This window comes from Apilactobacillus nanyangensis, assembly GCF_016861915.1.
Lineage (GTDB): Bacteria > Bacillota > Bacilli > Lactobacillales > Lactobacillaceae > Apilactobacillus > Apilactobacillus nanyangensis.
The window spans coordinates 57,672-112,204 of sequence record NZ_BOLX01000003.1 but is presented as its reverse complement, the minus strand read 5'-3'; the positions used below and the strand labels follow the sequence as shown (position 1 = coordinate 112,204).

Annotated in this window: 48 protein-coding genes (1 of these 48 only partly in view); 25 read left to right on the top strand and 23 right to left on the bottom strand. The window is 37.4% G+C overall.

Translation table 11 applies throughout. The features are described 5' to 3' along the window. Nucleotides 1-89: 89 nt before the first annotated feature. Both pyrE and pyrF read right to left on the bottom strand, forming a co-directional pair. Nucleotides 90-716: an orotate phosphoribosyltransferase gene (pyrE, locus tag JUD45_RS01535; protein ID WP_138727237.1), complete on the bottom strand. Its 627-nt coding sequence runs from the start codon at nucleotides 714-716 to the stop codon at nucleotides 90-92. After that, nucleotides 716-1,435 (bottom strand): orotidine-5'-phosphate decarboxylase, encoded by a 720-nt coding sequence (gene pyrF, locus JUD45_RS01530; RefSeq protein ID WP_203619523.1) that lies wholly within the window; start codon nucleotides 1,433-1,435, stop codon nucleotides 716-718. The genes pyrE and pyrF overlap by 1 nt, the downstream gene beginning before the upstream one ends. Nucleotides 1,436-1,705: 270 nt before the next feature. Here pyrF and JUD45_RS01525 point away from each other — a divergent pair, with 270 nt between their 5' ends. From JUD45_RS01525 to JUD45_RS01510, 4 genes are all read left to right on the top strand, one after another. Next, nucleotides 1,706-2,926 carry an MFS transporter gene (locus JUD45_RS01525; RefSeq protein WP_138727235.1) on the top strand — a complete coding sequence of 407 codons (1,221 nt, stop codon included), beginning with the start codon at nucleotides 1,706-1,708 and terminating at the stop codon, nucleotides 2,924-2,926. 103 nt (nucleotides 2,927-3,029) lie between these two features. Continuing rightward, nucleotides 3,030-3,947 carry a DMT family transporter gene (locus JUD45_RS01520; protein ID WP_138727234.1) on the top strand — a complete coding sequence of 306 codons (918 nt, stop codon included), beginning with the start codon at nucleotides 3,030-3,032 and terminating at the stop codon, nucleotides 3,945-3,947. Between the two features lie 219 nt (nucleotides 3,948-4,166). Beyond that, the gene (locus JUD45_RS01515) at nucleotides 4,167-5,066 is read left to right on the top strand and encodes an XRE family transcriptional regulator (protein WP_203619522.1); all 900 of its coding nucleotides are present in this window, start codon (nucleotides 4,167-4,169) and stop codon (nucleotides 5,064-5,066) included. Further along, nucleotides 5,059-5,778: a hypothetical protein gene (locus JUD45_RS01510; RefSeq protein WP_203619521.1), complete on the top strand. Its 720-nt coding sequence runs from the start codon at nucleotides 5,059-5,061 to the stop codon at nucleotides 5,776-5,778. Before JUD45_RS01515 ends, JUD45_RS01510 begins: the two co-directional genes overlap by 8 nt. Before the next feature lie 27 nt (nucleotides 5,779-5,805). Here the strand turns inward: JUD45_RS01510 and JUD45_RS01505 are convergent, their stop codons facing one another. The 3 genes from JUD45_RS01505 to JUD45_RS01495 form a co-directional block, all read right to left on the bottom strand. Further along, a complete protein-coding gene (locus tag JUD45_RS01505) occupies nucleotides 5,806-6,117 on the bottom strand; it encodes a hypothetical protein (RefSeq protein WP_187156025.1) in 312 nt (103 codons plus the stop codon). A gap of 490 nt (nucleotides 6,118-6,607) precedes the next feature. Next, the gene (locus tag JUD45_RS01500) at nucleotides 6,608-6,925 is read right to left on the bottom strand and encodes a hypothetical protein (RefSeq protein WP_138727232.1); all 318 of its coding nucleotides are present in this window, start codon (nucleotides 6,923-6,925) and stop codon (nucleotides 6,608-6,610) included. A 156-nt stretch (nucleotides 6,926-7,081) separates the two neighbouring features. Continuing rightward, nucleotides 7,082-7,945 (bottom strand): N-acetylmuramoyl-L-alanine amidase family protein, encoded by an 864-nt coding sequence (locus JUD45_RS01495; RefSeq protein WP_138727231.1) that lies wholly within the window; start codon nucleotides 7,943-7,945, stop codon nucleotides 7,082-7,084. Nucleotides 7,946-8,073: 128 nt separating this feature from the next. On the opposite strand from JUD45_RS01495, the gene JUD45_RS01490 reads away from it, so the two are divergent. From JUD45_RS01490 to lepA, 6 genes are all read left to right on the top strand, one after another. Beyond that, the gene (locus JUD45_RS01490; protein ID WP_236018462.1) at nucleotides 8,074-8,742 is read left to right on the top strand and encodes a metal ABC transporter ATP-binding protein; all 669 of its coding nucleotides are present in this window, start codon (nucleotides 8,074-8,076) and stop codon (nucleotides 8,740-8,742) included. An 8-nt stretch (nucleotides 8,743-8,750) separates the two neighbouring features. After that, a complete protein-coding gene (locus JUD45_RS01485; protein ID WP_034534243.1) occupies nucleotides 8,751-9,545 on the top strand; it encodes a metal ABC transporter permease in 795 nt (264 codons plus the stop codon). A 75-nt stretch (nucleotides 9,546-9,620) separates the two neighbouring features. Next, the gene (locus tag JUD45_RS01480; RefSeq protein WP_203619520.1) at nucleotides 9,621-10,319 is read left to right on the top strand and encodes a hypothetical protein; all 699 of its coding nucleotides are present in this window, start codon (nucleotides 9,621-9,623) and stop codon (nucleotides 10,317-10,319) included. 74 nt (nucleotides 10,320-10,393) lie between these two features. Continuing rightward, a complete protein-coding gene (locus JUD45_RS01475; protein WP_203619519.1) occupies nucleotides 10,394-11,728 on the top strand; it encodes a glycoside hydrolase family 25 domain-containing protein in 1,335 nt (444 codons plus the stop codon). A gap of 101 nt (nucleotides 11,729-11,829) precedes the next feature. After that, nucleotides 11,830-12,474 carry a TetR/AcrR family transcriptional regulator gene (locus JUD45_RS01470; RefSeq protein ID WP_138727227.1) on the top strand — a complete coding sequence of 215 codons (645 nt, stop codon included), beginning with the start codon at nucleotides 11,830-11,832 and terminating at the stop codon, nucleotides 12,472-12,474. Between the two features lie 13 nt (nucleotides 12,475-12,487). Next, a complete protein-coding gene (lepA, locus tag JUD45_RS01465) occupies nucleotides 12,488-14,281 on the top strand; it encodes a translation elongation factor 4 (RefSeq protein ID WP_203619518.1) in 1,794 nt (597 codons plus the stop codon). A gap of 48 nt (nucleotides 14,282-14,329) precedes the next feature. Here the strand turns inward: lepA and JUD45_RS01460 are convergent, their stop codons facing one another. The 3 genes from JUD45_RS01460 to scrK form a co-directional block, all read right to left on the bottom strand. Continuing rightward, nucleotides 14,330-14,722 (bottom strand): VOC family protein, encoded by a 393-nt coding sequence (locus JUD45_RS01460; RefSeq protein WP_138727226.1) that lies wholly within the window; start codon nucleotides 14,720-14,722, stop codon nucleotides 14,330-14,332. 18 nt (nucleotides 14,723-14,740) lie between these two features. Then, nucleotides 14,741-15,742 carry a zinc-dependent alcohol dehydrogenase family protein gene (locus JUD45_RS01455; RefSeq protein WP_034532357.1) on the bottom strand — a complete coding sequence of 334 codons (1,002 nt, stop codon included), beginning with the start codon at nucleotides 15,740-15,742 and terminating at the stop codon, nucleotides 14,741-14,743. A 262-nt stretch (nucleotides 15,743-16,004) separates the two neighbouring features. Next, entirely contained in the window at nucleotides 16,005-16,889 is an 885-nt protein-coding gene (gene scrK, locus JUD45_RS01450; RefSeq protein ID WP_203619517.1) for a fructokinase ScrK, read from the bottom strand. Between the two features lie 249 nt (nucleotides 16,890-17,138). Between scrK and JUD45_RS01445 the strand changes: the two genes are divergently transcribed. Together JUD45_RS01445 and JUD45_RS01440 are read left to right on the top strand one after the other, a co-directional pair. After that, complete coding sequence (locus JUD45_RS01445) at nucleotides 17,139-17,522, top strand: fluoride efflux transporter FluC (RefSeq protein WP_138727224.1); 384 nt, start codon at nucleotides 17,139-17,141, stop codon at nucleotides 17,520-17,522. Next, nucleotides 17,519-17,869 carry a fluoride efflux transporter FluC gene (locus tag JUD45_RS01440; protein WP_203619516.1) on the top strand — a complete coding sequence of 117 codons (351 nt, stop codon included), beginning with the start codon at nucleotides 17,519-17,521 and terminating at the stop codon, nucleotides 17,867-17,869. The genes JUD45_RS01445 and JUD45_RS01440 overlap by 4 nt, the downstream gene beginning before the upstream one ends. A gap of 52 nt (nucleotides 17,870-17,921) precedes the next feature. Here the strand turns inward: JUD45_RS01440 and JUD45_RS01435 are convergent, their stop codons facing one another. Together JUD45_RS01435 and JUD45_RS01430 are read right to left on the bottom strand one after the other, a co-directional pair. After that, the gene (locus JUD45_RS01435) at nucleotides 17,922-19,232 is read right to left on the bottom strand and encodes an NCS2 family permease (protein WP_308438514.1); all 1,311 of its coding nucleotides are present in this window, start codon (nucleotides 19,230-19,232) and stop codon (nucleotides 17,922-17,924) included. A 176-nt stretch (nucleotides 19,233-19,408) separates the two neighbouring features. Then, nucleotides 19,409-20,341 carry an aldo/keto reductase gene (locus JUD45_RS01430; protein WP_203619515.1) on the bottom strand — a complete coding sequence of 311 codons (933 nt, stop codon included), beginning with the start codon at nucleotides 20,339-20,341 and terminating at the stop codon, nucleotides 19,409-19,411. A gap of 135 nt (nucleotides 20,342-20,476) precedes the next feature. Here JUD45_RS01430 and JUD45_RS01425 point away from each other — a divergent pair, with 135 nt between their 5' ends. The 4 genes from JUD45_RS01425 to JUD45_RS01410 all read left to right on the top strand — a co-directional run bounded on the left by JUD45_RS01425 (nucleotide 20,477) and on the right by JUD45_RS01410 (nucleotide 24,754). Then, entirely contained in the window at nucleotides 20,477-21,031 is a 555-nt protein-coding gene (locus JUD45_RS01425) for an SDR family oxidoreductase (protein ID WP_190238379.1), read from the top strand. 14 nt (nucleotides 21,032-21,045) lie between these two features. Beyond that, entirely contained in the window at nucleotides 21,046-21,402 is a 357-nt protein-coding gene (locus JUD45_RS01420) for a hypothetical protein (protein ID WP_138727219.1), read from the top strand. Nucleotides 21,403-21,596: 194 nt separating this feature from the next. Beyond that, on the top strand, nucleotides 21,597-22,982 hold the full coding sequence (locus JUD45_RS01415) for an amino acid permease (protein WP_203619514.1): 1,386 nt from the start codon (nucleotides 21,597-21,599) through the stop codon (nucleotides 22,980-22,982). Nucleotides 22,983-23,368: 386 nt separating this feature from the next. Then, nucleotides 23,369-24,754: an amino acid permease gene (locus JUD45_RS01410; protein WP_203619513.1), complete on the top strand. Its 1,386-nt coding sequence runs from the start codon at nucleotides 23,369-23,371 to the stop codon at nucleotides 24,752-24,754. Nucleotides 24,755-24,790: 36 nt separating this feature from the next. Here the strand turns inward: JUD45_RS01410 and JUD45_RS01405 are convergent, their stop codons facing one another. Beyond that, a complete protein-coding gene (locus tag JUD45_RS01405) occupies nucleotides 24,791-25,372 on the bottom strand; it encodes a hypothetical protein (protein ID WP_203619512.1) in 582 nt (193 codons plus the stop codon). 18 nt (nucleotides 25,373-25,390) lie between these two features. Then, a complete protein-coding gene (locus JUD45_RS01400) occupies nucleotides 25,391-26,584 on the bottom strand; it encodes a PucR family transcriptional regulator (protein WP_203619511.1) in 1,194 nt (397 codons plus the stop codon). A gap of 164 nt (nucleotides 26,585-26,748) precedes the next feature. On the opposite strand from JUD45_RS01400, the gene JUD45_RS01395 reads away from it, so the two are divergent. After that, complete coding sequence (locus JUD45_RS01395) at nucleotides 26,749-27,099, top strand: hypothetical protein (protein WP_138727214.1); 351 nt, start codon at nucleotides 26,749-26,751, stop codon at nucleotides 27,097-27,099. 41 nt (nucleotides 27,100-27,140) lie between these two features. Here JUD45_RS01395 and JUD45_RS01390 read toward each other — a convergent pair whose 3' ends face one another. Together JUD45_RS01390 and JUD45_RS01385 are read right to left on the bottom strand one after the other, a co-directional pair. After that, nucleotides 27,141-27,287, bottom strand: coding sequence for a hypothetical protein (locus JUD45_RS01390; protein WP_187155755.1), 147 nt, complete (start codon nucleotides 27,285-27,287; stop codon nucleotides 27,141-27,143). A 160-nt stretch (nucleotides 27,288-27,447) separates the two neighbouring features. Further along, nucleotides 27,448-28,254 carry a manganese catalase gene (locus JUD45_RS01385; protein ID WP_053795941.1) on the bottom strand — a complete coding sequence of 269 codons (807 nt, stop codon included), beginning with the start codon at nucleotides 28,252-28,254 and terminating at the stop codon, nucleotides 27,448-27,450. 359 nt (nucleotides 28,255-28,613) lie between these two features. Between JUD45_RS01385 and JUD45_RS01380 the strand changes: the two genes are divergently transcribed. Continuing rightward, the gene (locus JUD45_RS01380) at nucleotides 28,614-32,183 is read left to right on the top strand and encodes a PD-(D/E)XK nuclease family protein (protein ID WP_203619510.1); all 3,570 of its coding nucleotides are present in this window, start codon (nucleotides 28,614-28,616) and stop codon (nucleotides 32,181-32,183) included. Continuing rightward, nucleotides 32,183-35,908 (top strand): helicase-exonuclease AddAB subunit AddA, encoded by a 3,726-nt coding sequence (gene addA, locus JUD45_RS01375; RefSeq protein WP_203619509.1) that lies wholly within the window; start codon nucleotides 32,183-32,185, stop codon nucleotides 35,906-35,908. The genes JUD45_RS01380 and addA overlap by 1 nt, the downstream gene beginning before the upstream one ends. 44 nt (nucleotides 35,909-35,952) lie before the next feature. On the opposite strand, the gene JUD45_RS01370 is transcribed toward addA, so the two are convergent. Both JUD45_RS01370 and JUD45_RS01365 read right to left on the bottom strand, forming a co-directional pair. Then, nucleotides 35,953-37,197 (bottom strand): ABC transporter permease, encoded by a 1,245-nt coding sequence (locus tag JUD45_RS01370; protein WP_203619508.1) that lies wholly within the window; start codon nucleotides 37,195-37,197, stop codon nucleotides 35,953-35,955. Then, the gene (locus JUD45_RS01365) at nucleotides 37,190-38,086 is read right to left on the bottom strand and encodes an ABC transporter ATP-binding protein (protein ID WP_203619528.1); all 897 of its coding nucleotides are present in this window, start codon (nucleotides 38,084-38,086) and stop codon (nucleotides 37,190-37,192) included. Before JUD45_RS01365 ends, JUD45_RS01370 begins: the two co-directional genes overlap by 8 nt. Nucleotides 38,087-38,413: 327 nt before the next feature. On the opposite strand from JUD45_RS01365, the gene JUD45_RS01360 reads away from it, so the two are divergent. Beyond that, nucleotides 38,414-39,790 carry an aldehyde dehydrogenase family protein gene (locus JUD45_RS01360; protein WP_203619507.1) on the top strand — a complete coding sequence of 459 codons (1,377 nt, stop codon included), beginning with the start codon at nucleotides 38,414-38,416 and terminating at the stop codon, nucleotides 39,788-39,790. 34 nt (nucleotides 39,791-39,824) lie between these two features. On the opposite strand, the gene JUD45_RS01355 is transcribed toward JUD45_RS01360, so the two are convergent. Beyond that, nucleotides 39,825-40,847, bottom strand: coding sequence for a YeiH family protein (locus JUD45_RS01355; RefSeq protein WP_053792187.1), 1,023 nt, complete (start codon nucleotides 40,845-40,847; stop codon nucleotides 39,825-39,827). Between the two features lie 148 nt (nucleotides 40,848-40,995). On the opposite strand from JUD45_RS01355, the gene JUD45_RS01350 reads away from it, so the two are divergent. Next, entirely contained in the window at nucleotides 40,996-41,235 is a 240-nt protein-coding gene (locus JUD45_RS01350; protein WP_034532307.1) for a hypothetical protein, read from the top strand. Nucleotides 41,236-41,278: 43 nt separating this feature from the next. Here JUD45_RS01350 and JUD45_RS01345 read toward each other — a convergent pair whose 3' ends face one another. The 4 genes from JUD45_RS01345 to JUD45_RS01330 all read right to left on the bottom strand — a co-directional run bounded on the left by JUD45_RS01345 (nucleotide 41,279) and on the right by JUD45_RS01330 (nucleotide 45,374). Beyond that, the gene (locus tag JUD45_RS01345; protein ID WP_203619506.1) at nucleotides 41,279-42,655 is read right to left on the bottom strand and encodes a DHA2 family efflux MFS transporter permease subunit; all 1,377 of its coding nucleotides are present in this window, start codon (nucleotides 42,653-42,655) and stop codon (nucleotides 41,279-41,281) included. Between the two features lie 2 nt (nucleotides 42,656-42,657). Then, nucleotides 42,658-43,080, bottom strand: a complete 423-nt coding sequence (locus tag JUD45_RS01340; protein WP_203619505.1) for a MarR family winged helix-turn-helix transcriptional regulator — start codon at nucleotides 43,078-43,080, stop codon at nucleotides 42,658-42,660. Between the two features lie 114 nt (nucleotides 43,081-43,194). Continuing rightward, a complete protein-coding gene (locus JUD45_RS01335) occupies nucleotides 43,195-43,932 on the bottom strand; it encodes an amino acid ABC transporter ATP-binding protein (RefSeq protein ID WP_053792184.1) in 738 nt (245 codons plus the stop codon). Further along, nucleotides 43,929-45,374: an amino acid ABC transporter substrate-binding protein/permease gene (locus JUD45_RS01330; RefSeq protein WP_203619504.1), complete on the bottom strand. Its 1,446-nt coding sequence runs from the start codon at nucleotides 45,372-45,374 to the stop codon at nucleotides 43,929-43,931. Before JUD45_RS01330 ends, JUD45_RS01335 begins: the two co-directional genes overlap by 4 nt. 412 nt (nucleotides 45,375-45,786) lie before the next feature. Here JUD45_RS01330 and JUD45_RS01325 point away from each other — a divergent pair, with 412 nt between their 5' ends. Then, nucleotides 45,787-47,883 (top strand): AAA family ATPase, encoded by a 2,097-nt coding sequence (locus JUD45_RS01325; RefSeq protein WP_203619503.1) that lies wholly within the window; start codon nucleotides 45,787-45,789, stop codon nucleotides 47,881-47,883. A gap of 44 nt (nucleotides 47,884-47,927) precedes the next feature. Here JUD45_RS01325 and JUD45_RS01320 read toward each other — a convergent pair whose 3' ends face one another. Then, entirely contained in the window at nucleotides 47,928-48,299 is a 372-nt protein-coding gene (locus tag JUD45_RS01320) for a GtrA family protein (RefSeq protein WP_203619502.1), read from the bottom strand. 80 nt (nucleotides 48,300-48,379) lie between these two features. Here JUD45_RS01320 and JUD45_RS01315 point away from each other — a divergent pair, with 80 nt between their 5' ends. Then, on the top strand, nucleotides 48,380-49,147 hold the full coding sequence (locus tag JUD45_RS01315; protein ID WP_203619501.1) for a methylenetetrahydrofolate reductase: 768 nt from the start codon (nucleotides 48,380-48,382) through the stop codon (nucleotides 49,145-49,147). A gap of 61 nt (nucleotides 49,148-49,208) precedes the next feature. Here JUD45_RS01315 and JUD45_RS01310 read toward each other — a convergent pair whose 3' ends face one another. After that, nucleotides 49,209-50,837, bottom strand: a complete 1,629-nt coding sequence (locus tag JUD45_RS01310; protein WP_054605938.1) for a malolactic enzyme — start codon at nucleotides 50,835-50,837, stop codon at nucleotides 49,209-49,211. Nucleotides 50,838-50,974: 137 nt separating this feature from the next. Here JUD45_RS01310 and JUD45_RS01305 point away from each other — a divergent pair, with 137 nt between their 5' ends. Together JUD45_RS01305 and JUD45_RS01300 are read left to right on the top strand one after the other, a co-directional pair. Continuing rightward, nucleotides 50,975-51,856, top strand: coding sequence for a LysR substrate-binding domain-containing protein (locus JUD45_RS01305; protein ID WP_053793090.1), 882 nt, complete (start codon nucleotides 50,975-50,977; stop codon nucleotides 51,854-51,856). Nucleotides 51,857-52,830: 974 nt separating this feature from the next. Continuing rightward, nucleotides 52,831-54,533, top strand: the 5' portion of a protein-coding gene (locus tag JUD45_RS01300) for a mucin-binding protein (protein ID WP_203619500.1). The gene runs 1,312 nt beyond the window's last position; the window shows 1,703 of its 3,015 coding nt (coding positions 1-1,703); it begins with the start codon at nucleotides 52,831-52,833; its stop codon lies off the right edge, out of view.

The window sequence follows — 54,533 nt, the reverse complement described above, 5'->3', positions numbered from 1 at the left end:
TGTCACCGGTTGAATACCGGATCAATTCCTCCCAGAAAATAGCATAACCATCTTCCAATTTTAGGGGTTCAGGTCAGGGATTTTTTTAGTTACATCCAGTTCCATGGATCGTCACGCCACTTACGGAGCACGACTAGTTCATCATCTGAAATACTGTTTTCTGCTTTGGCTTGTTCGATAATTGTGGAGTAGTTGGTTAATGTATCAAATTCAATACCAGCTTCCTTGAAATTCTTAGTACTGTCAGGAAGTTCGTATGAGAAGATGGCTACGACACCAATCACGTTGTAACCTTCGTTCTTAAGTGCTTGAGCGGCGTTTAAAACGCTCTTTCCGGTAGAAAGTAAGTCATCAATTAAAACGATTGGGGCGTTTGCGTCGATGCTTCCTTCCATTTGTTTACCACGACCGTGATCTTTTGGTTTTGAACGTACGTAAATCATTGGTAGGTCCATCTTGTCGGCAACAATTGCGGCATGGGGGATTCCGGCTGTTGCGACACCACCAATTACCTTGACTTCGGGAAACTTGTTGTGGATTAATTCGGCTAAACCGTCAGCAATGTGGGTACGGACTTCTGGGAAACTAATGGTGATTCTGTTGTCGGTGTAAATTGGCGCCTTGATACCAGATGCCCACGTAAACGGTTCGTTAGGTGAGAGGGTCACGGCATTAATTTTTAAAAGGTCTGAAGCGATTAATTGGTTAGTATTCATTATTTGATTCCTCCATTAACTGCGTTGTAGATGTCTTTGTATGTTTGAACCGGATCGTCTGATTTGGTGATGCTTCTACCCACAACGATTCCGCTGGAGTTTAATTCAAAAGCTTTTGTTGGGGTCACGACTCTCTTTTGGTCGTCGACACTGTTACTGGGAAGGCGAATGCCGGGGTTGATGCACTTGAATCCATCAGAAACCGCTTGATGAATTAGGTTGTTTTCTAGTGCTGAGGAGATGACGCCATCGGCACCGCTTTGACTGGCCATTTTAGCTAAATGGGATACAGATTCGGCCATTGAAACGGGGACTAATTCTTCATCGTGGAGTTGTTCTTCTGATGTCGAGGTTAGTTGTGTCACTGCAAGTAGTTGTGGTGCAGCGACGCCTGCTTGTTTAGCACCTTCATCTAGTCCGCGTCTGGCATCCTTAATCATTTCGCTTCCACCCAAAGAATGAACGGTGGTGAATTGAACATCCAATTGGCCGATTTGTTTGGCAGCTTGTTGTACGGTGTGTGGAATATCGTGTAGTTTTAAATCCAAAAAGACATCGATATTTTGATTGCGAAGAGATTCGATAATACTTGCTCCTTCGCGGTAGAATAGTTCCATTCCGACCTTTACCGCCAATGGTTTGACGTCTTTAAACGGTTCTAAAAATTTCAAGGCAGTGTCTGCATCGATAAAATCTAGTGCAATGAATACTGGTTTCATACGTTTCCCTCCAACAAAAAAGTCGTATAGCCTCAGAGACTATACGACAAATTAGGGTCCATTTATTCCGTTCGTCGATTTACTAGCCTCTCTGGACTAATTTAAAATCATATGTTGATTACAATATACGCTTTTCTCAGAATAAAGCAACCAAAAAGTGAAACTTGCATTAGAAAAGATTAAAGAGTATAGTTTTAAAAAATATCTAAAAACGGATATTTCAAAAAAATAAGGAACGACAGTGAGCGTTCATTTTGGAGGAATTGAATAATGGAAAACACGCAAGACCACACTTCAACGACTAAGGCTCAAAAATGGGTTTTAGCATCGACATCGATTGGACAAATGCTAGAAAGCATGGATATCTCATTCATCTCATTTGCAATGTCTTCAATCATTATCGGTTTACACATTAGTACTGCAGCTGCTGGAATGCTTTCAACAGTTACTACTTTTGGATCGTTGTTGGGTGGTATTTTATTTGGTCTTTTAGCTGACCGTTTCGGTCGAGTACGTATTTTGACCTACACCATCTTCATTTTCGCCATCTCAACTGCCGGAATTATGTTCGCCCAGAATTTTATTACTTTTGCTATTTTACGTTTTTGTGTCGGCCTAGGTGCCGGGGGTGAATATGGTTCAGGTGTTGCCATGGTGGCTGAATCATTTAAGAAAAAGCAATTAGGAAAATCAGTGTCAATCACCACAATCGGTGGTCAAATTGGATCAATGATGGCAGCCGTATTAGCCGCAATCATGATTCCAGCATTCGGTTGGCGTTCACTTTTCCTAATCGGAATCATTCCAATCTTCTTTGCCTTCATCATTAGAAAGAACCTAAACGAAAGCCAAGATTTCATTGATACAATGGAAACAGGCAAGCGTCCTAAGGTTTCTGTAAAGAAATTATTCGCAACACCAAGATTGGCATACCAAACTATCGCATTAATCGTGATGGTAATTGTGCAAATTGCCGGATACTACGGTTTAATTAACTGGTTACCTTCAATCATGCAAAAGAAACTTGGTTTAAGTGTTGCTGGTTCATCACTATGGACAATCGTTACTATCATTGGTATGAGTGCCGGAATGTTAACATTCGGTACTATCCTAGATAAGATTGGGCCTAGAAAGGCCTTTGGATTATTCCTACTAGTTGCTTCTGTGGCGGTATATGGAATCACATTCTCATTCAATGGTTTCACATTACTACTAGCATCAACCGTACTAGGTTTCTTCTCAAACGGTATGTACGGTGGTTACGGTGCCATCATCAGTCGTCTATACCCAACCGAAGTTCGTTCAACTGCAAACAACTTCATCATGGGATTCGGACGTGCAATCGGTGGATTCTCACCAGCCATTATCGGTTTATTGATGGAAAGCCATTCATTACTAGTAATCATGGCAATGCTATCAGTACTATACCTAATAAGTTTCATCACTATGATGACTATTCCTGCATTGAAGGGTCTAGCCACTGAAGAATAAGCATTTATTCTGACGAATTAGGTTTTACATGTAATAATAATATATAAACTAAAAACCTCCCGTGCCGGGAGGTTTTATTGTACATAATTAAGGGGGCATTTTAATGTTATACGGACTCGGTATTTTAGCCGGATTGGTCTTACCCATTCAGACCTCGGTCAATACAAACTTGAAGAATCGAGCTGGTGGATCACCATTTCTAGCTTCAATGCTATCGTTTACGATTGGAACCATCGCGTTACTTTTCGCCACTTTATTGAGTGGCCAATCACTATTCTTTTCTAGTAACTTGTTTACAAGCCAACCAGCATGGATTTGGTTGGGCGGATTGTTTGGTGTCATTGGTTTAACCACTAACGTTTTAATTTTCCCTTACCTAGGGGCGGTGCAAACGGTGATTATGCCAATTACGGGTCAAATCATCATGGGGATGATTATCGATAACTTCTCGTTATTTGATGCTGACCACCATGCCTTTACCATCATCAGATTAATCGGTGTCATTCTACTAGTCGTTGGTATCTTGATGGTTGTCTTAGATAAAAAGAGCAGTGATGGTGCCGATAAAGCCAAACAATTACCTTGGCAGATTCTAGGAATCGTTGCGGGGATGTTTCAAGCTTCCCAAGCACCGGTTAACGGTCATCTTGGCGTAGTTCTTCACTCACCAATTCATGCCGCATTTATCTCATTTTTAGTCGGTACCATCATCTTATTTGTGATTACCGGACTAGTTGATCGTTCCTACGTTCACGCCAAAGATGCGATTGGAAAGGGTAATCCTTGGTGGATTTGGCTCGGTGGTGTCTTGGGTGCCATCTTCGTTTTATCAAACGCATTTTTAAGTCCACAAATCGGAGCCGGAACAACCGTTGTTTTAGTTCTATTGGGTAACTTATTCGGAAGTGTAATGGTCGACAAATACGGACTATTGAATTCACCGAAAAAACCGGTTGGTATTATGAAATATATCGGTTTAGTTGTGATGTTAATCGCTGTTGCCATTATCAAATTGTATTAAAAAAAGAGACCTCTTCGGAGGTCTCTTTTTAATTTATGATTAAACTTGTCCGTTTTTCGCTCACATTAAATGTATAATAAATGTTGATATGACAACGATGCAACTTTAGGTTGCGAGGTTGTCAAAGAGGATTATCCGCTTTTATCAGGGATGTTATATACATAAAAAAATTTTTAGTGATAATAAAAAGTAATTCGAAAAAAGGAGTGAAATGATTAAATGGAAAAAAACATATTTAGTAGAAAGTTGATTGATTTACGCCGAAAAAATCAACTATCACAGGCTGGGTTAGCTAATAAATTATTCGTTACTAGACAGTCAATTTCAAAATGGGAAAATGGCGAATCTGAACCCAGCATCGACAAGTTAATTAGTATTGCTGAAATTTTTAACACCAGTCTAGACAACTTAATTATGGGCAACATGTCAGATAAAGATAAATTAGTTTCAATTAGTCATATAAATAAATCATATGACAACCAAGTGCTAAACGATTTGAGTCTAGATATTTATGATAATGAAAGGATTGCTCTATTAGGTTTAAACGGATCTGGTAAGACCACAATGATTAGCATTATGTCGGGACTTAAAAACGCTGACAGTGGTGATGTGAAATTTAATTTTAACAAGAAAAAGGGTTTAAAATTAATGCCTCAAAACGACGTTTTGATTAATGATATGAAGGTTAGGGAACTACTTAAACTAACCCAATTACTAAACAAAGTAAAAGATAATAACCACATCGAATCCCTGGTAAAAGAATTTAATTTTACTGAATTAATGGACCATTATGTTGGTTCATTATCAGGTGGACAAAAACGCAGACTATCTCTTCTATTAAGTTTAATGTCACCTTCAAAGCTACTAGTTTTAGATGAACCAACAGTAGGAATGGATTTGGAAACAATTGATATTTTATGGAACCATCTTGAACACGTTACCGGATCAATACTAATGGTGACTCATGACTTCAACCAAATTGATAAGTTCTTTTCGAGAGTCCTATTGCTAAAGGACGGCAGAATTGAAAATGACATGTATGTTGATAAGATTCATAGTCATAATCAAACTGTTGAACAATGGTACCGCACTAATAACGGAGGTTTGAATCATGATTAATACAATTAATTTAAAAATAGTTTTACGTAATAAAAGATTTTTAGTGTTTACAATCGTTTTTCCTGCGATTTGGTTTATTCTTATGGATTTAGGAATCGGCACATTTGCAAAAAATTTAACAATGACATGGTTCATTATCAGTGCGCTTATGGGCATAATAGGTAATTCAATCGTTACCTTTGGGAAAAGGATAGGTAATTCAAAGGAATATTATTTGATTGCGATTAAGACCACTCCTTATACCCCGTTTAGATGGATAATGGATTCGATGATGCAACAAATTTTACTGAATTTACTTATCCTATGTGTATTGATATTGGAAGCAAGAATTTTTGGCGCAATTTCCTTTAACCTATCTACATTATTATTAATAATTATTTTATTGCCATTGGGGATTTACTTTAGTTTTGTCGGATTTTTGATTGGGGTAGTTGCTAAAACCGATTTATTAGATGTGGCAGGCTTCCCATTTATGTGTTTGGTTGCTCTTTTAATAATGCCTTTTTACACTTTCGCCCAGAACAAATTTTTTGATGTTGTTACCGATATTCAAAAATTATTCCCAGGATATTATGTTATTAAACTAGCCAACGTTATTCAAAATGGTGGTAGCTATGAGAAACTAATTTGGTTATTTGCACTTACTTTTGTTATTCACGTAGCAATTATTTTATTCTTATTCTTTAGGGCAGTAAAAAAAGGCATCCACTAAAAAAGAGACCTCCGACGAGGTCTCTTTTTATATGAATATAATAATTAAATCAATTATAGTTTTAGCAAGAAATATACCGACGAAAAATGCAACTTCAAATAATAATAAGTTTTTTTGATATTGCAAATCCGTTAGGGGATAAAATTTCTTGTTGGATTCGTAGAAAATGATTAATGACAATATAATCGCAATTACTCCAAATATGATTTCAAACAGATTTGCTCCTTCGGGATCCAATAATATATATTGAGTTAAATCACCTAGTACTAATAAACTGATACCAGTTTCGAATCCAATTAAAGCTATATTTACTAATTGAGAAAAATGTTGCTTTTTCATTAAAAAATACTCCTATAGATTATTATTTTAGGTTATTGATAATTAGCGTCAGTATAACCTTACCCAGGGATCCACCAATTAGTATTGATATATCGTATATTGCAAAATGTAGCAAGTAACGAAAATTTGATCCTAAAGGGTATACCATAATTATTCTTAGGAACATGTATATGATTAGAAGGCCAATCGAAACCATTAATATAATGGACAGGCCAAAATATATATATGAAGATTTAATAAAATCAATTTGCCATGAATATAGAATTGTTAGCGCTAATTCCGCTGTGAATCCTAGGACAATTCCAATACTGGATAATTTGATTAGTCTATTTTTTGTCTTATTATCCACTATATTTCCCCCATAATTAGAATAGTTAAGTAATATTCTAATTATAGTGTAGGAAAAACATCTTACTATGGAATCCGTTTAAACTTATATAAAATTTTAATATCATAGAAATAAATTAATAAAGTAGAACATTTTTAATCATTAATTGATAAACAATTGTAGGACGAATTTACCAAACATTCCGCCCAAAATAACAATGACATCATAAAAGACAAATGATGTGAAGTAGCCTCTAATAGACCACTTTTCGTCACTTTTTACGATACCAAGATAAGAAAAAAGAAAAACCACACCACAAATAGAAATTCCGCAGATGGAAAAGAACACATCTATTGTTGATGATCTAATTATTCTTGATGTCCAGTTATCAAAAATGGTTAAAAATACTTCTGCTAAAAATCCTAATGAGAGACCAACCAAAATGAGAAAGGAAAGTCGTACCTTAGTAGATTTTTTCATGATAGTATTTTTCCTCCATTAATGTTACTTAATATGTATTTTATAGCATAAATGTATTATAACTAAAAAATATAAAAAAGTTATAAATGTTGTCTTATTAACGTTTTGAGCACAAAAAAAGCGTCTAAATTTAGACACTTTGTATAATTAATTTATTTAATTAAAGTATTTATCAAGTGATTTTGCTACATCTTTTGCTACATGTTGTTGGTAATTGGAACTTTGAATATATGGAAGATCGTGTGAGCTATCCATGAATCCCATCTCACATAAAATAGCGGGACGGTTGTTTTCACGTAAGACGTAGTAGTTACCAAATGAAATGCCACGATTGGATACGGGAAGATTATCTAGACCATCATCAACAACATCAGCTACCTTAACGGCGTTTTTGTGGTAGTTGTAAATTTCATATCCATTGGCCCTACCGTATCCGTTATCAGAATTAAAGTGGAAACTAACAAAGAGATCAGCGTGATAATCACTAGCCATGTCAGTTCGTTTCTTCAATGTCACGTAAGTATCATCGGTTCTAGTCATCACGACATTGACGTGGCGTTTTCTTAACTCATCGGCCACTTGTTTAGCGGTCTGTAAGGTATACGTTTTTTCCATGTACTTTTGATTGGCTGAAAGTGTACCGGAATCGCCACCCCCGTGGCCAGGATCAATAATGATGGTCTTTTGAGCTAATTTATCACTTGTTTTGACGTCATAATTATCGACACCAACCAGCCAAGATGGCACCCAACCTTTTTTGCCATTATATTTTGTATACCACCAGTTATTTTTCGACTTGATGATGCTCAAATGACGACCGTGCGGAATTGTTTCAACCACTTTTGATTCGTCATTGGGTTGTTCACGTAAATATAAAGTAGTGGCATCAACCTTAGGTAATGATAAAAATCTGGCTAATTCGATTATTAAAATTACTAAGAGGATAAAAGTTACGACACCGCGGTAAATAAGCTTGTTATTTGGGGTTTCCTTAAGTTTATTTATAAAACGATTAACCAAATTATCACCTCGATTGTATTATGTATGTTAAAATCAATTATATAACAAAAATTAATATATATCAGATGTTTGATTGTTTTCATAATCCGACTACAATGATATATAAATAATTGAGACAGTGAGGATTAATGATGAGTAAAGAATCCAATTTAATCTTATCAGTACATGATTTAAATGTTGCTGTTAAGAATCGTAAATTAATTAACGATTTGTTTTTTGATGTCTTTTCACAAACCTTAACCTGCGTTACAGGGGAAAACGGTGTTGGAAAGACAACATTAATAAAGACTATTTTAAAACAATTTAATAAAAATGAACACGTTCAATCTAAAATCAAACGCTCAGATATGCAATATATTCCACAATTGAGAAATATTGATGATGATTATCCATTGACCGTATTTGATTTTATCGGATTGGGATTACAACATTCAATGTTGCCATGGTTAAGCAAAAAAGAAAAACAAAGTGTCCAAAAGGTTATCGAAATGACCAAGCTACAAGATTTGGCCAACACACCTTTGGGTAGTTGCTCCGGTGGGGAACAACAACGAGTTTACTTGGCTCAAGCATTGGTATCTAAACCTAAATTATTAATCTTGGACGAAAGTACTGCTAGTTTGGATAAAGAAGCTAAGTTCATGCTATTAGATGTTGTAAAAAGCGTCATAGCTGAAACCGGTGCAGCGGTATTATTTATCACCCATGACCCTGTTTTAGTACAACAATATGGTGATTACGATCTAAACATCGCAAATCAAACCGGAACAATCAAACCAGTGAAGGAGGCCCAATAATGTTAGAAATGTTAAGTTATCCATTTATGCAATATGCCTTCGTTGCTAGTTTCTTTATTTCAATTCTATGTGGATTAATGGGGGTATTCGTTGTTGCCAGAAAGACGGCTTTCTTTACGCATACTCTTTCTGAAATTAGTTTCTCAGGGGCATCTTTTGGTGTCTTCTTGGGAACCAACCCAATTTTAGGGATGCTATTATTCACTGTTTTAAGTTCATTGATGATTGGAACCGTTGGTTCTAGGGTTAGTCGCCGTGAATCATCAATCAGTGTTTTCTCAGTATTCTTCATCGGGTTAGGGATTTTATTCCTATCATTGGCTGATACTCAATCCAGTTATGCTACCAACATCTTATTCGGTAGTATCGTTGGAATTAGTTACAGCAATGTTCAAACATTGGTGGGCTTAAGTATTGCCATCATCGTAATTACTACTCTGATTTATAGAAAACTGAAATACAACTCATTTGATAATGTTGGTGCTAGTTTTAATTCCCGTGCCAATACCTTAGTATCTGTAATTTTCTTAATCTTGCTAGCATGTACTGTCAGTGTGACAGCTCAAATCGTAGGATCACTTCTAATCTTTGCTTTATTGACTATTCCAGCCTCATCAGCACGCTACTTCGTTCATAGTATTTGGTCAATGACCATTTTAACGTTTGTCTTTTCTTTAATTGGGACTTGGTTTGGTCTATACTTAAGCTTTGTAACGAACCTACCAGTAAGTTTCTTTATCGCAACGATTGAGACTATTATCTATATTATTGCGGTAATTTATGATAAAGTAACAAGAATTTAATACAAACTTTATTAACGTAACACTGATGTTTTGTTATACTAATCTCAAATAGTTTTTAAGGAGATGTCCTACATTATGAAAGCATGGAAGAAGATTTTACCTGCAGTTGCAGTTTTAGGATTAGTTTTAACTGCTTGTGGACAAAAGAAAAGCGATAATAGTGATGCATCAAGCTCAACTTCAACTACTCAAACTAGCAAGATGAGTTCATCATCATCAAGCAATGACAAAATTGCAAATAGATTAGGAAATGAAAAGCTACCACAAAGTAATGGTTTTGATTCAAGCCAAAGCGTAAACGCTAAGTTGGATGGAAACAAGACTAACTTTACAATTAGTTACTTAAACAATGGTTCAACATACGCTACCTATACTAAACACAGTTACGAAAGTGCCTCAGCAGCAATGCAACAAGTTGGCTACCAAGCTGCTGCAAACGTTGCTGGTCTACCATCAGTTAAGTTAGGTTACAACGTTGTTGGTCACTCAGATAAGGGTGCCGGACAAGAATACATTCAAGCAAACTTTGGTAACTGGTCACTACTAACACACGGTAGTAACTTTGGTAAGTACAAGGGTGCTGCAAAGGCTAAGGGTAAGACTGTAGTTAACTACATCCAAAACCACAACCTACCAGTTCCAGAAAGCAAGGGTAGCATTACTGCTGAAATCGATGGTTCAGCAACTATTACTTGGCAAAAGGGTAATGATGTTTACTCAATTAAAGCTAACTCTCTAACTACTGCACTTGAGATGGTAACTTCACTTAAGTAAATTCATTACAAAAAACCAGGTTATTTTGACCTGGTTTTATTGTGAAAAAATATTCGAAATGAAGGTGTTGGGAAATGTATGATTCTAAAAAAATAAAGCACTTATTATTTTCCGCGGCATTAGGATCAACAATGGCCCTATCTTTGAATGGTATCAAGTCACATGCTGATACAACTCAGTCATTTAAACCATACACACCAGTGGCTTATGATATTTCTGAATTTCAGGGGCAACTAAGCGATCAACAAGTGATGAATTTAAAAAATGAAGTTAAATTCGTTGTTTTGAGAATGCAAGATGGTCAATATCACGATCGTCAGGTTAATAATAATATCAGTTTGATGGATAAGTATGGCATTCCATATGGTGTATACAGCTATAGCCGTTATACTAATCCAGCTCAAGCTAGACAAGAAGCACGTCGTTTATATTCACTAGCGCCAAATGCTAGATTCTATGTAAATGATTTTGAAATTGGTTTTACAAATACTTCTGACCAAGGAGCGGTTAGTTGGGCAAAGACGATGAAACGTCTAACCAATCAACCAGTTATCTTTTACAGTTCACAATCAACCTTGGATCAGTTCCAACAAAGTACGTTGAACGCATATACTGCAGTCTGGTTGGCTAATTACACCAACTACACCCCAAATCCAAGATATAATTACGATTTGTGGCAATATACTGACAAGTACCAAAGTAAGGCGCTTGGGGAAGCACTAGATGCTGATACGATTCCACTTGGTGGTCGTAAGCTAGCATTTTGGACTACTGAAAATACTGCTAATGGTCAACAAAGAACAGTTGCCAAAACAGGGACAGCAAGACACATCAAAAAACAAGCTAAGACAAATGTGTTACATAAGGCTACTAAGAAACAAGTGATTGCTAAGACTACCCATAAAAAGGCTAAAAAGGTCCAATACACACCACTTGCTAATAAAGTTAACCATAATACTAAGAAGCATGTAAAACGTTCATACCAGGTCAAAAAGAACGTTACTAAGAAGATTGATGCAGCTAAAAATACTTATAAATATGCAAGTGCTGCTACTAAAAAGGTGAGTCACAAGAAGGCTTACAAGAAGCACGCTAAAAAGCATAGTAAGTACACTTACAAGCTAAACCATGCTACAAAGAAACGTATCGCTAAGCATCATGCTAAGAAGTACAAAAAGCACAGTAAGAAGAAATACACTTACAAGTTAGCTAAGAAGAAGACTCGTAAGCATACCAAGTACAAATATGCAAAGAAGCTTAGTTACCGCGTTAAGAAGAACTTGAAGCACAAGAAGTTACATCATTCTTATAAGACTAAGAAGCATAACAAGACTAAGAAGCACTACAAATACAATGTAAAGAAGCTTCATCATAAACACGCTAAGAAATATGCTTACCGTGCTGCATAATAAAAACGTCTGATTTAAAAGATCAGGCGTTTTTTGTTGTATTAATTTCTTTCTTAATATACAATAATGACCAATGGTCAATTTAGAAAAAGGAGTCTATCATGAATATTAAAACTGCTGATGAAAAGCAACGAAAACAAGCGTTGATTGCTGAAACTGCATTGAAAATGTTTGAAGAAAATGATTTTTATGATATTTCCATCAATGCGATTGCGCAAAGAAGTAATGTCGCTAAGGGAACAGTATTTAATTACTTCAAGACAAAGGAAAATATATTCATGCACCTACTATTGGTAGGATATCAAGAATTCTTTTTACAAACAATAAATCAATTAATACAAGCCAAGTTAACAACGATACCTGAACTTAAATCTTTTCTATTATCCAATACCAGGGATTTAATTGAAAATCATCTAACGCTCATTAAGTTAAATGCATTAAGAGGCCCTGTTTTGGAGGGAAAGGCTTCTAGAGAAGAGACAATTGAGGGGAGAAAGAAGCTATACGAAGTTCATGAACAATTAGCCGAATTAATTAACTCTTTATGCCCGTCTGTTGATGTAAAGACGGCAAACAAAATTTTCATTATTCAAAGTAGTATTGCCAGTGGGTTAATTAATTTGTCTAATCTGGATTCGTTTAACCAAGAACCAATTCCGGTTAATATGGATGATTTTCAGATTAGTATCCTAAATGATTCAGTTGAAACTTTTGATTTTTATCTAACGGGGTTACTTGGCAAATAAAGGAGTAACTATGATGAAACAAGAAAACATTCGTAATTTTTCGATTGTTGCCCACATCGATCATGGTAAATCGACGTTGTCCGATCAAATTATGAAGATGACTGATACTTTTAGTTTTCGTGGCAACGAAGAACAGGTTTTAGATGACATGAAAGTCGAACAAGACCATGGAGTAACCGTTAGATCGAAGACGGTTCGTAATATTTATCGCGCAAAAGATGGTCAAGAATACGAATTAAACTTAATCGATACACCTGGACACGTCGATTTTAACTATGAGGTTGAAAAGAGTGTCTCAGCTAGTGACGGAGTCATCTTGTTGGTGGATGCGACCAAGGGCGTCCAAGCCCAAACGGTTGCCAATTATCGTATCGCTAAAAACAACAACTTAGTGATTATTCCTGTCATCAATAAAGTCGATAACCAAAGCGCTCAGGTTGATATGTGTGAACAACAACTTTATGAATTAGATGAATCGTTTTTAGAGCACGACATTATTCATATTTCAGCCAAGACCGGTTTGAATGTCGATAAAGTATTAGAAGTAATCGTCAACCGTATTCCAAGTCCCCAGGGTGATGAAACCAAGCCAATAAAGGCGATGATATTTGATTCACACTATGACTCATATCAAGGAGTCGTCGCATACGTGAAGGTCATTGATGGAACAATTAAGGCCAATGATAAACTAATGTCGATGAATCAAAGGGTAAAGTTCGAAACTCCAGAGATAGGTATTTTCAGTCCACAATTATTACCATTGAAGGAATTAAAATCGGGTGATATCGGTTATGTCATCACCGGAATCAAGGATCCAGCCGACGTGCGTGTAGGTGACACCATCACTGGTCAAGCTCGCCAAACTAAGCAGGCAGTGGCTGGATATCAACCAGCCCATAGTGTTGTTTTTGCGGGAATTTATCCCAAGGATGCCGACTTTGATGATTTAAAAGTAGCGATGGAAAAGTTGAAACTAAACGATTCGTCGATTGAATTCGTCGAACACGTTTCAAATTCACTGGGACCAGGTTATCGTTGTGGCTTTTTGGGGATGTTTCATCTCCAGATTGTCCGCGAAAGACTAATTAACGAGTTTGGTATGTCCGTGATTATCACTTCGCCGAACGTTAACTATCGTTATACCACCAAGAACGATTCCAGATTGAAGACGATTAATAATCCATCTGATTTACCGGACTTTTCTCTCTTAAAGACAATTGAAGAACCATTCAATAAGGTCGTTATTGAAACACCAAGTGAGACGGTCAACGATGTGCTGACACTATTAAGTAAGAGTCGCGGAGTTCTACTGGACATGGATAACACGGATCAATTGGTGAAGATGACTTATAGCGTTCCATTGGCCGAAATTGCGTTTAATTTCTTCAATCAATTGAAGTCAATTACCCATGGGTTCGCGACATACGACAGTCAATTCATGGAATATGTCGAATCGGATATTGTTAAAATCACGATTGATGTGAACTATGCACCAGTGGATGAACTAACCTTTATCGTTCATCGCTTGAATGCCGAAAAATTGGCTCAAGAAATCGTTCATAAACTAAAGTATGTAATTCCCCGTAAACTATATCCAATGCCTGTACAGGGATATATTGAGGGTAGAGTGGTGGCAAGGGTGGATGTACCACCATTGAGAAAGAATGCGGCGGTTAGTGGCGACAAGAAGAGTGTTTCAAAGAAACAAGCACTATTGCGTCGTCAAAGTCTGAACAAACGAAAGAGTGCTAGTGAAGCAATTCAACTACCACAATCGGTATTCGATGCCATCTTAAATATTGAATAAAAAAAGCACCCAAGCATAAGCTTGAGTGCTTTTTAAGATCGAAAGATATTATTTTACAATTTGGCAAAATTCGATCTTTTCGTGATTAGGACCTTGAATGTTGAAGAAACGGATTCCGTTGTCCCAGAAAGTAGGGATTGATTGGATTTCGTCGTCTAAAACATTGAAGCCTTGTTCTTTAGCGGCTGCGAATGCTTTATCAACATCAGTACAGTTCATTGAAATATGGTTGATAGCACCATTTTCCATTGCAACTGGATCGCCTTCCCATGTTTCAACGGTTAAGTTACCGTATCTCATGAAGGCACAACGGTTTTCACCATTGTGGAATAAACCTGCTTGGTCAAAACCAAGTGATTTGTAGAATTCGATTGTTTTATCTAAGTCTTTTGATGGGATACCTACATGTTGTAGACCATCAAAGTAATCGTTTAAAGCCATAATTTAAGCCTCCAAAAATTAGTCAGAAACTTTAACAACACATTTACCAGTTAGGTTTGAAGTACCGTTTAGGACACTTTCAACGTCTTCTAGTGAGATGATGTTGTCAATAATCTTTTCAACATTAACTTTACCACTTTGTAGTAGTGCAATAGCATCTTCGAATGAGTTAGGGTTGATGAATGCACCTTGGATAGTTAATTGTTTCTTGAATACTTCGTAAGTGTTCATACTGAATTTTTGATCTGGAGCACCAACACCGAACATCAATACTTGAGCACCCTTAACAGTTGCTTCGATTGCTTGTTCTTGAGTAGCTGGTTGACCAACGGCTTCAATAACAACGTCGTATTCGGCTGGAATTTCTTCCTTAGTAGTGTTGATAACACGGTCAATGTTTAGCTTTTCTTTTTCAGCAGCTAATTTGTCATCATGACGACCAGTTAAGTCAACTTCTTTAACACCGTATGAACGTAGTAATTGTGCAAAGATTAGACCCATGTAACCATCACCAATAACTAGAGCTTTTTGGTAAGGTTTGATGTTTAATAAGTCCATACCGTGAACGGCACATGAGATAGGTTCACAAGTAGCAGCTGACTTCAAGTCAACGTTGTCTGGTAACTTGTAAACAACTTGAGTTGGTGCAGTGAAGTATTCTTCTAGACCACCATTTCTAGTAACACCAACGGCTGATAGGTTGTCACATAGTTCTGGACGAGCTGTACGACAGTAGTCACACTTACCACAGTAGATGTTAGGGTCAACAGTTACTCGGTCGCCAACTTTAAGATCAGTAACGTCTGAACCTACAGCTGAGATAACACCTGAGTTTTCGTGACCTAATACGATTGGAGGAACAGCGTCTGCTGAACCTGGTAGACCATTGTATAGTGCGTAGTCAGTACCACAGATACCAGCGTATTTTGCGTTGATAACAACTTCGTTTGCCTTTGGTTCTGGCATTTCAGTGTTTTGGATTTCTAATTGTTTCTTGCCTGTTAAAACTAATGCTTTCATAATTCAAGATCCTTTCCAAATTGAATTTTAAGTATTATTTTTTTACGCAGTTGTGAATTAATTAAGACTTTCACAAACTTACAAGTATTATAATAACTCATTTTTAAAAAAATGAAAGTGTTTTGATGAAATTTAATTCTTAAGTTTATATAAAAGGCACGAAAAAACGGCGTAAAACGTTGATATAATAACGTTTTACGCCGTGTAACTTTTTTTATAAAAATATTTGATTAATTCAATTTTAGATTGTGTAAAACTGAACTTATTTAACTTGGTGCTTAATCAATGCATCTGCCAAAGCGAAGTTTCCATAGGTTGCAGAGCCGTTTCCATCAAGGGTTGGAGTTGAAATATATTCTTCCAAGTTCTTAATGTCAATATAGCCATTTAATAGCTTAGAAAATTCAAATCTAACCTTTTTGAGAAATTTTTCACTAACTACGCCACCACCAAAAATAATTTTGGCAGGTCTGAAAGTTAGTGTAGTTTGCAATGCAGCTTGGGCTACATAGTAAGCCATGATGTCCCAAACATGATTAGTTTGAGCAACTTCTTGACCCTTCATACCTAAACGAGCTTCAAATGTAGGACCACATACTAGTCCTTCAAGACAGTCTTTGTGGTATGGACAAATTCCATCGAAATCTAGATCGTCTTCGTGACGTTTTAACTTCACGTGACCCATTTCAGGATGTCCCATATCTCCTACGAATTGACCGTTAATGATGATTCCAGCACCAACACCGGTACCAATAGTGTAATAAACCAAAGAATCTAATCTTTGACCACTATTTTTTAAATTAACGTATTCACCAAACACAGATCCGTTAACATCGGTTGTCCAATACATTGGAATATCGAATTCTTCTTTAAATGCTCCCAAAAAGTTTTCATTTGACCATCCAGGCTTGGGAGTTTCGGTAATGTAACCGTACTTGGTGGAATCTTTTCTAATTTCAATTGGGCCGAATGATGAAATGCTTAGTGCGGCAAGGTCTTCGAATTGTTTGAAGAAGGCGATTGCCTTGCTAAAAGTTTCAGCAGGGGTAGTGGTAGGAATTACCAAACTATCTAACACTTGGTAGTCAGTGTTACCCACAGCACAAACAAATTTTGTGCCTCCAGCCTCTATGCTTCCCAGTAACATAAAGTTATTGCTCCTTATTTATATCTTCTTATTCTTATCTATAAATCGGTTTTAAAATGTTTTTAAAAATTTTTATCTAAGATTTTAAGCTTTTTCCTAATGTTTTTTAATTTAAGTTATTACTCTCTAATTATGATAAGTTTTCATAGACTAAATGTCAAAGCAAAAATGCTAATTGGTATAGTAAATATATGAGGTATGATAATATTTATTATTATGAATGTTTATAAATAGAAAGGGTAATTTTAGATGAGAAGAGTACTATACATATTCCTTTTAGCCTTTATTGGCGGCCTTTTACGAGGATACTTTACATTTTTAGCTGGAGATTATCATTTTATCGCGACTATAATAATTAATTTAATTGGTGCGTTTGTTCTAGCTTTTATTACTGGTGCACTTCCTTATTTAATTGAGATATCGAATGATTTAATGACAGGGCTAAGCGTTGGCTTGGTAGGTGGATTTACCACTTTTTCAACATTTTCATTCGACAGTATCAATTTATTCCTAAATAATAAAATTGGTCTAGGTCTTTTATACGTATTAGTGAGTCTAATCGGAGGTTTAATATTAGCTCAGATTGGGACTAGATTAGGGCGTAAATTTGAAAACAAGGAGGATCAACTATGATACAGAGTGTTTTAATTGTCGGCTTAGGTGCCGCTGTTGGTTCTCTAATTCGTTATGGAGTAACGAATGGATTAAAGAAATTATTTAATGGAATCGCCTTTCCGGTGGCGACTTTCTTTATTAATATCACCGGATCCTTTTTGCTAGGATTGGTTAACGGACAATTACCAAAAAACACTTTTGTCCTTGCTTTTTCCATTGCAGTTCTAGGTGGCTATACTACTTTTTCTACCTATATGAACGAAACGGTGCAATTAAGTACCAAGAAAAAGGTAATGGCATATGCTTACTACCTATTAAGTGCATTGCTAGGGATTCTAGCGGCGTTACTTGGCTACATGATTTAAATTTAGGCACAAAAAAAGAGACCTCCATAGAGGTCTCTTTTTATTTGTTTTGTTATTCATTTAATAGCCAGAAGAAGATGATGAAGATTACACCTAGCACGTACATTAATGGGTTAACTTCTTTTCCTCGTTTAGCAGCTAACATTGAGATTGGGTATACGATGAAACCTAAAGCAATACCATCTGAGATACTGTAAGTAAGTGGCATACCTAATACAATCAAGAATGATGGAGCAGCTAATTCGAACTTGTCCCAGTGAATATCACGTAGGGCGTTAGCCATTAGAATACCGATAACGATTAATGCAGGAGCAGTAACTTGATCGGTAATTACACCAAGTAGTGGTGAGAAGAATGTTCCTAGTAAGAAGAAGATACCAGTAACAATTACAGTGAAACCAGAACGACCACCAACGGCGATACCTGCTGATGATTCAACGAAGGCACCCATTGGGGATGAACCTAGTAGAGAACCACCAACCATGGCCATTGAGTCAGAACCTAGGGCACGTCCGATACGTGGAATCTTGTTGTCTTTGATGAAACCAGCTTGTTTAGCTAAACCAACTAGGGTACCAGTGGTATCGAAGAAGGTAACTAATAAGAAGGTAAATACAACAATCCATAGTTGTAATGTGTTGATATCAGTAACGTGTGAAATTGCAGTTAAGAAGATTGGTTTGATACTTGGAACGCTTGAAACTACGTGAGTTGGTAAAGCGATTAATCCAGTAACCATACCTAAGATAGTAGTAGCAACCATACTAATAAAGATAGCTGCAGGAACGCGGGCACTCATTAATACAACGGTTAGGATTAAACCAAAGATAGTTAACCAAGTACTTCCAACGTGAAGTGATCCAAGAGTTACTAGAGTTGCCTTATCAGCAACAACTAGGCCACCTTGGTTTAGACCAAGAAAGGCAATGAATAGACCAATACCACCGGCAATGGCACTCTTTAAATCAGCAGGGATAGCGTCGATGATTGTTTCTCTTAGCTTGAACGCTGTTAAAATCATGAAAATAATAGCTGCGATAAATGTACCGGATAGCGCTGTTTGCCAAGGAACCTTCATACCCACACAGACTGAGTAGGCGAAGAAAGCGTTAGTACCCAAACTGGTAGATAAAGCGATTGGGTAGTTAGCGATGATTCCCATTAAGAAACATCCAAGAGCAGTTGCAAGTGCTGTTGCGGTGAACATGGCACCCTTATCGATACCTGAAGCACTCATAACGTTTGGGTTTACGAATAGAATGTAAACCATTGAAACGAAGGTAGTTAACCCAGCGATGAATTCAGTACGGTAGTTAGTACCTAGTTCATCAAAATGAAAGAAATTAGCAATTCCCTTTAACATGAAACATTCTCCTTTAATGTTCGTATTTATTAATATTATACGTATATATTACCATAATTAGAACTAAAGTCCACTAAAAAGCGAACTATTTTAGACGAATTTAAACAAAAATTGACTTTTTATGATAAAAAAACTCCAATGTTGGAGTAAAATCCGAACATTGGAGTCAAAAACAATTAGATGTTTCTAAAGTCATTATCAATTTGTGCATATTCTTCGTCACTTAGTGAGACGTTCAATGCTTTAGCATTACTTTCAACTTGTTCTGGACGCTTTGCACCTGGGATAACAACAGTAACGTCTGGGTTCTTGATGTACCATGCTAATACTAATTGGGTAGTGGTAATACCATGCTTGTCAGCAAGTGGCTTTAGGTTGTTAACCTTTTCAACGATCTTTTCGAAACGTTCACCGGTGAAATCAGGGTTGCCGTGTCTGATATCATTTTCAGGAAAGTCGACAACTTCTGAGTACTTACCAGTTAATAGACCTGATGCTAATGGGAAAAATGGTACGAATGAAATGTTATTTTCACGTAAGTAATCAAACATTTCAGTTTCAGCATCACGGTGTAATAGACTGTATTGATCTTCAACAACATCAACTAAGCCGTCTTTGTTAGCTTCCTTGATTTGATCTAATGAGAAGTTTGAAACACCGATAGCCTTAATCTTACCTTCTTGCTTCATTTCGTTTAATGCAGCAACCGCTTCATCCTTTGGAGTTTGATCGTCTGGGAAGTGGATGTAGAAGATATCGATGTAGTCAGTTTGTAGACGTTTCAATGCATCGTCTACTGATTGCTTTAAGAATTGTGGGTTATTGTTAATTTTAACGTCGCCGTCTGATGTGTCTTGAGCGGCCTTTGTAGCAATAACGAACTTGCTTCTATCGTAGCCTTTGATGGCTTGACCAATTAGTTCTTCTGAATGACCCATACCGTATGCGAATGCAGTATCCAATAGGGTGATTCCAGAATCTAGACCGGTCTTTACGATTTGAATACCAGTTTCATCTTTTAAGTTTGGGAATAAGTTGTTACCACCAACCGCATTGGTTCCTAAACCAAGTGGGGTTGATTCTACGTTTGATTTACCAATTTTTACCATGTAAAAAGGCCTCCTCAAATTTTTTATACGTTCAATATAATTATGAACCCTAAACGCTGATTTTTAAACCATTTGGCGTTAACTTAAGCATTAATTTTTGATAAAATAAATTTAATGAATGAAGGAGGGTTAACCATGAAGAAGGTTTTGATTATTGGTAATTTTCATCAATTAGGCCAAAAGGTCTACGATAAATTATCAAATCAATATGAGGTAAAATTACTAGACGGCATCGATTTCGAGGACGTTAGTGCCTACGCCGATAATTTAGAAGGCGTAAACGTTATCTACACGTTCTTGGGACCACTTGATGTTGATCTACAAATTGGTGCGGTCATCCAAGCATTGGACCGCGTTAACCCACCACTTGAACAGTTTATTATGTTATCAACAGCCGGTATCGATAATGAATTAACCGAAGAAGTGACTTATCCAGATGTGGATAATAATAAGGAATACTTGAACCAACAAAGATACGCCGTTAAGTTGGTGGACGAATACGAAATTCCATACACCATCCTAAGACCGGTCGAAATTGTTGATGAACAATCAGGTGAATTGGACGTGATTGATGAAGGAATCTCAATGCAATACGGTCGTGTTTCTGCCGATAATGTTGCAAACACTGCCGTCAAAGTAGTAGAATATCAACAATTTATCAATCAATCCATTGGATTAATCGAAAGATAAGTGAGGTGCTTAAAATGGCATTACAATTAAACAAAGAACAATTGAAACAAATCAAACAACAATTAACTGACACTCAAAAGGAATCACACTTAGTAATCTTCAAGAGTATTTCACCAAAATCAGGCGGTGAAATTCATATGATTACTAACTATGGCACCTTTGAAGTTTTACAAAAACAACGTCCTCAATTAAAGATGGAAATTGTTAGAGATATCGTTCCGGTTACCGATAGTTTGGCATACTGGGCGGTTGCACAAGACACCGCTAGTCATTTACAACCAAACGATCCAAACGCTGCTGAAGTAGCATTACAAGTTGAACAATACACTAACGATGTGTTAGCAGATAACAAGTTGCCACAAAACAAATAAAAATGTTTCACATGAAACGAAACCACGCCAACAATGGTGTGGTTTTTTTGTATGATTCTACAAGTCGTATGTATAATGTTACAAATTCATCCGGATTTGCTTATTAAAAGAGCGATAAATGCTAGTATTATCACCAATTACATGGGATAAATTGAAATTATGAATAATGGAAAAGCCATATTGGAGGCATTTCTATGCATGAGAAAAACAAGAAAAACGCCGATGGAACGGTGCGTTCACTAAGTAATCGTCATGTTCAAATGATTGCGATTGGTGGAACCATCGGAACAGGGCTATTTTTAGGTTCAGGTAGTACCATTTCAAAGACCGGTCCTTCTGTACTATTGGTATATCTAGTGATTGGTTGTCTATTCTTCTTGATGATGAGGGGAATCGGAGAAATGTTTTACTCTGATCCAAACCAACATACATTCGTTGCATTTATTACTAAATATCTAGGACATACCGCCGGATACTTCACCGGATGGAGTTACTGGATTGGTTTGCTATTTGCCAGCATGGCCGAATTATCAGCAATTGCTACATATGTGAACTTTTGGTTCCCACACATTCCAGCATGGTTAATCGAAGTCGTCTTTTTAGCCGTCTTAGCTACATTGAATATCATTGCCGTTAAGGTCTTCGGTGAAGCCGAATTCTGGTTTGCCATGATTAAAGTTATCGCGATTGTTGCATTGATTGTGACGGGGATTTTCATGGCGTTCTTCCACGCTTCAACCCCGGTTGGTCACGCATCGTTTGGTAACATTTTTGACCACTTTACAATGTTCCCACACGGATTCTTTAACTTCTTTGCCGCATTCCCAATGGTATTCTTTGCCTTTCAAGGAATCGAATTCGTCAGCATCACGCTTGGTGAATCCAAGGATCCAAAGACAGTCGTTAAGAAGGCGGTGAACGAAACTCTATGGAGAATTTTGATTTTCTACATTGGAGCACTATCAGTAATTATGGTGGTAATTCCATGGACCAAACTATCTCCAACTAACAGTCCATTCGTGCAAGTCTTTTCAATCGCAGGGTTACCTGCCGCCGCTGCTGTCATTAACTTCGTGGTATTAACATCAGCCGCTTCTTCATTGAACAGTATCATCTTCTCCGCTGGTCGTCATTTGTACCAACTAGCTAAGGATACTCACACCGATGGATTTATTCATAAGAATCTAACTCACGTTTCTAAAAACGGAATTCCAATCGCAAGTATTGGATTGACCGCTGCTTTAATCTTGATTAACCCAATCCTAACGGTTACTCATAGCGTTTCATTCATGTTCACCTTGGTTGCCGGTGCAACCAGTGACATGTGTATTATCGTTTACCTATTTACCATGTTTGCACATCGTAAATACAGAAAGTCAGCCGACTTCTTGGATCATGGATTCAAGATGCCAGCATACCAATTTACCAGTCCACTAACCATTGCATTTTTCGTCTTCATTTTCGTTAGTTTGTTCTTCATTCCAGGTGATGAAGTCGGCGCAATTAGTGCAGTAATTTGGACAGTGGCATTCTACGCAGGTATCGGTATAAAACGTCTTGTTTCCCGTTCTAAAGCATAATAGAGTGCTTTTGTAGAATAATATAGAAATTTTAAAACTCTCCTGAATGTATTGTCATCAATACGATTTAAAGGGGGAGTTTTTTTATGTTAAAAAATCCCCCGACTATTATGGAACTACTTTTTCAATTATTCCTGCCGAATCAATCGGTGCAATTAGCGCATTAATTTGGGTTTTCGCTTACTTAATTGGTGTTGCTGTAAAACGCTTTAATTCCCGTTCCTATGCATAATTAGGACGCGTTGTAAGATGTTACAATGGCCTTGTTATATTTTCCAAATGTCTTTGAAAGCTATTGTCATCGTGAAAAATGATGATAATATTTTCAACAATCCAAGTGAAATTGATAAACAAATAAATCAATTAACTTAAAAGGGGGAAACTTTATGCAAGAAAAGATAACGAAAAATGCTGATGGTACAATCCGTTCACTAAGCAACCGTCACGTTCAGATGATTGCAATTGGTGGAACCATCGGGACCGGGTTATTCCTTGGTTCTGGAAGTACCATTTCAAAGACTGGACCGTCAGTAATGCTAGTGTATCTAGTGTTAGGATGTTTCTTCTTTCTAATGATGAGAGCCATCGGTGAAATGTTTTACGCCGATCCATCTCAACACACTTTCGTATCATTTATCTCTAAATACCTCGGACCAACTGCTGGATACTTCACCGGTTGGAGTTACTGGTTAGGACTTTTGTTTGCCAGCATGGCTGAACTAACCGCCATTGCTACATACTTTGCCTTCTGGTTCCCAAACATTCCATCGTGGATTGTCGAAGTTGCCTTCTTGGTTGTACTAGCAGCGATTAACTTAATTGCTGCTAAACTATTTGGTGAAGCTGAATTCTGGTTTGCGATGATCAAGATTGTAGCAATTGTCGCATTGATCGTAACTGGAATTATCATGGTATTTTCACACACATCAACACCTTTGGGACACGCATCAATTAGCAATATTACTAATCATTTTACTTTATTCCCACATGGTTCATTTAACTTCATCTCAGCATTCCCAATGGTATTCTTCGCATTCCAAGGAATTGAATTCGTAAGTATTACCCTAGGTGAATCAAAGAACCCACACAAAGTTGTTAAGAAGGCTGTTAACGAAACTCTATGGAGAATCATGATCTTCTACATTGGAGCGCTAGCCGTTATCATGGCAGTTATTCCATGGACATCAATTACTCCAGATAAGAGTCCATTCGTGCAAGTATTTACACTTGCTGGACTACCTGCAGCAGCTGCTATTATCAACTTCGTTGTATTAACATCAGCTGCATCTTCTCTAAACAGTATTATCTTCTCTGCCGGACGTCACTTCTACCAACTAGCTACTGAAGGACGCAAGGAAGGGTTCATGAACAGACACTTCGGTAAGGTTTCTAAAAACGGAATCCCAAGTGCCGCAATTCTAATCTCGGCTGCTCTAATCTTCATCACTCCAATCATGAGTGTAAGTAACAGCATTAGCTCTGTATTTACAATCGTGGCTGGATCATCAAGTGACATGTACATCATTGTTTACCTACTAACAATGATTGCTCACAGAAAGTACCGCGCATCAAACGACTTCCTAAGCGATGGTTTCAAGATGCCTGGATACGCAATTACTAGTCCTTTAACAATCCTATTCTTCTTCGTCATCTTCGCGAGTCTATTCTTTATCCCAGGTGACGTCGTTGGAGCAATTGGTGCAATTATTTGGTCAATCGTCTTCTGCGGATTGGTTTACCTAAAGGAAAGAAACTCAAAAGCATACGCCTAAATAAAAAAGGAGCTAACCATATCGGTTAGCTCTTTTTTAGTGGTTATTTAAATATTCTTCATATAGTTTATTTTCTTTACTTACCAAATCAAATGCAGTTATCGTATCTAATTTTATTAAATTATTTTTGTCCTGTACTTCACTGCCAAAAGTTTGTTGATACCTTTTTTCGTCTAAAACGATATGGTTATTATCATATGCGATTATATTGCCTTTATGAAATTCTTCATCAACAATTGTGCAAAGTGATATAACTTTTCTGTTACTCAAGAAAGTTTGGATAATATCATCAAGATTTTTATCAATTATACTATCCATTTCTTTTCTTAATTCAAAAGGATCATATATATTATTCTTTTTATTGCTGTTGACGTAATGAGTAAAAACATTTGTATAGTTGGTATCTGAAGATATTTTGGAGATATCGCTTTTTAGTAATAATGTATATGAATCTAAGAGTCCGGAATCATCTATAGTTTCAACCAATAGATAATCACCTTTTTCAGCCACAATAATGCCCAGAATAAAGTCTTCAAACTCAAAGTTATCCCTAGATTTTGAGTATATCTCTAAAACATCATTATTATCGATATACTTTTTAATATTTCTATCAATCAAATAAATTAGCCCCTTTGTTTAGTGGTGAATTAAGTATAATTTGGTAGCCATTCTGAGTTGTTCACTATCTGAAACATCGTTTAGGCTCATGTTAAGTAGTTTTTCTAGCTTCTTTAATCTATAAACGGCGGTATTTCTATGAATGAATAGATCGTTGGCCGCCATTGAAATCGATTGGTTATCGGCATAGTAGTATGAAAGTAGTTCGATTAGTTCATCTTTTTCGTCATCCTTGAGGTTTAAAATCGGTCCTAAGATAGCATCGACAAACATATCGGCTTCTTTTTTGGGTACTAAGCTCAAGATATCTTCAACCTGTTGAGGGATGAATTTATTTGGTTTTAATATGTTTTCACGTTTGGCAACATCCAAAGCTTCATCGGCTTCACGAAGTAGTTTCTTGAATTGAATCAGTGGTTTGGCATCGTCGGTATAGCCGATTTGTGTCTTTGATCCAATAAAGTTTTCGTGAATAAACTTGCTGAGTTCGTTCAATAGTGGCAGTAAACTCTTTTTAGTTTCAACCAAAATGAATGGCTTGAAATGCCATGAAATCAAGATGATGGGAATTTGTAGCTTTTCAAAGTACCAGTATATGTAGTCAATAACACGGTGCATATCTTCTTGGTGGTGTCCGGTGTCGACGGAATTAATTTCATCGATTTCAAACGCCTTATACATCGAATTGGAGTCTAGTCCGTTTAGTTTTAAAGTATCTTCGAAAGCATTTTCAGGTAGGTTTTGTGCCAAGATGGTGTCGAACAATTCGTTGCGACGTTGTCTAACTTGGTTTAAGTTAATGCTGACCTGCATGCTTTCTAGACTTAGGAGGTTGACCATGTTTTCAATCAATAATTGAGAACTTAAATCATCTGGCATTTTCATCGAAAAGACCACGAATCTGCGGGTGAGTTTATCCATTGTTTTGAGTGGATAGATGCTGTATTTGTTAAGCACCGTTACCGGTTCAACCAATTCGATTAGTTTTAAATCATGAATCACGGATTCGAATAGGGATGCATCCATCTTCGCGTTTTCACTGTATGAACGAAGGCGACCGAAAACATCCATAATATATGCGTCACAATTTAGTAGTTTTGCAATATGGGTAAGGATTTCGTCATCGTCTTTGCTGGCTAATATGTATTTTGAGATGTCTAAAGTATCGTTCATGATTTTCTTTAACTGTTCAGCTTCATTGTTTGATGGCATGGGTATTCCTCCTAATTTATATTTTTTTATTGTGCTAATGTTACCACAATGAATTGGATATTAAACAAAAGAGACTCCTAAATATGGATGTTATTTACATTAATTTTTGAAAGTGATATGGTTAAGGCTAATATTAATTTTGGATTAGAGAGAGGTTATATAAAATGAAAAAAGCAGCCATCGTAATTGGTGCGGCAATTGTTGTTCTTATAGTGTTAGTTCTTGGATTCAACATCTTCATGCAACCTGATTTAAGTGTGGAAAACCAATATTACGGTATCGTGCAAAGTGATAAGAGTTTGAAGAAGGTTTGTAATGAACCAAAAGTTATAAAGTTTATTCAAAAACACCGTAAAGAACATCCGGAATTTAGTGATAATCAGGGATCTGGTAACATTTTATACTACGTTGTTACATATGGGAACAAATCTTTCCCCATTGGTGTTGACGGAAGAGTCGATAGTAGCGGATCCAAAATTACCAAAATTTATAACGATAATGATTTAAGTAATTAAACAAAAGACACTCCCAAATAGGAGTGTCTTTTTTGCTTTATCTATTTAAAATGAATGATTGTTTCAATAATGTGTGGAATATTCAAAAAGATGTTTGAAGGTTGAATATGTAATAGGGTTAGGTGAAAAGCAATTGAGTTAGAAATCATTTCGGCGATTCCATGAAGTAATTCAAAAATAAATTGCATGACAAACACTCCTATAAATTTAATTAGGTTAATTCTAATTCTATTATTAATAAATAACAAGTTAAGAAAATATAAAAAACTCCAACCGAAGTTGGAGTTTTTGTTTGGATTAGTAAGATTAATTGTCGTATTTCGAAAATTGTAGGAGTAAAGGTAGAAATTAACCTTGGTCGTTGTGTAAACGAGGATCAGCAGGTTTAACTTCTGGAATACCACCCATAGCTTCTGGGTTTTCTTGGTAAGTGAACTTTTGACCGTCTTTAGCAACTTGGCCTTCGAATTCACGTGAACCTTCACCATCAGAGAAGTTCATTAGAACGTGAGCGTATTCGCTGTGTTCGATATCGTGCATGTTACCAGGAACGATAACACCGTATTTTTCTTCTAGTTCTTCTTGAGCCTTCATGAATTGTAGTTGGTGTTGAGTTTCACGAGCTAATAGGAACTTCAACATGTCACGAACACCTTCGTCATCAGTCATGTCGTATAGACGGCTAACTTGTAGACGAGCTTGTGATTCACGAACAACGTTGAAACGCATGTCAGCAACTAGGTTACCTGATGAAGTAACGTAACCGGCGTTCCATGCAGCACCGTTAGGGTTGTTTAGACCAGCGTTTAGACCATGAACTAATGCATGTTCTGGGTCCATACCTGAAAGTAGGGCAGCCTTAGCTGGGTCATTTTTCATTTCTTCAGTAGTCATAGTAGTTGGTGCACCTTCTAATAGGTAACCAATCATAGTTGAAATCATTTCAACGTGACCAATTTCTTCAGTACCAGTGTCTAATAGTAAGTCTTTGTACTTTTCGTCACCAGTTGATGACCAACCTTGTGATAGGTATGACATCATACCAGTAGTTTCACCCCATTGACCACCTAGGGCTTCTTGTAGACGACGAGCCATAATTGGATCTGGACGATCTGGCTTAGCGTTGTATTGTAATTTACGAGTATGTCTGAACATAACAGTACCTCTTTCCTTAGATGTTCAAGGCGGTAGCCGATTTTATTAAACCCAAGTTAGAGCTTTATCCCAATAAATAAAAATCGATCCTATATTACATCATAATTGTTTTTTATTGTCCAAAATATCCATACGTTTTGTATTAATATTTTGCGTACGATTTAATATACCACAACCGAATAATTGCACCAAAGATTATGACTCGAAAAATATAAAATTTTTTCAATTAAAAAATTATAATTCACATAAACGCCGTCTTAATAACATTTTTGAAGAGTAACTAAATGTTTGAAAAGTCTGACACATCTTTTCACGTATTATATAATTAGAATATTAATTCATGAAAAAGGGGTAATGAAATGTCTTTACAATTTATTTTGGGAACCGCTAGCTACAATCATGAAGAAGTCATTATAGATTCGCTAAAAGAATCAATCAGTAATCACCCTGATGACGAATTCTTCTATCTAGTCCCTAACCACATTAAGTTTGAATCCGAAGTGCAAGCACTAAAGGATTTAAACACCGACAATGAACCGATTTATGCCGAAAGTAAATTCCAGACTTTCTCCGTTACCCGACTTGTCTGGTATTACATGAAGAATAATCAAGAATACCAAAAAACAAGACTAAGCGACTCCGGCATTAGCATGCTAATTTATCAAATCCTAATAGATCACCAGGATGAATTAACCGTCTTTAGGGGTGAATCCGGCCAACCTGGTTTTATTCAAAAATTAGCCCAACAAATTAGTGAAATGCAAGCCGGTCAAATTTCTGCCGACAACCTTGAAAAAATCGTTGATAATAACGACAAAATAAACGCTGGATTACGCGATAAAATGCATGATTTCATCATCATTTACCGCGCTTTTGAGGAACAAACACAAGGTATCTACCTATATAAATCAGACGTCTTAAACTTGTTCTGCCGTTTTATCGAAAATGATGAACTAGACCTATCCCACAGCCATTTCTACTTCAATGGATTTAACCAATTTACCGCCCAAGAAGCCAAGCTAGTCGAACTACTAATCAATCGTTCTGCCGGTGTTACCATCGGTTTGAACCTGGATCGTAAGTACCCCGACGAACTACCCCAAGGACCAAACCTATTCTTCCAATCAGCCAAATGGTACAACCGTTTTTACAACATTGCCCGTGCCAACAACGTTCCTGTATTGGTTGATAAGATGGCCAAGAAACTTCGTGTATCAGATGATTTGCACAAACTAGATACATATTGGGAACAATCAACCGGACTAGGTGATATCGATAAGAGCGAACTAACCTACTCAGACAGTATTCAGGTTTATCGTGCCGATAGTCCTTTTGCTGAAGTCGAAAATATCGCGGTTAAAATCCGTCAAATGGTCGCTCATGGTGGCTACAAATACTCCGATTTCTTAATCTTGACTCGTCATTTGGACAAGTACCAAAACGTGATTAAACCAGTGTTTAAACTATTAGATATTCCTGCATTTAACGACGTTACTAAATCAATGGAAGACCATCCATTGGTGGAATTAATCGATGCGATTTTTAGTTTAGAAAGCGGTACTCGCAAGTACCAATATCAAGATGTAATGAGATTACTAAAGACCGAATTAATGGTTCCAGGTGATGGTAACGGAAACTTCATGAAGGCTGATGATTACCGTCAATACGTTGCCTTAACCGAAAACCTAGTACTAAAGAATGGTTACGAAGGATCTCGTTGGACCCAAAAGGAAGACTGGCAATACGCATGGTTATCAGAAAGTGACTTCGGTGTGCAAGCCGATAGAATGCGTAACATTTCTGGAAAAATCAACGTAATTAGACACTTTATCGGTGATAATTTCCCACCATTCTTCAAGAAAATGCGCAATGCCAAGACTGGTCAAGAAGCCGCTGCCACATTATTCCAATTCCTAGTGGACATGGGAGTGGTTAGACGACTAAAACAATGGCGTAATGATTCCATCTTAAAGGACAATTTATTGGATGCCGCCCAACCAGAACAGGTATGGCAAACATTCTGTAACCTATTAGACGACTATGTTTCAATTCTGGGAAACCGTGAATTTGTTGCGGATGACTTTTTGAGTCTTCTTCAAAGTGGATTTTCAGGTGCTACCTACTCACAAATCCCATCAACATTGGACCAAGTGGCCATTTCTGAAAGTGGAATTGTGCAAATGAACAACCGTAAAGTGATCTTCATGATGGGTGCTACCGACGATGTGATGCCGGATAAGATTACTAACGAGGCATTATTTAGTGACGCGGACCGTGATGATTTGCGTGACTTCTTTGACGATGACCAATACCTACGTGAAACTTCTGAAAACCAAATGGCCAACGATCCGTTCCTAAACTATCTAGCATTCCTATCCGGTAGTGAAAAGTTAATCTTTTCCTATAGTTTAGGCGATAGTGACGAATCTTCAGTTGCCATTTCTCCATATGTTTCAAGAATCGTTGAACACTTTGGCATTGATATTCAACATATCTCTAGCCATCCAACTGCTGATGCAAAAGATATTGATGAATATATTGGAACATATCGTTCAACGCTTCGTCACTTGGTTCAAGCCAGTCAAGATGCCAAACTTAATAACTCGAACTTAGCACCTGCATGGCAATATGTATATAACAAGCTAGATCAAAACCTAAACTACCGTGACTTAACCAACAAACTGTTGGGTGGTTTGGACTACAACAACACACCAACTCAATTACTACCAGAAATTGTGACTGGTTTATATGGCGATAAAATCAACACTTCCATCTCTAAGTTGGAACAATTCTACAGTAACCCATACGAATACTTCTTGCGTTATGGTTTGAAACTAAAAGAACGTGATGTCTTTGACCTATCACCAGCAAGTACAGGTCAGTTCTATCACGAATCAATGGATCAATTGATGCGCATCGTGAACTCAGAACACATCGACTTGGAAAACTTGGATAAACAAGCAATCAACGAATTGGTTGATACGGTTGTTGCCAAGATGCTAGAAGATCCAAACGACTTCCAATACACCATTCTAGATAGTTCTAGTCGAATGAACTACATCAAGAACCAATTGATTAAGACCGTTAAACACACGATTGAAACGATTCAAAAACAAAGTAAGTACACACCAATGCGTGCGAAGAAGACTGAAATTTCATTCGGTCAAGTAGGGCATAAGGATGACTTACAACCACTTAGTTTTGAATTGCCTAAGAACAATGAACTAACCACCGCGAAGTTAGTTAACGTCCGTGGTCGAATTGATAGAATCGATTCAATGAACGTGGACGGTAAGAATTACTTAGGAATTGTCGATTATAAGTCCAGTGAACGTAAATTGGATTTTGCCCGTGTCTATGACGGAACTTCAATGCAAATGATGACCTATATCGACGTGTTAGCGCACAACCTAGGCATTATTGATGAAGAAGAAAAGGCGGCCTTGGCCGGTGCCGTATACATGCATATTTACAATCCTAAGTACACCAATAAGGATTTGAAGAAGTCATTTGAAGACGCGGTATTAAGCAAACAAAAATACCAAGGAATCCTAGTTAACGACGGTGAACTACTGGATAAGATTGATAAGACAATTTCTGGTGACAAGTTCGGTTCATCCAAGGTTTACCCATTGAGAAAGACAAAGAGTGGAGGATTTTACAAGTCTAGTCCAATCGTTCAACCGGAAGACTTAGACTTGTTGCTATCTCACAATGAGGACCTAATCAAGAAGGCTGGATTGGAAATCTTTACTGGAAACATCGATTTGAAACCAGCGCGCTTTGGTCAAAACCAAGACGCAATGCAATTTACACCTTATCGTTCAATCATGCAGTTCGATCCGCTATTGAATGAAAATAACTACAGAGACGTGCCTAATTACTCATTAGAAGACGTCTTGAAAATGCTAAGGGGGGACAATCAATAATGGAATACACAAAGCCACAAAGAGAAGCCGTTACCGGACATTTTGATGAAAACGTCCTCGTTTCAGCATCAGCCGGTTCAGGTAAGACCCGTGTCTTGGTTGACCGTGTGATTAACAAGTTATTAAACGACCGCGTCAATATTGATGAGATGCTAATCGTTACGTTTACCAAGGCAGCTGCCAAGGAAATGCGTGACCGTATTCAAAAGGCGTTACAACAAGAGTTGAAAAAAGCCACCGACTCAGAAGTTAAGGCGTTTTTAGTACGTCAATTACGTCGTTTGCCGGTTGCCGATATTTCAACAATGGACTCGTTTTGTCAAAAGATTGTCCAAAGTTACTACTACATTATTGATTTGGACCCTAATTTCAGATTGTTAGCGGATCAAACGGAAAGCCAAATGCTAAAGGAACAAGTTTGGGATTCAGTGCGTGAAGACCTATATGCCAACGATGGGGACGGCCTATTTGCCCAATTGACTGAAAACTTCTCCAATGACCGTTCCGATGATGGCTTAACTGATTTAGTATTTAGAATTTATGATTACGCCAACGTAAATCGTGATCCGGTTGATTGGTTAAAGAACACCACCAAGATTTACGATATTAAAGGGGATGATTTGGTTCATTCCGACTTTTACCAAAACAACTTATTACCATTCATTCAAAACGATTTGACTCAACAACGTCTATCTTTTGAATCCGCTAAACGAATTGCAGATGAAAGTTTGATGGAAAAAGAAGCCGCTGCAGTTCAAGTCGATATTGATAATATCAACGGTTTATACGATATGTTGCCTGATTCTGATTGGAACGATATCAAGCAAGCATTCGAAGATATCACGTTTAAGCAATTTCCACGCGTTCCCAAAGACTGTGATGACATCACAAAAGGTCTTCATGACCGTATTAAGGATATTCGAGATAACGCTAGAAAGGCGGTTCAAAAACTACCTGATAAGTACTTTGCGTTAAATGAAGAAGAAAACCTTTCAGTGATGAAAGCTTCTAAGCAATTAATCGAGAAGTTAATTCAAGTTGTGCTCGCATTCACCGATAGCTATCAAAAGGCCAAATTAAAGCGTCACTGTCTAGAATTCATTGATGTGGAACATTATGCCTACGATATTCTATCTGGCTCAGACGGCGAATCTAAAGCTGTCAGAGTGAACCTACAAAACCAATATAACGAAATCATGGTTGATGAATATCAAGATAACAACCGTCTACAAGACGCGATTTTATCGACATTGGCTAATCCAGAACACAGCAATATGTTCATGGTGGGAGACGTTAAGCAGTCCATCTACCGTTTCCGTCTAGCCGATCCATCAATGTTTATCGAACGCATGGATAGTGATGATGGTCATACCATTGTCCTACCGGATAACTTCCGTTCAGCTGAAAACATTGATGACTTCATCAACTTAGTTTTCACGCAAACAATGGATAAACGAGTTGGAGAAATTGATTACACCGGGGATGCCAAACTAAAGGCCGGTGCGAAATATTATCCAGAAGAACTACAATCTAATGTTGATGTAATGATTTACGAAAGTAAGGACGATGAAGAAGAACCAATCGACGACCAATTCCAAGTCCAAGACAGTGCGCATGGCCAAGTTGAAATGGTCGCACAAAAGATTAACGAAATGATTGAAAAACAGTTACCAGTGTTTGACCGTGAAAAACAAGTAATGCGTCCAATTCAATATTCGGATATCTCGATTATTTCTTCAACTAGAAATAATAACCTCATCATTTCCGATATCTTTGGTTCATACAACATTCCGGTTCTAATCAACGGGGCACAAAGTTATTTCAAGACCACTGAAATTCAAATAATGATGTCGATGTTATCAATCATCGATAATCCGTACCAAGACATTCCGTTGGTTGCGGTATTGCGTTCCCCAATGGTTGGTCTAAATGAAAACCAATTGGCATACTTGAGAATTAACCAAAAGACCGGTGATTACTTCAATGCCGTAATTAACTTCTACGACAATTACGAAAATATGGATCATTCCGAATTTGGTGACCAAGTATTCTCACGCGTGAAGACATTTATCGAACAATTAAAACACTTCAGAGACGTTGCCCAACAACATGCGATTGTTGATTTAATCTGGGACATCTATGAAACTACCGGATTCTTGGATTACGTCGGTGGGATGCCTGCCGGAAGACAACGCCAAGCTAACTTACACGCCTTATACGAACGTGCCTATGACTACGAAAATACCAGTTTTAAGGGATTATTCCAATTCGTTAGATTCGTTCGTCGCATGCAAGAAAGAAACGAAGACTTGGACGAAGCTAATGCTGATGACAACCAAGATGCAGTATCAGTAATGACCATTCACGGAAGTAAGGGACTAGAATTCCCTGTCGTCTTCCTAATGGATGCCTCACACGGTTTCAACAGACAAGACAGCAACAAGGCCTACATCCTAAATGATCACCTAGGATTAGGAATTACCTACACCGACCCAGAAACTAGAATCAAACAGGATTCATTGCAACGCCAAGTGGTTGGTGCAATCGAAAACCAAGGTTTGTTGGCCGAAGAAATGCGTAAACTATACGTTGCACTAACCCGTGCCGAACAACAACTATTCATCGTTGGTGCCAGCAAGAATGAAAACGACAGAACCAAGGTCATCGATGCCTGGAATAAGGCAGCCAGTGGTGACACCTTATTAGTCGATGCCGCCTTAAGAAGTGGTGCCAAGAGTTACCTAGATTGGATTGGCCCTGCATTGGTCCGTCATCCAAACTTTAGAAACAAGTTCGGCGACGACGTTACCTATAAGGGTTTAGATGATGATCAAACTAACTTTGATGTCGAATTTGTGAATGCCAATGACCTAGCTCAACACAGCCCATCAGGCGACAGTGCAGTCAGTGCCAAGTGGTTAAATCACATCGTTGAAAGTGCCAAGAAGATGGTGCCAAAGGACATCAATGTCGATGATGTAGACCAAGTCTTGGACTTCACTTATCAAAATCAGGTTGCAACTCATACCACTGCTTATCAATCAGTTTCCGAAATTAAACGCCTATTTGAAGATCCAGATAGCATTCAATTGGGTAACTATGATGAACATTGGCAAGAAAATAATAAGCAAAAGAACATGTATGTCAGCTCTAACTTCACGGTTCCTAAGTTCATGCAATCGGTTGTCAAACCAAGTGCTGCTGAAGTTGGTACTGCCACCCACTTGTTATTACAAGAGGTGCCATTGGACCACAAGCCAGAAGTAGGTGACGTGGTAGGGATGTTACAACGTTTAGTTGCCGACAAGGTCGTTACCCCAGAAATCGCTGACTTAATTCAAACCCAAGAAGTTATCAATGTGTTTGACAGTGAATTGGGACTACAAATGCTGGCTCATCCGGAACAAATTCATCGTGAAGCACCATTCTCGATGCTAATGGATGCCAACCTAGTATTCCCTGGATTTGATGCCGATTCACCTGAAAAAATACTAATTCACGGGATTATTGATGGTTATATCGAATTAGACGATGAAGTTATCTTGTTTGATTACAAGACCGACTACGTACCAAACGATAGTGATAGAAGTATCGAAAAGGCCGTTAAGAAGTACAAGGGTCAAATTAACCTATATGCTAAGGCGTTGGAAAACATCTTGCATAAACCGGTTACCGATAAATTTATCTACCTACTATCAATTAATAAACCAGTCAAAATTAAGTAAAAAAATAACCCTGAACATAATCGTTCAGGGTTATTTTTATTGGTTTATTTATTGTTTAAAGCTGATTTAATGCGTTTGAAGAAGCTACCTTCTTCACTATTTAGCATGAATAGCTTGTAAACATTTGAGAACTTGTAAGTCACGAAAGTGATGAAGACAATCGCAATTAATAGTGAAATGATTCCTTCAAAGAAGTTTGCAGCATGATTAATCAGTCTAATTGGCATCAAGAATGATGAGAATAGTGGGATGTATGATCCGATTTGTGAAAAGATTGAATCAGAAAAACCATCATTAACAAAATTAAATGAAAGCACGAAGATAAATAAAATCAAGAATACAAGTGGTTGAGATGACTTGGCGGCTCCTTCAACGTTTGCCGAAAGAGAACCACAAATCGCTGCAAGCACGATTGCGATTATAAGACCAACGAAGATGAATAGTAGGTTAATACTAAATATATTACCGATAAACGTACTAATTAATACGTGTTGGGATGTGAATAGCGAGTTAAAGAATGGATACATATTCAAGATGAAGTATGCACTCACTCCGACACCGCTGTAAATTAACATTTGTGTTGCCATCAAGGCAATCACGGCACCAACTTTACCACTAAAGTATGTGCTGGGTGAGACACTGCTGAAGATAACTTCTGAAATCTTGGTGCCTTTTTCCTTAGCGATAGTGGTGGACATGATGGAAGCGTAAATTAAGGTAAAGAAGTAGGAAATAAAGATTAATACGTAAATTGATGCTGTATTTGCGCTAGATGTTTGATCTGATTTTTGCTTCTTTTCCTTATCAGTGACTGATGACTTGAATGCTGGTTTTACAGACAATTGCTTGTATTGTTCGCTAGTCACATTACTGGTTTTAACGTTAATATCAGCTTGCTTTTGGTTCACAATCGATAACAAGTCAGTCTTAACGTCGCTATCTAAGGAGCTACTTCCAACGAAATTAATTTTGTATTGGTTGTTTTCCTTAGAAACCTTGATGTAACCGTCAATGTTGTCCTTCTTAAGTTCCTTTTTGGCGGTACTTTCGGACTTGATGCTGGTATCAATGGAATCTTTATCCTTGGATACTAGTTCACTTTTAACGTTTGAATCCCCGACAACGGCGACTTGGTAGTTGTCAAAGTTGCTGGTTGAACCTGCGACTAATCCACCGATTCCAGCACTAATTAAGACTGAAATAATTGGAGTGACTAGTAATGCGATGAAACTCTTTGATTTTAAGTGGAGTAGGTAGTTTCTCATGAAGACAATATTGAACTTATGCATGTTTTGCCACCGCCTTTTCTCTAAATATTTCATCTAATGTAGGCGGTTGTTGGCTGAATTCTTCGATGTATTCGCCACGACTCACGGCGTTGAAGAGGGCCTTACCATATTCTTCATCGGTAAGGGTAATCTTGTAACGGTTATGACCACGTGCAACCACTTCACTGACACCATCAAGTGCAGCTAGTTCGTTTACAGACATGTCAGTTGTCACGAAGACATATTTCTTGCCGAATTGGTTTCTGATTTCGTCAACGCTACCGTTTAAAACAACGTTACCGTTTCTAAGCATGACGACGTGATCACAAAGTTCTTCAACGTTGTTCATGTCATGACTTGAGAAGATGATGGCAGCGCCATTTTCCTTAGTTCTGATGATTTCTTTCTTTAAAAGATCGGCGTTAACAGGGTCCAAACCACTAAATGGTTCATCTAGGATTACCAACTTTGGTTCATGAATTAGGGTACAGATTAGTTGTACCTTTTGTTGGTTACCCTTAGATAATGATTTAATTTTGTCTTTTGCCTCTCCCTTAACTTCGAAGCGTTTTAACCATGAGTCAATGCGTTCCTTGACCCATTTTTTATCGCGGCCCTTTAGTTCCGCAAAGTATGTAATTTGACTTTCAATTGTTAGGTCTTCGAATAGACTACGTTCTTCTGGAAGATATCCCACTTTGTTGAAGTCCTTAACGGTGATTTCGTGATTGTTTAATGTAATTTCTCCATCAAATTCGATAAAACGAAGAATGCTGTGAAAGGTTGTTGATTTACCAGCACCGTTTTGTCCGATTAGACCAAGAATTTGGCCGTCTTTAGCTTCAAATGAAACGTTGTTTAAAGCTTGGACTTTTGAAAATGATTTCGAAATGTTTTCGATCTTTAAGATAAGCTCATCTCCTCTGTTATGAATATCCTAATAATATCATAATGATATTCAAATTAAAATTTAATTTTTGCCTGCAAAAGATAGACATCAAGTATGTTTATCATTACTGAATTTGCGGAAATTAAAACACTTAAATCTAGCACTTTTCACTTGTGATTAGGTGAACAAAGTTGACCTATTTTTTAATTAAAAATGGATATTTTCTTTAAAAAAACATAGCGAAAATTAATTTTTTTCTGGCGATCAATGGGTTGAAACCCCTTGTTGACACTGATACAATCAAATTGAAAACGTTAGTAGTATCTAAATTAAAGGAGGGCGTTTTTGATGGTTCAAGTTGATGAAATGATTAACAATTTAGTAAGTAATGCACATAATGCATTAACTGAATTAGAAGGTTTAGATCAATCACAGGTAGACTCAATTGTAGATGCAATGGTCCAAGCTGGTTTAGATAACAGTGCGGAATTGGCAAAATTGGCTCATGAAGAAACTGGTCGTGGAAATACTCACGACAAGACAATGAAGAACATTTTTGCCAGTGGTCAAATTGGTAACTTCATTAAGAATCATAAGACTGTTGGAATTATCGATGAAGACGATGAAGCAAAGACAGTTACAATTGCAGAACCATTAGGGGTGTTAGCTGGTGTTACTCCAGTTACCAACCCAACTTCAACTACTTTATTTAAGGCAATCATTGCGATGAAGACTAGAAACCCAATCGTATTTAGTTTCCATCCACAAGCTTTGAAGTCCTCAATAAAAGCAGCTGAAATTGTATTAGATGCAGCCGTTAAAGCAGGGGCACCAATTAATTCAATTCAATGGATTAGTGAACCAAGCATTGACGCAACCAATGCCTTGATTCACCACCCTAGTGTTGCAACGATTTTAGCGACTGGTGGACCTTCCATGGTCAAAGCCGCTTACTCAAGTGGTAAACCCGCATTAGGTGTGGGTCCTGGTAACGCACCATTATATGTTGAAAAGTCCGCAGATTTAGATGCAGCAGTTAAAGACATCGTATTATCAAAGACCTTTGATAATGGTATGATTTGTGCCACTGAAAACAGTCTGGTAATCGATTCAGCCATCTATGATGACATGAAGAAACGCCTAAGTGACGCTGGTGTATACTTCATTGCTGAATCAGATCAAGACAAGCTAGCACAGACTATGTTTAACCCTGAAACTGGTGGTGTTAACGGACCAATCGCTGGTCGTTCAGCTAAGCAAATTGCTGACATGGCCGGAATTGAAGTGCCAGAAGGCACCAAGGTATTGGCCGCTGAACTAACTGAAGTTGGTCTTGACCACTTACTTTCTGGTGAAAAGCTTTCACCAGTTGTATCAGTATATAAGGTGGCTGATTCAGACCATGCATACGACACTCTAGAATCAATCCTAAACTATGGTGGATTAGGTCACACTGCCGGAATTAGATCAACTGATTCCGATGTGATTACCAAATTCGGTATCAAGATGAAAGCCTGCCGTATCCTAGTCAATACTCCTTGCTGTCTAGGTGGTGTTGGTAGCATCGTCAACGGATTGGAACCTTCACTAACATTAGGAACTGGTTCATGGGGCTTTAACTCCATTTCACATAACGTTACTGACTTTGATTTACTCAACCTTAAGAAAATTGCTTACCCACGTAAGAATAGTAACTTTGAAGAACTTATTAAAAAGTATATGTAATTAAAAAAGACTAGGCATTTGCCTAGTCTTTTTATTATGCGTGAATTAACAGTTTGATTAAGATTAGTGCCACGATGGTTTGAATTAGACCAACTGAAACGCTGTAGATTGCAAAACGCTTTCCGGCCTTTAGGAACGCCTTTAAGTTTAGACGTAAACCGATAGCTGCTAGCGCAATAATTTCACACCATGAGCTCAATAGGTGAGCGGTGTTACCGATGAAAGCTGGAAGGTGGAAGAAACTATTTAAGATACAAAAGATTAAGAACCATAGAACGTACCATGGTAGGAAATCAATCTTACCTTTTTTCACTTCTGCTTCAACTTCTTTTTCGGCATTAGCTAATGCTTCGTTTTTAGCGTGGATGCGTGCAAACACAGTAACCACAACTACTAGCATGATGATTCGCATAATCTTGAATAGAGTCGCGAATTGGACGGTAGTTTGGTTAACCATTGTTGCACTGGCGATAACTTGTCCAACTGATTGAACGGTACCACCAATCAAAGCACCACGTAGCATGTCAACGTGACCAAATACCATGGTACCAATGACTGGAAGAGCTAGCATCATTACGGTTCCCATTAGGTTTACCAATGTGATACTCATTCCGGCATCTTCGTCAGAAGCGTTAATGACTGGTTTGATGGAAGCAATTGCAGATGATCCACAAACTGCGTTACCACCGGCCATACAAAGGTAAATTCCTTCACCAAAGTGAAGCCACTTACCAATCATGATGGCAGCGATAATGGTGATGGCCATTTGGATGATGATGAATAGTAATCCAGACCAGTGTAATTGAAGAATGGTTTGAAAAGTGATGGTAAGACCAAGTAGCATTACTGAGTATTCCAGTAATCGTTTTTCAGCAAACTTGGTACCAGCACTTAGAACTGGTTGTTTTAAAACGGTGTTACCCAACACGATTCCGATTAGGATTGCGATGGTTGCTCCACCGATGTTTGGAATAATAGCTGTAAGAAATTGACTAATAATTGCAATAATGGCTGCAGCTAGAAATCCAATGGTACGTTTTTTAATCGTATCAATCATATGAATTTCTCCTTTATTTATAATATTTAAATTATATCACGTGTGACAACCCTTCTAAACCGTTGAATTGTTAAGCTTTAGTTAATATGATTTTGATAATATCGACATATCACGTATAATTATAAGTAATAGGAGTGATAATTTATATATGTGGAATATAATTGCGATTCTTTTATTTATTTTTGCAATTTATGAAGTGGTCAAGAGTATTAAAGACCGTGGTGTCGTAAGAGACATCTTGAACAATTATGACAACGTTGTGAAAGTACGTGCCATGATTGAAGAACATAATGATGATAGCGAGATTGTTAACGCTATTAAGGATGAGTTTAATGTTAGATTCTATCCTGCAACTAGAATTTTTATGAGTGTCAAAAAAATGAAGTAAAACAAAAAGCCTAACGTTTAAAACGTTAGGCTTTTTTTATTTTTTATTTGTGCTTTACAACGGCGTTTAAGATTAGACTAGCGATGATCACTAGTACTAGTAATAAAATGAAAGCGTGAAGTGCTCCATTAGCAGTCCCAATAGCTTCGTTACTATTATTTAGTTGACTGATAGTAATGATAGCTGAAACGATGGAAGTGGCAATGGCACCTGAGATTTGTTGAATGGTGTTGAAGACGGCGTTTCCGTCGGTTCTTTGTTCACCATTTAGTTGGCTCAATCCACTTGTCATGATGTTACCAAATGATAATCCCATGCATAGCATGTAGATTACGTAGAAACATAAAACCATGGCATTGCTCAAGTGGGTACCAAAGATGGTGAATAATGCCAAACCAATTAGTCCGAATAACATTCCTAATGCTAGTGGCTTGTAAGCACCAAAACGGTCGTACAAACTACCGGATAGTGGGGCAAAAACTGCACCAATTGCGGCACCAGGTAATACTAGTAAACCGGCAATGAATGCTGATGAATGGTTTACGATTTGTACATAGTTAGGCAAGATGAATGATAGGCCTAATGTGATGAATTGTAGGATGAAGAATCCAACAATGTGACCAGCAAACTTATGGTTTTGAAGAACTGATAGGTCTAAGATGGCGTTCTTGCTTCTAATACAGTGAACGTAAAGAGTAATTAAAGCAATCAATCCAATTATGATTGGAAGAATTACCACTTTACTTAGAATTTTTCCCGCGCCCATGTTTGAGAAACCATATACTAATCCAGTAAAGGTAATCACGATTAGGATTAGGCCGACAAAGTCGAGACTTGTCTTTTCAATTGCACGTTTTTGTTCGATGTTGAATACACCCAAGATTAGAGAAATCACGAGAACTGGCAATAGAATGGCAAAAATGTAACGCCAACCAATTGAAGATACCACGATTCCGCCGAAAGTAGGACCAACGGCAGGGGCAATAGCGGTAATTAGATTACCGACACCCATCATGACACCAATTTTTTCGGCTGGCACTTGATCTAAGATGATGTTAAACATCAATGGTAGTGCGATCCCAGTTCCAAAACCTTGAATCACACGACCGATTAGTAAGAATGTAAATGTTGGGGCGAATAGGTCACACACAACCCCTAGAATAAATAGTAAATTGGCAACGATAAATAATTGCTTGGTTTTAAAATTACGGTTCAATATTGCAGAAAGAGGTACAACGATTGAAACGATTAGTAAATAGATTGTAGTCATCCATTGAACAGTACTGGTTTCGACATGAAAGTCGTGCATCAAAGTCGGAAATGTGATGTTCATTGAAGTTTCAATAACAACACCACTAAAGGACATGATTCCAGCTGCGATGACTGATAGTAATGTCTTTAATGAAATTTTGCTATCCATTATTAATCCCCCATGTTTTTAATGATTTTATCTAAGCTACTCTCTAGGGCAGCGTATTCTTCATCAGACAAGAAACTATGGATTTGTTGTTGCGTTTCAACCATGAACTTTTGAATGTCGTCTTCGTATTGAACAGCTAAATCGGTTAGGATAACCTGCTTTTGACGAGCATCCTTGTTCGATTCAACACGGCGTATTAATCCCTTATCTTCCATACGTTTCAATAGCGTTGAAGCGGTGGAACGACGGATGTTAAATTCGTGTTCGATGTCTTTTTGAAACATTTCTTGATCTTTAAATAGGGTCAAGAAGTCGATTACGGACATCTGCATACTTGTTAAATCGTATTGAATCGCAAACTTATCAAATTGTTTGGTGAGTTGGGTCGATGCAATCTTTAACTGTCTCCCAATATTTTCTGTCATGAATATCACTTCCTAGATTTTGTTAGCATGCTAACAATTATAAAAGGGACAAAATAAAAATGCAAGCAAAAAATGCACAAAAAAAGAACCCCGCATAAGCGAGGTTCTTTTTTACTAGACTTCCAAAATCTTTGATAGGAATGATTTTAGACGATCGTTCTTAGGGTGGTTGAAGATTTCATCTGGAGTACCTTCTTCTTGGATGATACCGTCATCAACGAATACCACACGGTCAGCAACTTCTTTGGCGAAGCCCATTTCGTGGGTAACAACAACCATTGTCATACCTTTTTCTTTAGCTAGCTTCTTCATAACGTTTAAAACGTCACCGACCATTTCAGGGTCAAGGGCAGAAGTAGGTTCATCGAATAGCATGATGTCTGGGTTCATTGCTAAGGCACGAGCGATAGCAACACGTTGTTTTTGACCACCAGATAGTGAACTTACTGAAGCGTCGAATTTGTTTTCCAAACCAACAACTTGTAGTAACTTCTTAGCTTGCTTTACAGCATCTTCTTTTGATAGTTTACCTAATTCAACAGGTGCTAACATGATGTTTTTACCAACTGATAGGTTGTTAAATAGGTTAAAGTGTTGGAACACCATACCAATTTGTTCACGAACCTTGTCGATATCAACGCCTTTTTTGGCGATGTCAGTACCATGAACAACAACTGAACCTGAAGTTGGTTCTTCTAACTTGTTTAAAGTTCTTAATAGAGTTGACTTACCAGAACCAGAAGGGCCGATAATAACAACTACTTCGTTATCTTTAACTTCTAGATCTACACCACGTAAGACATGGTTGTCTGCGTATTGCTTGTGTAAATCAGTTACTTTAATTTTGCTCATATCTTAGCTCTCCTTTTTACCCAGTTTGATAGCCAAGTTAATAGGGTAATTACAATTAGGTAGATAATTGCAACCATTGCCCAAACTTTGAATCCTTCAAGGTTTCTAGCGATGATAATCTTACCAGTTTGAGTAAGTTCTAGAATACCGATAATTGATAGGATTGAAGTATCCTTCAAGGTAATGATGAATTGGTTAATGAATGATGGAACCATTAACTTAACACCTTGAGGTAGGATAACCTTGCTCATTGACTTACCGAATGGTAAACCAAGTGATCGAGCGGCTTCCATTTGACCTTTATCAACTGATTCAATACCACCCTTAACAAAGGCAGCAATGTATGCACCTTCATCTAACATCAACGTGATAACACCGGCTACGAAAGCAGGAATTCTAGTACCAGTTAATGTAGGAATACCAGTGTAGATGAATAATGCTAGAACCAATAGGGGCATACCTCTAAATAAGTAGATAACTGTTGATGATAACCAACGGAAGAACTTGATTGGTAGAACACCAAATAGCCCGAAAATTACACCAAAGATGGTAGCGAAGAAGATTGAAACAATTGTTAGCCATAGGGTTTGTAGGAAACCTTGCCATAGGAAAGTCTTGTTTTGCTTCAAGATACCAAAGAATGAGTGAGTATCTGCTGTGTTCTTCTTAGCGTTTAAGTATCTATCAATGATCTTTTTGTATTCACCGTTTTTCTTTAGGTGAGCTAGACCGGCGTTGAACTTCTTTAGTAGTTCTTGGTTAGTTCCTTTTTTAACACCGAATGCAACTGGAGTACCAGCAGCTGGTTTAGTAACAATTTTTAATTTAGTACCTTGGTTGATACCGTATTTTAATACGGGTTCGTCATCGAAACATGCAGCTGAGTTACCAGTTAACACATCTTCGTAGACGTTACTTGAATCATCAAAAGTACTAATCTTAAATCCGTATTTCTTTTGAATTGATTGTGCGTATTGAGCACCGGTAGTACCAGTCTTAACTGCGACTGTCTTACCACGTAGATCCTTTAGACCTTTAATGTTGTCGGTATTTTGAGATACGGCCATAACAACACCTGAGTTGTAGTAAGGATCTGAGAAATCAAATGAACCTTTACGTTCAGGGGTTACGGACATACCCGCAACCATACCATTTAGTTGTCCTGCTTGAACGGATTGAATTAATCCACTAAAGCTGGAAGCTTTCCAGTTAATTTTGAAATGTTGGTCTTTTGCAATTGCGTTGAATAAATCAATATCGATACCAACATATTTATTGTTGTCGTTTGCAAATTCAAATGGTGGGAATGTAACATCCATACCAATTTGGTAAGTCTTTTCTGCAGCATGTGTCTTAGTAGGTGCTGAGAATAAACCGAATGCAACGACGAATCCAACAGTTAATGCCATTAACCATCGAATTACTGATGAATGTCGCTTCATTAGTAAAACCCCTTTTCAAAGTAGTATTTCTTTTCCACGTTATATTTCATAACATTGTATGTTTTTATCATATCAGAATGGACGGGCGTTGTATATCTGAAAACTCGATTTTTTTAAAAAAGTTAAGTTTTGATGTCACAAAACATAACATATTAATGGATGTATAAATTGAAAGTCAAAACTTTATAAAAATTTTACCTTTGCTCAATCCTTTATGTATCAATGGGTTTCGCGTCCTATGTAAGAAAAAGGTCAAAAAAGGTCAAATTTGGTATTGAATTATGTAATTTAGGTGGTAATATATTCTTTGGATAAGGAAATAAGAGAACAACCAAAAGCCTTATCTAATACATGCCGTGTTTGGCTAATGTATTTTAAAATAAAATATTATATGAAATGTGAGGGATGTACTATGGCAAGAAGTCCATTTGATCCATTTAACGATGATTTTGACAGAATTTTTAACCAATTTTTAGGCGATACAGGTAACTCAAGTGCCCAACGTCGATACATGATTAATGGTCAAGAAGTTACCCCAGAACAATTAGAAGAACTAAGAAGAAGTGGCCAATTACAAGGTGGCCAACCTAATACCCAACAAAAAGCTGCACCTAATAAGGGAGGCATTCTTGAAAAGTTAGGTCGAAACTTAACTCAAGAAGCTAGAGATAATAAGTTAGACCCAGTAATTGGAAGAGACAAGGAAATCCAAGAAACTGCTGAAGTATTATCAAGAAGAATCAAGAATAACCCTGTATTAGTTGGTGACGCCGGTGTCGGAAAGACTGCCGTTGTTGAAGGTTTAGCTCAAGCAATTGTTAAGGGTGACGTACCTGCATCAATTAAGAACAAAGAAGTTATTAGTATTGATATCTCCGGTCTAGAAGCCGGAACTCAATACCGTGGTAGTTTTGAAGAAAACATTCAAAACTTGATTAAGGAAGTCCAAGAAAAGGGTAACGTTATCCTATTCTTCGACGAAATCCACCAAATTCTAGGTGCTGGTAATGCCGGCGACGAAAGTGGTTCTAAGGGATTGGCAGACATTATCAAGCCAGCATTGTCTCGTGGTGAGATTACCGTTATCGGTGCTACTACCCAAGATGAATACAGAAACACAATTCTAAAGGACGCTGCATTGTCACGTCGTTTCAACGAAGTGCAAATTAAGGCGCCAAGTGAAGAAACTACTTTAGAAATCTTGAAGGGTATTCGTCCATTATACGAAGAACACCACAATGTGATTTTACCTGACGAAGTATTGAGGGCTGCAGTAGACTACTCAGTTCAATACATTCCACAAAGAAGTCTACCTGACAAGGCCATTGACCTAGTAGATATGACCGCTGCGCACTTGGCTGCGCAACACCCAGTCTTAGATCAAAAGCAAATCGAAGACGAAATTGAAGCTGAAAAGAAAGCTCAAGAAGATGCTGCAGCTAAGGAAGACTACGAATCAGCATTAAACCACAAGAACAAGATTGAAGAACTACAAAAGCAAATTGACAACAAGAGTGACGAAAAGAAAGTCACTGCTACTGTCAATGATGTTGCAAAGTCAGTTGAAAGATTGACTGGTGTCCCCGTTGCTAAGATGAGCAGCACTGACATCGAAAGATTAAAGACTATGGGTGACCGTCTAAAGGGCAAGGTAATTGGCCAAGACGAAGCCGTTGCAGCAGTCGCTCGTGCTATCCGTAGAAACCGTGCTGGTTTTGACGAAGGTAACCGTCCAATTGGTTCATTCTTATTCGTAGGTCCTACTGGTGTAGGTAAGACTGAACTTGCTAAGCAATTAGCTAAGGACATGTTCGGTAACAAGAACAACATTATCCGTCTAGATATGTCTGAATACTCCGACCCAACTGCTGTTTCCAAGTTGATTGGTGCTTCAGCTGGATACGTTGGATACAATGACAACAACAATACTTTGACTGAAAAGGTTCGTAGAAACCCTTACTCAATCGTATTACTAGATGAAATCGAAAAGGCTAACCCACAAGTGCTAACACTTCTATTACAAGTATTAGACGATGGTCGTTTAACAGACGGTCAAGGAAATGTGGTTAACTTCAAGAACACCGTTGTAATTGCTACTTCAAACGCCGGTTTCGGTAACGAAGCACTTACCGGTGAAGACGACAAGGACAAAAAGTTAATGGATCGTCTAGCTCCATACTTCCGTCCAGAATTCTTAAACAGATTCAACGCAATCGTTGAATTCTCCCACTTAACAAAGGATGACTTGAAAGAAATTATCGACTTAATGTTAGCAGACGTAAATGCTACATTAGCTAAGAAAGACATGGATGTTGTCGTATCAGATGACGTTAAGAATCACTTAATCGAACAAGGATACGACGAAGCCATGGGAGCTCGTCCACTACGTCGTGTAGTTGAACAAGAAATTAGAGACAAGATTACTGACTTCTACCTAGACCATGAAGACATTAAGCACTTAAAGGCTGAAATGGAAGATGGTACTGTCGTAATTAGTGAAAACAAGTAATCTGAATAATAAAAAGAGACCGTTTGGTAGGAACGGCCTCTTTTTTATTTGAATACCCATAATTTACTTAGTATAAAGTTAACTGGAACGGTCACAATTAATGTTAATACTGGGACAATTTGTTCGTTGATGGATGTGTAGACAGACAATAGATATGTTAATAGGACTGTTAAACACCAAGTGAACACGTAGGTAGAATAATATTTAATCGTGGTTTTAGTAACGTTTCCGCCAGTCTTGAATACCCACTTTTTATTGATGGTTAAACCAATTAAAGTAGTCGTCCCATATCCAATTGCCATAGCAATGGTAGGAGATGTAATCCGCCATAAACATGTATAAATTAAATAGGTTAGTACTGTATTAATGAATCCAACGATACCAAATTTGAAAAATTGTTTAATTATATTAATCATTTATCTTCTCCGTGTGAAATCATTTGAACTTATATAGTAGTATATAATTAAAGTAATAATTCATCAAAAAGGAGATTCGCATGCCCTTACAATATTCTTTTGAGATTACACCCAACATTGATAAAGATAATCTGGATGGTTTATTAAAACTACATCCAGAATTCATCTCGATTACCGATAGGAATCACGACATGGGTAACCTGCTACAAAGCATTCAAATTGCCGACTACATCCATGCCAATTCATCTGTTAATGTCGTCATTCATCTGACCGGAATTGATAAGGATGAAAAGAGAGTTCAAGAGATGCTTGATTTGATGCAACAACACGGTATCCACAGTGTACTGGCGTTGCGTGGGGATAAGTTATCGAAAAATGATACGGCGGTGACATTTCCACATGCTGATCGACTAGTTGAATTTATCAAACAACAATATCCACATGTGAATATCTCGGGCACTTGCTACTTAAATAGTAGTGATGAAGAAATGAAATGGTTGAGACAAAAGATTAAAAGGGGATGCACGAATCTTATTTCACAGTTTAGCTTTGACGCGAATGATTACGTTGATTATTTAAACCAAATTGAAATTGATACGCCAATCTGGTTTGGAATTATGCCGGTAATCTCGAAGTCACAGGCACAAAAGATGCTGAATTTAACGCATTCGACCGCACCGGATGAACTAAATACTTTGATGAATCAGAATGAAGATGAGTTTGGCGAAAAAGGTGTTCAATACACCGCGGGGATGATTAATCAAATTAGACAATCTGGTGCTAATCACATTCATTTATATTCATTAAACAATGCGGAAAACACGAAAAAAATCATTGATAAAATTTAGCGCACAAAAAAAGACGCCCTTCGGCGTCTTTTTTTTATACACACATCATCTAAAAGAGAGATTAATACTTAGGTTCCCACTTAGTGTCTTCGATAGCTTGGTCAACATCCTTGATGTCTTCACGTGTAAGACCACGTTTTACGGCGCTATCGGCAACGGCCTTAGCTACAGTAGTTGAGAATTGATCCAACTTAGAAACTGGAGGTAAGACAGCAGCACCTGGTTTGTCAGTGTCGACAATACCACCAAGTGAGTGGGCAGCTGCGGAAATCATTTCGTCATCTAGAACAGTTGCTGTAGCAGCAATTGCACCTAGACCTAGACCTGGGTATACAAGGGCGTTGTTAGCTTGACCGATTTGGTAAGTAGTACCGTTGTATTCAATATCGTTAACTGGGATACCAGTACCGATAAGAGCTTTACCGTCAGTCCATTTTAGTAAGTCTTCAGCCTTAGCTTCAGCCAACTTAGTTGGGTTCGAGATAGGGAAGATAATTGGACGTTCAGTGTGAGCAGCCATTTCCTTAACGATTTCTTCAGTGAAAGTGTTTGGTTGAGTTGAAGTACCAACTAGGATAGTTGGGTGAACTTCTTTAACAACTGCTTCTAGAGTAGTTAGTGAATCTGCGTTATCAAATTCGCTACGGCTTCTAGCAAATGGTTTTTGTTGAGGAGTCAAAGTATCGTCATCATCGAACAATAGACCTTGCTTATCAACTAGGTAGAAGTGCTTCTTAGCTTCTTCTGGGTCCATACCTTGTTGTACGAATTCATCGTATACACGAGAAACGATACCAGTACCGGCTGAACCTGCACCAAATGATACGTAAGTTTGGTCCTTCATTTCTTCACCAGAAATGTTTAAGGCACCTAAGATACCTGCTAGAACGATGATACCAGTACCTTGGATATCATCATTGAATACAGTGTACTTGTCTTTGTATCTGTCTAGAATTTCAGCAGCGTTGCTACGACCGAAGTCTTCGAAATGTAGGTACATTTCTGGGAACATTTCTTCAGCGTCTTCTACGAAAGTATCAACGAACTTGTGGTATTTTTCACCGTAAACACGTTCGTGTCTGTTACCTAAGTACATTGGGTCCTTAAGTAATTCTTCATTGTTAGTACCAGCATCTAGCACAACAGGTAGAACTTGGCTAGGATCGATACCAGCAGCGGCAGTGTAAACCATTAGTTTACCAACAGCGATATCAACACCGTTAGTAGCCCAGTCACCAATACCTAAGATACCTTCAGCATCAGTAACTACGATTAGACGAATGTCTCTGCCTTCAGCAGCATTCTTTAATGAAGTCTTGATTGAATCTAGATCATCATCGATTGATAAGAATGTAGCGTTTTGTGGTTGAACGAATAGTTCACTGTAGTTTTCAATAGTTTCAGCGATTGTTGGATCGTATACGATTGGCATAAATTCAACAACGTGTTGTGAGAATAACTTGTAGAATAGAACACGGTTTTCGTTAAATAGAGTCATTAAGAAAACACGTTTTTCTAAATCTGATGGTTTGCTTTGGAATTGAGCGTAAGCTTGATCCACTTGTTCTTGTAAAGTTTGAACGTATGGCGGAAGCATTCCTTCTAAACCAAGTTCTTTTCTTTCTTCTTTAGTAAATGCAGTACCCTTATTCTTGAAAGGATTGTTTAAAATATCATATCCAAAAGACATAGTACTTACCTCTTTTCATAATTTATATATAGATAATAATACATGGGTATTTTTATAGTCAAAACTTAGTGTTATAATAAATATAATTTATATCTAAAAATAAAACCTTTTTATATCAGCGCTGGGAGGCGTTTTTTATGAACACCAGAGACCTAGAATATTTTATAAGCTTAACAGAATTAAAAGTTTTTTCGAAAGTTGCAGAAGAATTTAAAGTCAGTCAACCTACCATTACTTTTGCTCTGCAACGATTGGAAAAAGAGATGGACGCTAAGTTGATTATTAGACATCGTACCCATGGCGAACTCATTGTAACCGATAGTGGAAAACAATTGTTGAACCACGCTCGCGCAATCATTCGTCATTTTGACGTTGCTAAGCGTAACATCGCCAACTTGAAAGCCAAAAAAGTTTCGATTGGGCTACCACCAATTATTGAAACTAGATACTTTCCTACAATTGCTCAGCATTTGAAGGAAAGAAAATTATTAAACAGTATTATTACCTATGAATATGGTTCAGAAACGACCAAGTCTGCCTTGAAGAACGGGGAATTAGATTTAGCATTGCTAGGTTCTAACAACCCGTTGGAAGATCCAGACATTGAGACAGAAGAAATCGAAAGAATTCCATTCTGTGCGTATGTTTCAAAGGACCATCCACTAGCCAATGAGGGAAAGATTCACTTTGCGGACCTAGCCAAGGAAGACTTTGTACTATTCAAACAAGGTTTTACCCAAAACGAATCATTTAACCAATTGGCGAAGAGAAATTCATTTCATCCAAACGTAATTTTCAGATCAAATGAAACCAACAATATCATGAGTCTAATTTCCAACAACGTTGGTGTTGGATTCTTTAACTCATTGGTTCAAGTGCCAGATGGAGTAGTTAAATTGGAATTCTTAGATGAAGATATGCCAATGTTTGTTACCAACTTGGTTTATCTAAAGTCCCATTACTTCAATGATTTCCAAAAGGAAGTTCTAGATGTAATTCGAGATTCACTTAAAAGATAAATAAAAAACCTAAGCTTAAGCTTAGGTTTTTTATTAAGCGATTTCTACACAAAAAATAATTGTGAGTAAAATTTCGATGTTTGCAGTAGAGAAAAATAAAAAAGCCAGTTTTTTCTGATCTTTATATATTTTGGGATGAATATCGCTTTTTTTCAAAAATATCATATATAAACATTCGCCTATAATTGCGGATATCAATAATAATAACAATATTGCAATAGTTTCATTATTGTTCATCATCATATTGAATAATGATGATACCATTAGTCCTAAAACAAATCCTGAAAGCACAAAAGAACGTTTACTAAATTTCTTTTTTATCTTTGCTTCTTCGGAACAGGTATTGTATTTATTTTCAAGTTGCTTAATAGTCTTTTTTTGTTTTAAGCCTTTAATTGCTATGAAAATATCTAGAATATAAATTAAAATAAAAAGAATAATTTTTCAGCCCCTATTCTAATAAGTAATTATGCGGTAATTGTTATTCTAACATAATTTATCGTTATAAAACAGACCGGATAGCCAGTGTGATAAGCTTTTGGAGTGCTTAGAAGTACTAGTTTCATTTACTCACAATGTATCAAAAGGAAGAATAAAGTAAGAATTTTTACTTAATTGGATTTGTATCCAATTCCAGTAATTAGCCAAACTTTTGGAAATGCGTCCATTTTGAACAAATAATCTACCAACATTTATCACAAGATTTAGCTATAGAGGGCATTGATGACAATATTTAGTAAGTTAGATAATGGATTCTAGAAAACCAAATTGTATAAAAACAAAAACACCTACTTCAAAGGAAAGTAGGTGTTTTTATATACGTGTGATAAAAGGGGTAAAAAAAATTCCAAAACGCGTAAATACTCCAATAAAATTTTAAATTTATCATAGCAAACTTAAGCTTATAAAGGCTGTTTTCACAATCTTTTTAACCTAAAATACTTAATGAATTTTAGATAAAAGGAGTGAATATTATGAACAAAGAAGTAAAAGCAAAAAAGATCTTACATAAGGTCAAAAAGAATTGGGTCGTAATCGGTATGACCTCAGTTGCTTTATTAGGTACCGGATTCGTGGTATCTCAAACTTCAAACGTACTACCAACTGGAATCGTTGCGCATGCGGATGAATCTACCCAAGCAAGTGCTGCACCATCATCAGCAAGCACAACCAGTTCAGCTGCGGATAACAACAATAGTTCATCTGCTTTACAAAGCAATGGCTCAAGCCAATCAAGCAGTGCAAGCCAAACTACAAACAATAATTCAGATAAATCAGGTGACTATACAGCACCACAAAGTGCCGTAAGTGCCACTATTAGTAACTTGGGTTCACAAACTACCAACATTAAGAAGAACTCATCAATCAACTATGCGATTGCATTGAACAACAATGATAATCTAGGACGAGTAATTCCTAAGGGAACTCAAATTAAGATTAATGTGAATACCCCAGAACAAACTAGTTTGAAGGGTGTATTCTCATACTCAGTATATTCAAAGTATTCAAGTCAAAATAACTTTGATGACAGCATCTCCGGCAACACCATCACATTAACTACTAAGAAGGATTTCTACCCAGGAACAGTTAACATGAACCTTTCATTAGTTGTCGATGGACCTAAGTACAACTGGAATGGAGATACTGAAGAACATGAAACTAACCCAGATCCAGTGAACGTAAACATTACTTCATCACTACAATTACCTGGTGAAAGCGATCAAAACGTTACTGTTGAAGGTGGCCAACTATCAATCATTCCAAACACTAAGAAGGAAGACGATGACGTTATCTACAACAGTGCTGAAACTCCTGGATACGTTCAACCATATCTTTCCAAGGATTATCCAGATGATGTAGCTGACTATCCAAAGAGCAATACGAAGAGTAACTATGTTACTACTGACAATAACAACGTAGCTCACTACGCACCTGCGTACACTAATGCAGAAGGTAAACCATACTTCGTAGCAACTGGTGAATTCAACAAGGGTAATATTTCTGGTTACTCTGGTGCTAGAATTTCATTTACCGATGGAAATAGTTTTGATCTAAAGAATCTAAAACTATACGCATCAAAAGATGGTAAGACTTTCGAAGATGTTTCTGACAAACCAGGGGTATCATTTGGTGTTGACGGTAATGGTGCTGTTTACGCAGACTTTTCTAAGTCAGCATACAACAAGGACTTCGTGGACTTTGTAGCATACAGACCATACACTGATCTATCATCAAAATACTTCATTAGAGGTTACGGTAGTTACTACAAGGAAGGTACTTCCGAAGAACTAAGTTTACCAATCGGTGACTTGAACTACCAAATCGTTCCTGTAACTGATGACTACGGTAGTTCATGGGTAGTTGCTCCAAACCAAACTGCCTACACTCAACCAGATGGAACTTATGTATATAAAGCAGAAAACCTAAAAGATGGTGTTAACGTCTACAAGACTGTTGATGGTCAACCAGCCGGATACGAAAAACTAGATAACGCTACTGTTGATATTACCAATGACGGTAATGTTAGCGAAGGTGGCACTATCAAGGTTGCTCAACAATCATCACAACAACTTCATTTAACTTACACATCTGCTGATTCACACAGTGCTCAAGCAACACTTACTGTGATTAATCCATACGTTTCAGTACCTGACCAAAAGGTTACTAGAACCGCAAC

Coding starts and splice junctions, on each gene's coding strand:
- JUD45_RS01370 (WP_203619508.1), bottom strand. CDS start 37,197: ATGCATAAGTTCAATATTGTCTTCATGAGAAACTACCTACTCCACTTA.
- JUD45_RS01445 (WP_138727224.1), top strand. CDS start 17,139: ATGAGAAGAGTACTATACATATTCCTTTTAGCCTTTATTGGCGGCCTT.
- JUD45_RS01350 (WP_034532307.1), top strand. CDS start 40,996: ATGTGGAATATAATTGCGATTCTTTTATTTATTTTTGCAATTTATGAA.
- JUD45_RS01345 (WP_203619506.1), bottom strand. CDS start 42,655: ATGGATAGCAAAATTTCATTAAAGACATTACTATCAGTCATCGCAGCT.
- JUD45_RS01320 (WP_203619502.1), bottom strand. CDS start 48,299: ATGATTAATATAATTAAACAATTTTTCAAATTTGGTATCGTTGGATTC.
- JUD45_RS01400 (WP_203619511.1), bottom strand. CDS start 26,584: ATGCCATCAAACAATGAAGCTGAACAGTTAAAGAAAATCATGAACGAT.
- JUD45_RS01420 (WP_138727219.1), top strand. CDS start 21,046: ATGGCATTACAATTAAACAAAGAACAATTGAAACAAATCAAACAACAA.
- JUD45_RS01525 (WP_138727235.1), top strand. CDS start 1,706: ATGGAAAACACGCAAGACCACACTTCAACGACTAAGGCTCAAAAATGG.
- JUD45_RS01335 (WP_053792184.1), bottom strand. CDS start 43,932: ATGAGCAAAATTAAAGTAACTGATTTACACAAGCAATACGCAGACAAC.
- JUD45_RS01440 (WP_203619516.1), top strand. CDS start 17,519: ATGATACAGAGTGTTTTAATTGTCGGCTTAGGTGCCGCTGTTGGTTCT.
- JUD45_RS01330 (WP_203619504.1), bottom strand. CDS start 45,374: ATGAAGCGACATTCATCAGTAATTCGATGGTTAATGGCATTAACTGTT.
- JUD45_RS01340 (WP_203619505.1), bottom strand. CDS start 43,080: ATGACAGAAAATATTGGGAGACAGTTAAAGATTGCATCGACCCAACTC.
- JUD45_RS01500 (WP_138727232.1), bottom strand. CDS start 6,925: ATGAAAAAATCTACTAAGGTACGACTTTCCTTTCTCATTTTGGTTGGT.
- JUD45_RS01395 (WP_138727214.1), top strand. CDS start 26,749: ATGAAAAAAGCAGCCATCGTAATTGGTGCGGCAATTGTTGTTCTTATA.
- JUD45_RS01430 (WP_203619515.1), bottom strand. CDS start 20,341: ATGGTAAAAATTGGTAAATCAAACGTAGAATCAACCCCACTTGGTTTA.
- JUD45_RS01325 (WP_203619503.1), top strand. CDS start 45,787: ATGGCAAGAAGTCCATTTGATCCATTTAACGATGATTTTGACAGAATT.
- JUD45_RS01470 (WP_138727227.1), top strand. CDS start 11,830: ATGAATATTAAAACTGCTGATGAAAAGCAACGAAAACAAGCGTTGATT.
- JUD45_RS01305 (WP_053793090.1), top strand. CDS start 50,975: ATGAACACCAGAGACCTAGAATATTTTATAAGCTTAACAGAATTAAAA.
- JUD45_RS01415 (WP_203619514.1), top strand. CDS start 21,597: ATGCATGAGAAAAACAAGAAAAACGCCGATGGAACGGTGCGTTCACTA.
- JUD45_RS01475 (WP_203619519.1), top strand. CDS start 10,394: ATGTATGATTCTAAAAAAATAAAGCACTTATTATTTTCCGCGGCATTA.
- JUD45_RS01460 (WP_138727226.1), bottom strand. CDS start 14,722: ATGGCTTTAAACGATTACTTTGATGGTCTACAACATGTAGGTATCCCA.
- JUD45_RS01435 (WP_308438514.1), bottom strand. CDS start 19,232: ATGTTAAAGGGAATTGCTAATTTCTTTCATTTTGATGAACTAGGTACT.
- JUD45_RS01505 (WP_187156025.1), bottom strand. CDS start 6,117: ATGAAAAAGCAACATTTTTCTCAATTAGTAAATATAGCTTTAATTGGA.
- scrK (WP_203619517.1), bottom strand. CDS start 16,889: ATGTTACTGGGAAGCATAGAGGCTGGAGGCACAAAATTTGTTTGTGCT.
- JUD45_RS01485 (WP_034534243.1), top strand. CDS start 8,751: ATGTTAAGTTATCCATTTATGCAATATGCCTTCGTTGCTAGTTTCTTT.
- addA (WP_203619509.1), top strand. CDS start 32,183: ATGGAATACACAAAGCCACAAAGAGAAGCCGTTACCGGACATTTTGAT.
- pyrE (WP_138727237.1), bottom strand. CDS start 716: ATGAATACTAACCAATTAATCGCTTCAGACCTTTTAAAAATTAATGCC.
- JUD45_RS01360 (WP_203619507.1), top strand. CDS start 38,414: ATGGTTCAAGTTGATGAAATGATTAACAATTTAGTAAGTAATGCACAT.
- JUD45_RS01315 (WP_203619501.1), top strand. CDS start 48,380: ATGCCCTTACAATATTCTTTTGAGATTACACCCAACATTGATAAAGAT.
- JUD45_RS01390 (WP_187155755.1), bottom strand. CDS start 27,287: ATGCAATTTATTTTTGAATTACTTCATGGAATCGCCGAAATGATTTCT.
- JUD45_RS01490 (WP_236018462.1), top strand. CDS start 8,074: ATGATGAGTAAAGAATCCAATTTAATCTTATCAGTACATGATTTAAAT.
- JUD45_RS01310 (WP_054605938.1), bottom strand. CDS start 50,837: ATGTCTTTTGGATATGATATTTTAAACAATCCTTTCAAGAATAAGGGT.
- JUD45_RS01515 (WP_203619522.1), top strand. CDS start 4,167: ATGGAAAAAAACATATTTAGTAGAAAGTTGATTGATTTACGCCGAAAA.
- JUD45_RS01455 (WP_034532357.1), bottom strand. CDS start 15,742: ATGAAAGCATTAGTTTTAACAGGCAAGAAACAATTAGAAATCCAAAAC.
- JUD45_RS01480 (WP_203619520.1), top strand. CDS start 9,621: ATGAAAGCATGGAAGAAGATTTTACCTGCAGTTGCAGTTTTAGGATTA.
- JUD45_RS01510 (WP_203619521.1), top strand. CDS start 5,059: ATGATTAATACAATTAATTTAAAAATAGTTTTACGTAATAAAAGATTT.
- lepA (WP_203619518.1), top strand. CDS start 12,488: ATGAAACAAGAAAACATTCGTAATTTTTCGATTGTTGCCCACATCGAT.
- pyrF (WP_203619523.1), bottom strand. CDS start 1,435: ATGAAACCAGTATTCATTGCACTAGATTTTATCGATGCAGACACTGCC.
- JUD45_RS01380 (WP_203619510.1), top strand. CDS start 28,614: ATGTCTTTACAATTTATTTTGGGAACCGCTAGCTACAATCATGAAGAA.
- JUD45_RS01520 (WP_138727234.1), top strand. CDS start 3,030: ATGTTATACGGACTCGGTATTTTAGCCGGATTGGTCTTACCCATTCAG.
- JUD45_RS01410 (WP_203619513.1), top strand. CDS start 23,369: ATGCAAGAAAAGATAACGAAAAATGCTGATGGTACAATCCGTTCACTA.
- JUD45_RS01425 (WP_190238379.1), top strand. CDS start 20,477: ATGAAGAAGGTTTTGATTATTGGTAATTTTCATCAATTAGGCCAAAAG.
- JUD45_RS01355 (WP_053792187.1), bottom strand. CDS start 40,847: ATGATTGATACGATTAAAAAACGTACCATTGGATTTCTAGCTGCAGCC.
- JUD45_RS01385 (WP_053795941.1), bottom strand. CDS start 28,254: ATGTTCAGACATACTCGTAAATTACAATACAACGCTAAGCCAGATCGT.